Raw genomic sequence first — 51,856 nt, 5'->3', positions numbered from 1 at the left:
TTCTTCTAGACATACAAAAATCCCCCTATATAAGTCACTTTATATTTCAGTGTCCTATATAGGGGGAGCATATCAGTCATGAGACCCAAGCTCCTTTTTAGCTCTGAATATTGGTACAGAATATGTGTTAAAAAGACAACTAACTATTAGAAGTTAGCATACTTTCATTTTTGATACTAACTTAGTGTGCTTGATCGGAATTGAACCGATGACCTACCGCTTAGGAGGCGGTTGCTCTATCCTGCTGAGCTACAAGCACAAAACTCACCATACTTAACAAGTATAGAAAGTAATAGGCACTATGTCAATAAAAATTAATTAAAAAGCTAAGCCCAATCGCCATTTCTAAAAATTGCTTTAACAGAACCATCTTTCTTAATTCCATCAATGTTCATAGAAGAAGAGCCAACCATAAAATCAACGTGGGTTTCTGAAACATTCATGCCATGATTAAGTAGTTCATTATCAGTCATAGTAGTTCCATTTTGGATATTAGTTGGGTAGGATGATCCTAAAGCTAAGTGGTCACTTGCATTTTCATCGAATAGCGTATTAAAAAAGGTAATCCCAGATTGTGAAATTGGAGATGGATCAGGCACAAGAGAAACCTCGCCAAGAGATTTAGCACCAGGTAATTTTAGAAGATTATCTAGAACTGCTTGTCCTTTTTTGGCGGTTGCTGTGACCACTTGACCATTTTTAAAAGTAAACTTCATATCTTCTAAAATATTGCCAGCATAGCTTAAAGGCTTGGTTGAAACAATATAGCCATCAATCCGGTGACAATCTGGTGCAGTGAAGACTTCTTCAGTTGGCATATTAGCCATGAATTCAACATTATCGGAATTAAAGCTGCCGGCTGCTTCCCAAATGTGATTTTCAGGAAGTCCAACTTTGAAATCTGTCTGGGGCGAGTAATAATGCAAGGAATCAAATTGCTCATGATTTAACCAATCGGCTTTGGTACGTAAGTTTTTGTCATGTTCATGCCATGCTGCAATAGGATCTTTACTATCAATACGACAAGTCTTGAATATTTCTTCCCATAAACGCGCAACAGCATCTTTTTCATCTAGAAAAGGAAATACTTTTTTGGCCCATTGAATATCTGCAGCGCCTACGACTGTCCAACTAAGTTCATTATTTTGGGTGGCTTTACGCACAGGAAGTAAGGCTTTTCCTGTTGCAGCTTGATTTTTAGCAATTCTTGTTTGATCAATGTTTGCATATGCATTTGGATCCTCAGATAAAACAGAAATACGGGCAGCTTTTTTTGAAACAATGTATTCAGCTTTAGTAGTAATGTAATCTGGAATGCTCTCTAGTCTTTTTTCGGAGGCGTAGGTTAAAAATTGTTGATCATTGAAAGTATCGCGCCATTCAACAATTACCTCACTGGCACCGGCTTTATATGCTTCAGAAATAATTAGATGTGCAAGCTCATGTTGAGTGATTGAAATATAAAGAACTACAGCTTGATCTTTTTGAACATTAACGCCTACTTTGACAATCAATTCAGCATATTTTTGCAATTTCTTTTTGAAATCTTGGATTAACATGACAGGACTCCTTTGGTTATAGATATACATAATATAGCATATTCCGTATAGCAAGACTATTAATTATTGAACTGGTTAAAAAAGTTAAACTCCATGTTATAATAAGAGATAAGAATTTGTTTGGAGGTCTTGGTGTGAGAAAGATAAAAGTAATGCCGGTTTTTGGAACGCGACCAGAAGCAATTAAGATGGCACCATTAGTGCTGGCTTTGCAAAATGATGAGCGCTTTGAAATTATGACGACAGTCACGGCACAACACAGAGAGATGTTAGATCAGGTATTGGAGATATTTAAAATAAAGCCTGATTATGACTTAAATATTATGCATGCTCAACAAACTCTGACAGATATAACAGCTAATGTTTTGAAGAATCTTGATAGTATATTAAAAAATGCTAAACCAGATATCGTATTAGTTCATGGAGATACATCAACAACTTTTGCTGCTAGTGTGGCTGCATTTTATAACCAAATAGCAATAGGCCATGTCGAAGCGGGATTGCGAACTTGGAATAAGTATTCTCCATTTCCAGAAGAAATGAATAGACAAATGACAGATGTATTAAGCGATTTATATTTTGCTCCAACAATTCAAAGTAAAGAAAACTTACTTAAGGAAAATCACGCTGAAAATAACATTTTTGTAACAGGTAATACAGCAATTGATGCTTTAAAACAAACGGTAGCAGCTGATTATCAACATGAAATTTTACAAAAATTAGATGCAACACATAAAATGATTCTAGTAACAATGCATCGACGTGAGAACCAAGGTGAGCCAATGCGTCGTGTCTTTAAAGTGCTTAAGGAAGTCGTTAATAGCCATCCAGATATTGAAGTTGTTTATCCAGTACATTTAAGTCCAGCCGTCCAAGAAGTTGCTCAAGCCGTTTTAGGCCATACATCGCGGATTCATCTTATTAAACCGTTGGATGTATTAGATTTTCATAATTTGGCTGCAAAGAGCTATCTTATCATGACGGATTCAGGTGGTGTCCAAGAAGAAGCACCTTCGCTTGGTAAGCCAGTGTTAGTATTGCGTGATACAACAGAACGTCCAGAAGGTGTAGCTGCTGGGACATTGAAACTAGTTGGAACAGATCCGCAATTAGTAAAAAAGGAGATGCTACGTCTTTTAGATGATGAAGTTGAATATAAAAGGATGGCAGAAGCTAAGAACCCATACGGAGATGGTAATGCTGCCCAAAGAATTTTAGATGCGATTGCATATCATTTTGGGCAAAGAGCCACCCGCCCAACTGAGTTTTTATAATAGATACTATTAAAAATAAAAAAGCCATTGATTAGTTTTAAAGTTATTCCTAAAAATAGAGGAATACACTAATCTGTGGCTTTTGTGGATTTTTGAGTTTGAAAATATATGTTCTTTAAGTTATTTTTAATTAGTATTTATTTTACAGAAGCAACTTTTTCAGCAATAAAATTAGCTGATTTTTCGAGTTTAATTTTTTCAGCATCCGTTAACGAGATATTATTTACTTCTTCGACACCATTAGATCCAATGACAGCAGGATATCCGACATAACAGCCGAATTTTTCGATGTAAACAGAAGCAGGACAGGCAAGATGAGCATCGGATAGCACGGCTAAAGCAAGTTTTATAGCACATGTTGTAATTGCAAAACTGGTATAGTGTTTACCATGAAAGACTAACCACCCACCGCGACGTGCTTGTTCATCTAGGACATCTAAATCAAGATTATGCAGTTTAGCAATTTCTGAAATTGGATGATCTTTCACACGAACAGTTGACCAAGCAGAAAATTGGGATTCACCATGCTCACCCAGGACATAACCAGAAACGTTCTTTGGATCTTCTTTTAAAGCCTGACCAACGGCACGTTGCATCCTGGCTGTATCAAGAAATGTACCCGTACCAAAGACTTGATTTTTAGGTAATCCAGTATAACGTTGTAATAATGTAGCAATGACGTCACAGGGATTAGTGACATTTATGATAACACCATTAAAGCCACTTTCTTTGATTTTCGCTCCAACTGATTTTACCTGTTCGGTGTTATGATCAAATTCGCCAAAACGATTACCGCCTTCAGACAAAACTTTGATATTGCCAAATGTTGTGATGATAATGTCAGCATCTTTAAGTGTTGAATAATCTTGGACCTTCACAGTAGTATAGGTGTCTAAACGTGCTAACATGTCTAAGATGTCATATTGTTCAGCTGTAACTTTGTCTTCATTTGTATCTATTAAAACAAGTTCATCAACCAAGCCTTTAGTAACTAGAGTATAAGCAACGGTAGCACCAACATGACCTAAACCAATAACAGCAAGTTTGCGCATAAAAAAACCTCCATTCAAATTAAGTACTTCTTTATATTATTACACCAAAACTTAAATTTGCAATAAAAAAATTAGTATATATTGAGAATAACATTAAAAAGCATGAATAATATGTTTAACTTTAAAAAAAACATATTTCCTAGTAAGATAATCTACAAGAATGATATTCTTAGTTATGTGATTAGGAATTATAAAGGAAATGATTTAACATGAACGAAAAAATTGAAATTAGTAATTCTGAATGGGAAATAATGCGTATTTTATGGACATTGAATAAAGCGACAAGTAGGCAAATTATTACAATTCTTGAAGCTAAGTTAGGATGGAAAGAAGCAACAACAAAAACTTTTATTACAAGACTAGTTTCAAAAAGGTATATTAGAACAATAAAAGATCAGAAGGCATATATTTATTTGCCAACAGTTCAAGAACAAGAAACAATTGATACTCAGTTGATGACTAATTTTGATAAAATATGTCAAAAACATGCAGGTATGACATTAGCGCACTTGATAAAAAATGTACCGCTAACTATTACTGATATTGAGAGACTAGAAAAGTTATTGCTAGAAAAGAAAAAAAATGCACCAGAAGTACTACCATGTAATTGTCTACCAATTAGTCAAGATAAATGCACGTGTAATAAATGTGATGGCATATGAAAAAGCCAAAATGAATATATTAAAAAGCATCAGTTATAAAACTTAAACTTTTTTAACCGATTTTATGTAATATAGGAAAAATAGCAAAATGTATAGAGGAATTATTAGAAAAATGGTGCTAAAATGCTGTGAAATCGTTATAATGTTTGATTTTATCGGTTTTTTTATGGTATTATGCGCTTATTTTATGATAAAATCTTAAGGGTAAGTATAAAGAGGAGAAGGAGTGCTACACAGTGAGTCAACAGCAAGAAAAGCGAAAAAATTCTTTAGCTAATAGTTTTCAAGAGCTATTACGACATGAACCTTTAGAAAAAATAACTGTAGAACAGATATGCCAGCAAGCTGGTGTACATCGTAGTACCTTTTATCGCTATTTCCAAGATAAGTACGACTTGTTGCGTTATGCATTTGATATTTTCCTAGTTGCGCATGTCGATGAAGAAGATATCATCGGTTCAACGATAGCAATGATTAATAGAGAAAAGCAATTATTTAGAAACGTTTCTATTAATAACGATAGCAATTTTTTATTCTATCAAATGATTGATATCTTGAGCAAACATCTTTTGACAGGTGCAAAAAATGGTAAATTGGAAAGTACCCCTTGGCTTGCACGTGAATTGAAAAATTCACAATACCCACCATTAGTAGCAGAAATGATGGCGGGTGCATTTTTAACCTTATTATTTAAGTGGATCAGTAGTAACTATCAAATGAAACCCGAAGAATTAAGTAATTTTTTAGCTAATTTAGGTGAATAAAATATTTTCTTTTAATAAACTAATATTCTTAAAAATATTAAGTTTTACTAAATCTTAACCTAAAAAGTGCATATCATTTTATGTTATAAATAAAATTATTGTAAAATGTTGTTACTGATGGAAAAGAGGGTTTGTTGTATTTGGGTGCTAGCTGCAGCTTTTATACAAGGATGTCGTTTCTAATTTATTGGTGTAATAATTTTTTAGGAGGCGTAATGGTGAGTTCATTACAAAAATCAATGATTAATTTAACGCAAGTGTTGCGTTTACGAGAACACCAAAAAAGTTTTAAGGAACTTGAAAAGCTTGGTGCTATTGATGTGTATTATTTGGAGGCTATATATCAGCTGAAAGAACCAACAATTGGAACTATTTCAAAATTGTTGGGTCAATCAACTCCGAATACTAATTATCACATTAAAAAGTTGGTCAATTTAAAATTGATCGAAAAGAGAATTGACGATGTAGATCGTCGAGTAACGCATCTAACGGTTACAAGCAGATATTCGGAATTAATCAATTCTGATGAAGACTTTTGGACACGGACACAAGAACGTTTGGAAAGCGAAATTGCGGCGACAGATTTAGCTATTTTTCAACGTGTCTTACGTCAAACTATTGAAATAATTAGTGAAGAAAGTCGAGAAGATACAATTTCTGATTAACAAAAGCATATTTAATCGTGAGTTACTTAAGAGGAGAAGTAACTTACGATTTTTTTAATTAATTGTAATTATAAAATTTTATATGAATATTTTGAAAATATTCATAAATAATATAGTTTGTTTTGCTTTTAATAACTAATGAAGCAAGTTGCTTATGCTTATACATATACGTTTGCTGTTAACTTTTTTAAGCACTAATACGCAATAATATAGTTGAATAAACTTATACATAATACGTTAAAATACATAAAATATAGAAACTGATATCTGAGCATTGCAGAGTCTGAGATAAAAGATATAAACTTTTTCTTCAAATATTTGGTACAAAAATATGCACTAAAGAGTAGCTAGTTATGTCTAGTTTTGTAAAATTAGATAATCTAAACCAATAATTATTCAGTTTGCAACATTAATGCTCGTTAGATAATGTTGGATGCTTTATTTATCAAAAGATATGCGAGTAACTATGAGGGTTAGTTTCTATTCTGAAAATAACTATGTTAAATAACAGAAATTAGATGTATGAAAAAGCGAGAAAATAAAAAAGATATCAAATATAGCACTAAGAATTAGGAAATGGTCTTAGAAAGCTATAAAGTGACATCTTAATTAAAATAATTTTTTTAGATTTTGCTAGTCAAAAGCCTTAAAATTTACTCTTTAAATGGATTATTAAGTAAGTCGTATACTTGCTGTTGCTTTGGGGTTAATAGGTGTGTTGAACGATAAGCAAGTGAAGTGATAAACATTGGTTGATCAGGAGCATCGATATCTAGAGCAACGATATTATCTGAAGGGGATAGTGCAAGGCTAGTTAAAAAACCAATGCCAGCATTTTGAGCAACCATTGCTTTGATGATATGGATATCGTTTGTTTGATAAATTATTTTAGGACGTAAATGTGCCTGGCGAGATAATTGAGAGAAAGCGGCAGTATGAATAAAGCCCTGCGTACATGCAATGAAGCGTTCTTCTTTAAGTTCAGTAAAAGCAACTTTTTTTCGTTGTGCCAAAGGATGCTCTTTACTGACAATTATGTTAAAGGGATCTTGTGCTAGTTTAACGATATTTAGTTTAGGATGATTTATAGGTGCAGTGGAACCAAGTAAAGAAAGATCTATGTTGCCTCGCAACAATAGTGAAAGCATATCTTTAGAGCCAACTTCAATGGTTTCTAATTGTTCAATGAGATTGTTTTTCAATAGTGCGGGTGTGTAACGGGGAAAATAGTAAGCACCGATAATAGGAGGAAGACCAAAAAGAATTTTGTCATCGCTACTATGTTTGATTTCTTCTTTAATGATAGCTAATTCATCTAAAATTTGGACAATATGTTTATCAAACTGATAACCCATAGCGGTTATTAATAGTTCTTTATGTGAGCGATCACGAATAAAAAAGGTAGTATGGTATTCATCTTCTAAACGTTTTATCGCTAATGTGATTGTTGGCTGACTGACGCCAAAATATGTTGCTACTTTTGAAAAGTTCTTCTCTTCAATTAGTTTATGGTAGTATTCCAAACTTTTAATATTCATGGACAATTATTATTCCTTTATATATAATTAGTGAGGCTATTATAACACTTAATTTCTTGTTTTAATATAAAAAATCATAAGAAGGTTTTTGTATGAATGTGCTATAATTAGCTAATTAACGACATAATTGCTAGATAAAGCTTAGCAATTAAAGAAATTCTTTTATTTAATTTATATTTATGCAGTTATATTAGGAGGAATTATTTTGATGCACAATCGTCAAAAACTTTTTAAACAGGTACTTGTTGCTATATTTTGTGCAATTATTTTAGTTCAAAATATTATCCCATTTTTAGGTTATATTCCAATTGGACCTTTAGATTTAACGATCATTCATATAACAGTGGTTATTGTTGCATTGATTTTGGGGCCTTGGTATGGCGCAATTGTTGGTGGTTTTTGGGGGTTAGTAACTTTTATTAGGGCCTTTATTTGGCCGACAAGCCCACTAGCAACAATTGTATTTGTCAATCCATTAATTGCTATTTTACCGCGTATTTTAATTGGCGTGATTGCTGGATATACGTATTATTTTTTACGTTCAAAATTAAAAAGTCAGTTTGTGTCAATGAGTATAGCTGCAGTTTTAGGTTCATTAACTAATACGTTGCTTGTTTTGGGACAGATTTATTTATTTTATCGAAATCAATCAGAAAAAATGTATTCACTTAATGTACATGATTTACTGCCATATTTATTGGGAGTAATTGGCACAAATGGAATTCCTGAGGCAATTTTGGCGGGAATAATGGCTCCAGTTATAGCGATACCATTATTGAAGAAGATGAAGAAGTAATTTGTATAGGGGATGAAACTGATGGCAAGAAAAAGGCGGAGGAGTTCAAGTAGAACACGAGGCTTTTTTGTGAAACGCGGAAAAATTCAGTGGGTCAATGTGCTATTAGTTTTAGTTATGGTGGGGTTGGTATTTTGTCAGGTTTTAAAATGGAATACTCAAGCGCAAAGTAATTCAGCAATTGTAACTCAAAAAGAAGCCTTTATAAAAAAAGTAGCCCCAATAGCGCAAACTGAACAAAAGCAATATCATGTTTTTGCAAGTATTACAATTGCACAAGCCGCGCTTGAATCGAATTGGGGAACTAGTGATTTGGCAACTAAATATAATAATCTATTTGGTGTTAAAGCTGATGCAACGACAGGCACTTTAATGACAACTAAAGAGTATAGTAATGGTCAATGGATTGTTGTAAAGGCATATTTTGCAATTTATTCTAATTGGCAAGAATCGATTCAAGCACATACACTTTTATTTGTAAATGGAACAAAATGGGATGCCAATCATTATCAGGATGTTATTAATGCTACAAACTATAAGCAGGCGGCACTTTCTTTGCAAAAAAAAGGATATGCAACAGATCCAAATTATGCACAGAAGTTAATTGAGCTTATTGATGAATATGATTTGAACCGGTATGATAACTAATATTTGTTTAGGTTTTTGAATTTTATGTTAAGAAATATAGCATTTATTGAGACTACTACGATTTTCATTCTACGAATGTGTTATTATAGTCAGTGAAAATTATCTAGAGGTTGAGTAATTATTAATTGTTGAAGTTAGATGAGAAAAACGTTTAACTAAAAACTTTATCAAATTTAAATTCTAAAAAATGAAAGTGAGTTTTAGATGATGGATAATGATGTGTTATTTCCAGGTAGTACAATTGGAATAATTGGTGAGAGTCCTAATGGTTATATGTTGAGTCATGCCGCACATAATCTAGGCTTTAAAGTAATTGCATATGGCGTTAATGAAGAAAGTCCGACTTTGGCTGCGGCTGATGTAAAAATTGTTGGGAAAATGAGTGATAAAGATAAATTACAAAGCTTTGCCGAACGTTGCGATATTGTTACGTATGAGTCAGAGCAAGTGGATGCAAATATTATTAGCTTTTTAAAAAAATTCACAAAAATTCCACAAGGAAACGATACTTTGGAAATTGCACAAGACAGGTTACTAGAGAGAACTTTTTTAGAGCAAAATAATATAAACATCGCACCATATGCAACGATTGTTAACTTAGATGACGTTTATCAGGCTGTGACTTCAATAGGATACCCATGTATTTTGAAGTCTATTCAAAAGGGTTTTAAACGAGAACAAGTTATTCGTAAGCAAACAGATATTGCTAAATGTGAGAGTATTATTGATATGGGTACTTATATTTTAGAATCGATGATTCCGTATGAAAAGGAACTTTCTGTAGTTGTAACTCGTGATGCACAAGGAGAGGCAACTTATTTTCCACTAGTCGAAAATGTTTATCGTAAAGGACAGTTACATGAAACGATTGTTCCAGCTACTGTTGATTCAGAAATAGCTAATGAAGTGAAACGATTAGCTGAGATAATCGTAACTAACATTAAGTATACTGGAGTTTTACAAATCGCATTTTTCTTAACAGAAACAGGTGCTCTGTACGTTAAAAAAATTAATCCAACGGTAGATAGTGTGGGTTATGTATTCAACACAGCTACGAATGTTTCGATGTTTGAGCAACATTTGCGTGCTTTGGCCCATATGCCCTTAGCGCAACCTGAATTAATTCAACCAACTGTGATGGTAGTTGTAAAAAAACAAGATGTAGATGAATTAAGGGCACAATGGTTGTTAAAGGATAATTGGCATTATTATTTTTATAGATATCCAGCATCAATGAAGACAGGATTACCTGAGGGGCATATTCTAGTTTTGGCACAAACAGCAGTTGCTGCTAAAGAACAAATAGAGGCGACAGGTATTTGGGATGACACTGTTAAGGAACAAGGTTTGGCTGATGATTTAGCAGATAATCAATTTTAAATGTCTATTTAGAAGTGGGACAAGAGTTTAAAAGCTTTCTAAGCATAGTAAGAATGAATTTTTCTTAATCTTATGTTATGGATAGAAATGAACTCTTGGACCATTTTTATTTTGGATAATAAATGTGATTTTTGACAGTTTTAAAAAAGATAAAAGGGCAATATATTTAATTAGTTAAAAGACAGAACATTTTTACGGAAGCAAGCCATAATTTTTGTTATAATAGACATTGATGATTTTTTTGAGAGAGGATTAATAAAGATGGCGACAGAAAATTTATTAAATGGAATGAATGACAAGCAGGCCGAAGCGGTAACTTGTACAAAAGGACCATTGCTTATTATGGCAGGTGCTGGAAGTGGAAAAACGCGTGTATTAACCCATAGAGTTGCTTATCTTATTGAAGAATTAGGTGAACGTCCGTGGAACGTGCTGGCAATAACTTTTACAAATAAAGCTGCAAAAGAAATGCGTGAAAGAATTAATACATTGCTAGGCGATGCAAGTGGACAAGAAGTCTGGGTTTCTACGTTTCATTCACTGTGTGTACGTATTTTACGACGAGATGGTGACAAGATAGGTTTTAGTCGCTCATTTACAATTACAGGGACAAGTGAGCAACGAACACTTATGAAGCACATTCTTGCTGATTTGAATATTGATCCCAAAAAATATGATCCACGCGCTATTTTAAGTACAATATCTAATGCGAAAAATGATATGTTAACGACAGTAGAATATGCAGCAAAAGCGACAGGCCCATTTGAAAAAGTAGTTGCAGATGCTTATACAGAATATCAAAAAAGGTTGCTGGCAAATCAAGCAATGGATTTTGATGATTTAATTATGCAAACAATTAGTCTATTTAAAAAATTTCCTGAAGTATTAGGGTATTATCAAAACAAATTTCATTATATCCACGTTGATGAATATCAAGATACAAATGAAGCACAATACCAATTAGTCTATATGTTAGCGCAAGGCTACCGCAATATTTGCGTAGTTGGTGATGCAGATCAAAGTATTTATGGTTGGCGTGGAGCAAATATGGGCAATATTTTGGATTTTGAAAAAGATTATCATGATGCTACGGTTATTAAATTAGAGCAAAATTATCGTTCAACTAAAACAATTTTAGATGCGGCAAATGCGGTTATTAATAATAATGAAAATCGCCGTGAAAAAACATTGTGGACGCAAAATAAACAAGGTAAAAAGATAAATTATTACCGAGCAGATGATGCGAATAGTGAAGCACGCTTTGTCGTTAAAACAATCAGTGAAGCTATTAAAAATGGTGAGCAAGCTTATGGTGATTTTGCTGTTTTATATCGAACAAACGCACAATCACGAACGCTTGAAGAAACCTTTATGAAATCAAGTATTCCGTATAAATTAATTGGGGCTCATCGCTTTTATGATCGTAAAGAAATAATGGATGTCCTCGCTTACTTACGTTTAGCAACTAATCCGCAAGATTCTTTAAGTTTTGAAAGAGTTGTAAATGAACCTAAACGAGGAATCGGGGCAACAAGCTTAGCTAAACTACAGGAATTTGCACAGTTACATGAGATTTCTTTAGTGGAAGCAGCTGAAAGTGTTGCGCTTATAGATATTCGGGGTAAAGCAAGTAAGGCTTTAGCAGAATTTGCTCGCTTAATTCGACAATTAAATGAATTGGAACAAAAAGCAAACATTACAGATATGACAGAAGAAATTTTGAAATTAACTGGATATCGAAAAATGTTTACAGAAAATAAAACAGTTGAAAATGAAAGTAGACTTGAAAACTTAGATGAATTTTTATCAGTAACCAAAGAGTTCGATGCTAATTGGAAACCAGAAGATGAACAAAGTGATCCTTTCGTTGAATTTTTAGGAGACTTAGCTTTAGTTTCAGATCAAGATTCTGTTGAAGAAGAACCTGATGAAGTAACGATGATGACGCTACATGCTGCTAAAGGTTTGGAATTTCCAGTTGTTTTCTTGGTGGGAATGGAAGAAGGTATTTTTCCACTATCACGAGCTACAACACAAGAAGACGAATTAGAAGAAGAACGACGTTTAGCATATGTTGGAATTACGCGCGCTGAACAAGAATTATATCTAACAAATGCAGCTTCACGAATGCTATATGGTAAGTGGCAAAGTAATCCTGTTTCGCGCTTTATCGAAGAGATTGATGATGATTTACTAAATTATGTAAATGGTATTGAAAATAATCGGAATCGGCCATTAAGTTTTGCAGAAAGAATGCGTCAGGCAAGTGCAACTGCAAATAAGGCGAGAACGTTTAAACAATTTGGACGACCTGAAGCAAGGATGAGTAGTCAACAAAGTTCAAGTACTCATGGTACTGATAGTACAACTAAGAAGGCTACGGAATGGAAAATAGGCGATAAGGTTAAACACAAAACCTGGGGTGCGGGAACAATAGTTAAAGTTAACGGAACATCTGCGGAAACAGAAATTGATGTAGCGTTCCCTGCACAAGGAATCAAGCGCCTATTGGCAACTTATGCACCAATCGAAAAAATTTAGGAGAGGATATTGCATGCAAAAAGCAACTGCTAAAGAAGAGTTGGTAAAACTAAGAAAACAGTTGATTGGTTGGAGTCATGATTATTATGTATTAGATAAACCAACTGTAGAAGATGCTGTTTATGATGTTGCGTATCAACGATTAATTGAACTAGAAAAGCAATTTCCAGAACTTATAACACCAGATTCACCAACGCAACGAGTTGGCGGTCAAGTTTTAGAGGGGTTCACTAAAGTTGAACACGAAATTCCTATGCTTTCGTTGGGAGATGTTTTTTCAAAAGAAGAACTAGCTGATTTTATTGTTCATCTAAATGAGCAAACAAACGCCGATTTTGAATATAATTGTGAGTTAAAAATTGATGGACTAGCAATTTCGTTAACATATGAAGATGGTGTTTTTATTAAAGGATCGACACGTGGGAATGGAATTGTTGGTGAAGATATTACCAAGAATTTACAGACAATTAATGCAATTCCTTTAAAACTAACGAGACCAGTTTCACTCGAGGTGCGCGGTGAGTGTTATATGCCCAAAAAGGCCTTTGCTAAATTAAATAAAGAAAGAGAAGAGCAAGGCCAGCCGGTTTTTGCTAATCCACGTAATGCTGCTGCAGGTTCATTGCGCCAACTAGATACTAGTATCACAGCCAAGCGGCAACTAAGTGTTTTTATATATTATCTAATGGAACCAGAAAAATTAGGTATAACAACGCAAAGTGAAGCATTGTTAGAATTGCAAAAACTGGGTTTCATGATTAATCCTGATTTTAAGGTTGCACATGATATGCAAGCAATTGATGAATATGTAGATGAATATCATGCTAAAAGAACAAGTTTACCTTATGAGATTGACGGGATTGTTGTAAAGTCAAATGCATTTTCAATCCATGAGCAAGTTGGCAATACGGTGAAAATACCACGTTGGGCAATTGCATACAAGTTTCCACCAGATGAACAAGAAACAATACTACGAAAAATAGAGTGGACTATAGGTAGAACAGGGGTAGTAACACCAACAGCAGTAATGGATCCAGTCGAAATCGCTGGAACGACGGTTGCACGAGCTTCATTGCATAATCCAGATTATCTAGAAGAAAAAGATGTTCGAATTGGTGACACAATAAAGGTACATAAAGCTGGTGATATTATTCCTGAGATTTCAGAAGTTGTTCTAGAAAAAAGGCCGACAGATTCAGTAGTGTACATAATACCTACACAATGTCCTGAATGTAATTCAACTTTAGTACATTTAGATGAGGAAGTTGCTTTACGGTGTATTAATCCAAAGTGTCCAGCGCTAATAAAAGAAAGCTTAGCGCATTTTGCTACCCGCAATGCGATGAACATTAATGGCTTAGGGCCTAAGATAATCGAACGCTTATATAGTGCAAACTTAGTGACAGATGTGGCAGATTTATACACGTTAAAGTTAGAACAATTATTAAGTTTAGATAACTTTAAGGAAAAATCAGCATCCAACCTATTGACAGCAATAGATAATAGCCGTCATAATTCTATTGAACGTTTAATTTTTGGGCTAGGAATTCGGCATGTGGGTACAAAGGCTGCTCGACTACTAGCTGAACATTTTCAATCAGTAGATTCGCTTAAAAATGCAACAGGTGAGCAAATAGAAAGCATTGATTCGCTAGGCAGTATAATTGCAGATAGTGTAGTTACTTATTTTGCTAACGAAGAAGTTCACGTGTTATTAGAAGAGTTACGTGTGGCAGGTGTTAATTTTAAGTTTTTGGGTCAGACAACTAATGAAATTATTCAAGAAACACAAAACAGCAGTTTTAATGGTCTTAAGGTTGTTTTGACAGGAACACTAGAACAATTAAAGCGCGCAGAGGCGAAAAAATGGTTACAAGAACATGGTGCCGAGGTTATGAGTAGTGTTTCTAAGAAAACAGATTTATTAATTGCCGGTCATGATGCAGGTAGTAAGTTAAGTAAAGCCCAGAGTTTAAGCGTTAAAATTATTGATGAAAAGACATTTATTAAGCAGATGGAGGCAGAAAATTAAATTGAAGAAAAAAATAAGTATCCTGCTTAGTATAGGATTAAGTGCAATCTTATTAGCAGCTTGTGGTAATTTAGGCTCTAGTAGTTCAACATCGACAACTACTAGTACATCTGACAGTTCATCTAGCGGTTATCAGACGACTGGTCAAACAAATGACAATGACTATACAGGTGTCATAATTAATGGAAAGTATAAAACAAGCAAGTCGCGCGGTTTAGGCGTGACACAAAACTCAGATAATTTATTAAATTTAAAGAGTTTTGAAACAGGTATGACAAAAATTTCAAAAGCTTTCTTTTCAACGGATGATTATATTTTTAGAGAAGGCCAAATCTTAAGTAAATCGACATTAACTAATTGGTTAGCAAGAAAATCAAGTACAAATTCATCAGGACTAAATCCAGTAGACAATGGAAAAACGGGTGAAACAACGCGTAATCCAATGTATGTTCAACAAATTGAAGAACAAGACTATATGAAAGAAACTTCGAGTGGTAAGTTAAAATTGTCTGGAATTACCATAGGTATTGGTATGAACAGGAAAGATTACTATGAAAAAGAAGAGTATGGGGCTACTTACTCAACTTCAATTTCCAAAGAAGAAATGATTCAGCAAGGGAAAATTGCTGCGGCTAAAGTAGTTGCAAGATTACGCAAAAAAGTAGGGAATAATATTCCGATTGTTGTTTGTATGTTCCAACAAGCAGAAGCAGATAGTCTAGTTGGTGGATCTTTCTATGCTTATACAGAAGTTAAAAGTGGCAGTACAATTTCGTCATGGACGGATACGAATTTAGCTAGTTATGTCTTTCCATCAACCTCAACAAATTCTGTTCCAAATGACAATGATGAATCAGCATTTGAAACATTTGAAAACAAGATTAAGAACTTCTTCCCTAACTTAGCTGGTGTAACAGCACAAGTACAATATAAAGATAGTACACTGCAAGGAATGCATGTTAATATTACGACGCAATTCTATAGTGAAACTGAAATTACAAGTTTCACACAATATGTGGCTAAGGCAGCCAAGACATATCTTCCTTCTGGAATCCCAATAGATATTGAAATAAAGGGCTCTGATGGCACTGTTCAAAGCTTCTTAGCTAGAACAGCCAAGGGAAGTTCATATTATACACACGTTTTTAGCAGTTATTAAAAAAAAGATAAATTTATGTTAAAATAATTGTTAGGTAGAAGAAAGAGGGATGAACGATGGCAATTAACGCACAAGAAGTTAAGCACGTTGCAGGATTAGCCAAACTTGAGTTTACTGATAAGCAACTTGACATGTTTACAGGTCAAATGGATGAAATCATTAAAATGGTACAGCAATTAAGTGAAGTTGATACAACTGGAGTACCTGTTACAACACATGTTACAGATGCAGTTAATGTTATGCGTGAAGATGTAGCAGCTAAGGGAATGGATAGAGATCTTTTGATGAAGAATGTTCCTGAAAGTCAAGATGGCTATATTAAAGTTCCAGCAATCATCGACGAAAGCGAGGAAGGTTAAGCATGGTAGATTACTTCGAACATGATTTAACAAGCTTGCATGCAGGTTTGAATAATAAAGATTTTAGTGCAGAAGAATTAGTAAAAGAAACATTTACTAATATAGAAAAAAAAGATTCAAAAATTGAAGCTTTCTTGGCTTTAGATGAAAAAAAGGCTATTGCTAAAGCACAGGAACTAGATCAAAAGGGTATTCCGACAGACAGTCTATTAGCAGGAATTCCAATTGGAATTAAAGATAACATTGTCACAAAAGATTTACGGACAACTGCTGCAAGTAAAATTTTGGGTAATTTTTCACCAATCTATAATGCAACTGTGATGGATAAACTTAATCAAGCTGACATGATAACAGTTGGTAAGATGAACATGGATGAATTTGCTATGGGTGGTTCAACCGAAACTTCAGCTTTTAAAATTACAAAAAATGCTTGGAACCAAACAAAAGTACCTGGTGGCTCTTCAGGTGGTTCTGCAGCAGCAGTAGCATCTGGTCAGATTATTGCTGCATTAGGCTCAGATACAGGTGGTTCAATTAGACAACCAGCAGCTTATAACGGTATTGTAGGTGTTAAGCCAACTTATGGTCGGGTTTCACGCTATGGGTTAATTGCATTTGCTTCTAGTTTGGATCAGATTGGACCTTTAACAAGAACAGTTAAGGATAACGCATTAGTTTTAAATGCTATTTCAGGCTATGATAAGCATGATTTCACCAGTTCAAGGCAACAGGTTCCTGATTTTACCCAAGGTTTAGATGGAAACGTCAAGGGAATGAAGATTGCCTTACCAAAAGAATACTTTGGTGAAGGGGTATCAGAGGATGTTAAAGCAGCGATTAAAAAAGCTGTTACAACTTTTGAGTCTTTAGGTGCTACGGTAGAAGAAGTTTCATTGCCACATAGTAAATATGGTGTGCCAGTTTATTATATTATTGCTTCATCAGAAGCTTCATCTAACTTGCAACGCTTTGATGGCATTCGGTATGGTTATCGTGCACAAGATGTCAAGAATCTTGAAGATGTCTATGTACGTTCACGTTCAGAAGGATTTGGTGATGAAGTTAAGCGACGGATTATGTTAGGAACATTCTCACTTTCTGCTGGTACGTATGATGCATTCTTTAAAAAGGCTGCTCAAGTGCGAACATTGATTTGTCAAGACTTTGCCAATGTATTTGCAGATTATGACTTAATCATAGGGCCAACAGCACCAACAACAGCTTTTGGAATTGGTGAAGATATTGATGATCCTGTGACAATGTATATGAATGATATTTTAACAATTCCAGTTAACTTAGCTGGCTTACCAGGAATGTCATTACCTGCAGGTTTTTCAAATGGTTTACCAATTGGTTTACAATTAATTGCACCACAATTTGCTGAAAGTACATTATATAAAGCAGGATATGCTTTTGAACAAGCTACTGACTTTCATAAAGCAGTTCCTACGATTGGAGGCAAAGATTAATGAACTTTGAAACAACAATCGGACTAGAAGTCCACGTTGAAATGAAAACAAACTCTAAGGCGTTTTCACCTTCACCAGTCCAATATGGCTCGGAACAAAATACAAATACAAATGTTATTGATTGGGGTTATCCTGGTGTTCTACCTGAAGTTAATAAAGGTGCGTTGGAATATGGGATGCGTGCTGCTTTAGCTTTGAATTGTGAAATAACTAAAGATATTCACTTTGATCGTAAAAACTATTTTTATCCAGATAATCCTAAAGCATATCAGATTACACAAGCCCAAACACCAATTGGGCGTAATGGTTGGCTTGAAATTCAATTAGAAGATGGTTCTAAAAAGAAGATTGGTATCGAAGAGATGCACGTGGAAGAAGATGCTGGTAAAAATACACATAGTCCAGATGGATATTCTTATGTTGACTTGAACCGTCAAGGAACACCTTTAATTGAAATTGTTTCAAAACCAGATATTGCTTCACCAGATGAAGCATATGCTTACTTAACCCGGTTACGTCAAATTATCCAATTTACTGGTGTTTCTGATGTAAAAATGGAAGAAGGTTCCATGCGTGCGGATGTCAATATTTCAATTAAACCAATTGGCTCTGATAAATTTGGGACAAAGACCGAAATGAAGAATTTAAATTCATTTGAGCATGTCAAAAAAGGTCTAGAATATGAAGCTAAAAGGCAACGTCGTGTAGTTATGTCAGGTGGAGCTGTGCAACAAGAAACGAGACGTTTTGATGAAAACACAGGCGAAACGATTTTAATGCGTGTTAAAGAAGGGGCAAGTGATTATCGTTACTTCCCAGAACCTGATTTGCCACCAATTCATATAACAGATGATTGGATAAAAGATGTTAAAGCTTCTATTCCTGAAATGCCAGATAAGCGCCGGGCACGTTATGTCAATGAATGGGGCTTGTCAGATTATGATGCGGGCGTGTTAACCCAAACACTTGAAATGTCAGATTTCTATAATGCAACAGTAGCTAATGGTGCCGATCCTAAATTAGCAGCAAACTGGTTAATGGTTGAAGTTAACGCTTATTTGAACGCTAATAGGCAAGAACTTGAAGATACAGCGTTAACACCAGAACACTTAGCTGGGATGATTAAGTTAATTCAAGACGAAACAATTTCATCTAAGATTGCTAAAAAAGTTTTCAAAGAAATTATTGCTAATGATACAGATCCAAAGGCATGGGTTGAATCTAAAGGAATGGTGCAATTATCAGATCCTGCTAAACTACAACCGATTATTGATGAAGTTCTAGATAATAATGAACAATCTATTGAAGACTTTAAAAACGGTAAAGATCGTGCTGTTGGTTTCTTAGTCGGACAGATTATGCAAAAAACACGTGGTAAGGCTAATCCTAAGGTTGTTAACAAGTTATTAATGGCTAGTTTGAAAGAAAGATAGTACGAAAGTAAATATTTTATTTAACTTTTAGTGCGTAGAGGAAATATTATGCAAAAACGATGTCGTATTATTTATAATCCCACTTCAGGCCGTGAGGCGATGCGAAGTGATTTGGTTGAAATCTTAAATATTTTAGAAAATGCAGGTTATGAGACCAGTACATTTGCAACCACACCGGAACCTAATTCAGCACAAAATGAAGCAAACAGAGCTGCACAAATGGGCTTTAATTTGATAATTGCTGCTGGTGGTGATGGCACAATTAATGAGGTGGTTAATGGAATTGCTCCATTAAAGCATCGACCTAAATTAGGGATTATTCCGGCAGGTACGACAAACGATTATGCACGGGCATTAAGAATTCCACGAGAAAGTCCAATTGAAGCAGCAAAAGTGATTGCAGCTGGTAAAACGGTCAAGATGGATATTGGGAAAGCTGGAGAACAATATTTTGTCAATATTGCTGCCGGTGGTTTGTTGTCAGAATTAACCTACAGCGTGCCATCACAGTTAAAATCATTATTCGGTTATTTAGCCTATTTAGCTAAGGGTGCGGAGTTATTACCACGAATCAAGCCGATAAATATGCACCTTGAATATGATGATGGCGAATATGATGGACAAGCATCAATGTTTTTCTTAGCATTAACAAATTCAATCGGTGGATTTGAACAGATCGTTCCAGATGCTTCATTAGATGATGGTAAGTTCACTTTGATTGTTGTTAAAACGAGTAATATAGTTGAAATTTTACAATTAATAACGATGGTACTAAATGGCGGCAAGCACGTCAATGACAAACGTATCTTATACGTTAAGACGGCTAAGTTAATTGCTAAAACACGCGATGCAAAAATGATGATTAATGTTGATGGTGAGTATGGTGGCGATGCACCAATGCAATTCAAAGCTTTAAAACAGCATATTGAAATTTTTGCAAATACAGATCAGATTCCAATCGATGCTATAACCTATCGTGAAGAAGAAAATGAAAAAGATGCGCGTGAATTATTCGTCAAAGGTGTAGCGGATTTTTCTAATGATGAAGCTACCTATGAGGATAAAAAAGTTAAATAGATAGTAAAAGAAGAATAACGGCTTTTTTTGAAGCGTTATTCTTATGTTGCAAAAAGGTTGAGATAACAAAGTTTGTCCCAGCCTTTTTCATTGAGGAAGGAAATAAAATGGCAAAATTAGATTTACCAGTATATATAAAACAAGAATTAACTGTAACAATCATTGATTTAAGTTATCAAGGCTTAGGTGTCGCTAAAGTAGAAGGCTACCCACTCTTTATTGAAGGTGCTTTACCAGACGAAGTAGTTGATGTTCGTGTGACTAAAATAACCAAGCATTTTGGCTATGCTCAAGCTTTAAAATGGCAGAAATTTAGCCCAGAACGTGTAACCGATGTAGACAATAGATATTTGCAAACAGGGATTGCACCATTGCAACACATGACATATGCTGCCCAATTAGATTTTAAAAGAAAAATTGTAACGGATTTATTGAAAAAAGCACATTTAGAGACAATTGCGGTAGAAAAAACACGGGGTATGGAACATCCTTTTGCTTATCGCAATAAAGCCCAAGTACCTGTTCGTAAAATTGATGGACAGCTTGAAATCGGCTTTTTCAAGCATAACAGTCATGACTTTATCCCAATGGACAATTTTTTGATTCAGGACAAACGAATTGACGAAGTTTTGTGCAGTGTACGTGATATTTTGCGTGAATTTCATATAAGAGCATACAATGAAGTACAGCATTCAGGTGTAGTTCGGCATATTTTGGTGCGGCGTGGATATTATTCCAAACAAGTCATGGTAGTAATCGTGACTAGAACAGCACATCTGAAGTATGCAACAGAAATTGCAGCCAAAATTCAAAGTGAATGTCCCGACGTTTTAAGTGTGCAACAAAATGTTAATAGTGCCAAAACAAATGTTATTTTAGGTGCACATACAAATGTGATTGCAGGAACTAGTGAAATTGAAGATCAATTAAACGGTTTAACGTTTAAAATCTCAGCACAGTCATTTTATCAGATTAATCCGCAACAAACCGAAATTCTTTATACAGAAGCGCTTAAACGAGCAGAACTTACTGGCGATGAAACAGTAATTGACGCATATTGTGGAATTGGTACTATCTCACTTAACTTAGCTAAACAAGCTAAAAGAGTATATGGTGTCGAAATCGTTTCTGAAGCTATTACAGATGCTAAACGCAATGCAGCAGTTAATGGCTTAGGCAATGTAACCTTTAAAACAGGTGAAGCCGAGAAATGGATGGAAAAATGGCAGACTAAGGGGATTAAGCCGAATGTGATTGTTGTTGATCCACCCCGCAAAGGTTTAACTAATAGTCTGATTGAAAGTGCTTGTGCGATGCAACCAGATAGAGTTGTTTATGTCAGCTGCAATCCAGCCACATTAGTACGCGATATTCAGAAATTCATGGAGCTCGGCTATAATGTTAGCCAGCCAATATTGCCTGTGGATCAGTTCCCACAGACGACACATGTGGAGTGTGTAACGGTGCTTAGTCGGACAAATCTGAATGATTGGGATTAGTACACTTTTTGATTTTATAGTTGGCGGGTTGAGTGTTCAATGTCCTATTTCGATAGTCGAGTATGCGGGTGTCCAGTTTGGTAGGCCGAGTTGATTAAGGTAGTGAAAACTTGAGTAAAGGCTGATATGACGGTGTTTATAGCGGACACAAAAATGGTTTGATTTAGGGTCGAAGGTTGAGTAGAGGAAAGTAATATTGTATTTTGTCTATTTTGATTGAAAAGGAGAAATTTTGCAGGACTGTGGGACACTCGACGTATAATATTAATAAAAGAAGATTATTAGGGAAGGTAGCAGGATGGCAAATCGACAAATCGAAACAGAAAACAAAGCGATGAAAGAAATTCTTATCGCAATGCATAATCTAGGAGGTCAAGTTACAAGAAAACAAGTTTTACAAGAGCTTCGTGATAGCTCAGATGTATTCAGCGAAAAAGAGATCGACGCAACTCGTACTTCAAAGAAGAGTGGTAAAATTTATCATCCGTTTCAGTGGAAGTTTAACTTTGCAGTTAAGCATCTGATTTTGGCAGGATTCATTGAAACCGAAAATGGAAGGGACTTAGAACTTTCCAAAAAGGGTCGTAATGTAGATATTAATGATTTTGACGCTGATAGGGATGTTAGATCTATTTCTGAAAGCAAAATGCCCCACCACAAAATGCAAAACAAAGTTGAACAAGTGGCTATTAATTTGACTTCTAACGAACAGGACGAGTCAGAAAAAATTGAGGAACCCTGGCGAAGACAATTGCTAGATGCATTGATGAAAATGAATCCTAAAAAATTTGAACTCTTTTGTCGTGGATTACTCACCAAAATGGGAATCGATGTCGACGAGGAAAAGGGTGTCCAATATGTGGTCGATGGTGGTATTGATGGTTTTGGCTACGTTCGATCTGATGATTACCGGACCACACGGGTAGCACTTCAGGCAAAGCGTTGGCAAGGTAAAGTATCAGCGCCTGAGATTGATAAGTTTCGTGGAGCTATGGACAAATTTAACGCTGAATTTGGCATCTTTATTACCAATTCAGACTTCACTAGGGAAGCAGTTAAGACATCTCGGGAAGGGACCAGAATCATCACATTGATTAATGGTGATCAGATCTGTGACTTGGTGGCAAAATACAACTATTATGTTGAACCAGTAACTACTTATCAATTGAAAGACTTTTACTTAGATAAGGATTAATTGTACTGGGATGAGGAGGACTAATGAGTAAATCAGTTCGGAATTGGATTTGGACGCTAACAGCAGTTGTCCTAATCATATTTAGTGATTGGTGGATTAAAAGTGATGTTGCTAGTAGGATAGTGAATATTATTGGCTGCCTAATTTTAATGAAACAATTAATGAAGATGTTTCAGCACGGAAGTAAGAAGGTGGTCTTTTGGCAAATAGTTGGCGTGGCTGCATTCCTAGCCGCTATCCTAATTGATCTAATCCTGTTATCGATCTAGTTTAGATATCATGACACAACAAAAAGGCACCCAACTAAAATAGCTGAATGCCCTATATCCTAAAGTTTATTTATTAACTCTGATCACTTCACCATCTTTGAACGCAAATTCCATGTAACGTTGGAAGATGGTGATTTTTTCTACTAAACGACGAACCAGTTGGTCATCAAAGTCCACCAGACCATACTTGTGAAGGTCGACTAGTTCATTGATTTCATCAAGGTTATGCAATTTTACTTGATGTTCAGTTTCTCGACTTTGTACTTTCTCTTTTTGTTTTCGCAGGTCCATGATTTGCTGGGTAAGCTCATCGCAGTCTTGGTGCTGGTTGGCAGCCTGGATGAGTTTCATCTGTGCTTCTTCCAGTTGTTGATCTAGCTGAGAAACTGTTGGCCCTTTAGAATTTTTGATCACTTTCATGATGTTGGCTTTGATTTGTTTGCTCGCTCGCTAACTCATGTCCTTTAATCAGCTGATTAAAAGCATCAACGGTAGCTTCCTTGAGTAGGGGCTCTTTGACATTCCTGATCATACACCTTCGGCCAGTCTTGCTCCGCCTGATTCGGCTTGCACACCGCCAAACCGCCACTTTTTCTGGCCGATACCACATATTGCGTTGAAGAATATCACCGCATTTGCCGCAGAATACTTTTTGAGAAAAGCAGTATTTGCCGTTCAGCCGCAGCGGTGATTGTCGGCTTATCCGATTTAGGGATGATCAGACTAACCGAATACTTTTCCTTACCACCATTGATAGACTTTGGTTCCCAGACGTTAGCGTAAGAGAGACGAGTGTTGATACCGGTAACGACTTTAGTTTGTTGTGACATATTATTTTTCCTCCTTAAATTCATCCTTTGGGTTAGATTTGCTAATACTCTGACGCCGATCAGAATTTGGCACTAGGGTTGGCTTACCTGCAGGTTTTACAATTTCTTGACTAAACAGTTCGGTGAATTTCTTCTTACCGAGTTGTTTTTCTAGTTTTGTAATTGGCAGTAGCTTCTTTTGATAAATATCATGGTAGCCGTGCTCTTCAGCAATCTTTGCTATGGCTGCTTCATCTTTGTAATGACGAACGGACCGTCCTTCGACAATCTTGTAGCCTAGCCACTGCTTACCGTAGTTAATGGCTAGATCAGCAGCATAGTCTTTAACTTCGTGAGCCCAACGATTCAAATCATCGATGTGCTCCAGTACTTCGGTAACTTCACTATCCGTTAGCAAGTTCGGTGACCGTAGTTGAAAGCGGGTAAGCTTGTGGTGATAGTCATATCGGGCTCGCAGCACAGCATTGCAAGTGGAGAATTGGCACCAGGGACCATAATGAACGGTACCTTGACCAGCGAAGGCGAGTTCGGCTTTTTCTTTTAACTCAGTATTGGCCCAGTGCATTAGTTCTTTAGCGTTAATGGTCCAGGTACTAATATTGGCCATACGAGGTTGGAAGATTGTCGTCTCAACTTCATTAACATTATACAGACTACCGAACATCTCTAATGCTCCGACGGCATAAAGTTTCATCTGGGGATTGTTATGCGCTTCCACCCGGACGCCTTTGCCATATTTAAAGTCGATAATATGGAGTAGGTGATCAGAAACAATCACGCAGTCGCCCGTACCAAAACCTTCTGGCACATATTTAGAGAAGTCTATTTTCTGTTCCACCCTGATCGTAGCATCTGGAGCATATTTTTTTGCTTGTTGGTATTGCTCCAGGACATAGCTAGCGTAATCATCAGTTAATTCTTCCATATCATCTGATTGGTAATCAGAAGTAGGACGCTTGAACTTATCACCGAGTAATCGATGGATTTTATATTCTCCCAGTGCGTGGGCAGCAGTTCCTTCAGCAGCTACATTAGAAGCAGTGTGGGGGAAGTATTGCTCTAGCCGTGGGAGTGGTGGGGCACTAAGCCAGCGATGAGCACTGGAAGCCGATAGCAGAGCATGGTGTTTTGGCGAACTCATTGTCCTAATCCCTCCACACTGTAGTAGAGATCTTCGTAATCTTTCGGGTCTACATCAGAGAGTTTCTCGGCGCCAAACTTATGAAGTAATTCTTTAACCTGGTTGGTATAACCTTCGGCGCTCTTCTTTGCTAGAATCTTGCGGACGGTTACTTTATCTTCAACTGGATCGTGGTTTGATTGCTTCATATCACTAGGATCTTCATCGCTATTGCTTGATAGCAAATTGAGAAGGGATTGAACGGTTTCCTTGGCCTGGTTGATTTGGTTTTCGAGTTCGTTGAGTTTTAAGTCAAGATCATTCATGACGCTCATTAGCTGCCTCCTTTACTTCATTAATCTGTAATTGTTGAACGTCGTTACCAGGGGCGATCACCATTAGGTGGTGGGGCTTGCCGAGTAGTAACCGTAGCAGCCGTTCACGAACTGTGATGCGATGCATGTTGACGACACCATTTTGGTGAGAATGCTTGGCTACAGAAATTGAAATTTTATTAGCCATGATGGTTATCCTTTCTTATTAAATTTGGTAAGGAATAAATGCCTTACACTGATAGGCCATAAGAAACGAAAAAGTAAACGATTATTTTTCAAGAATTTTCTTAAGACGTCGGTAGATCGTTTGTAGCCGTTTGGTAATGGCCATCTTGCTGATGCCTTCATCTTTGGCAATGTTGGTTTGCTTCACTTCATCCCAGAACTTCTTCATGAGTAGTTTCTGCTGTTCTGGATTAAGTTGACTGATGCTGTGATGGAGTTGTTCCACTTCTTCTTTCTTAATTACCTCTTGTAACGGATCAGCGTCGTCTTGTACCAAAGAACCATATGGATCATATGCTTCCAACGAAACGTGACGGCGAGTTTCACGGTGATTATCGTTGTATTCAACTCGGTTTAACTCAATAATTTCTTTGCCTTTAGCTTCGGTGACAGTTAATTGTTTAATACCTGTTGTTAGGTGTAGCTTGACGTGCATAAATCCATCCTCTAAATCTGTGATTTCCATGTAGAGCTGATGACAGTCGTCGTAGTATTTCTTCATAAAAATTCCTCCTCTTAGATCTCCCAAGCGAAGGAATCGAAGTCACACTAAAAGCCACTAGTAGTGCAATAAGAAACAGACCTAAACGATAGAATCGCTTGGGTACTGCAACTTGCCTTACTAGTGGCTTGTTACAGGATGTTATTCAGTTAGGTGCATGCTAGTAAAAGTTGTTGATCAAGCAACACATGCGTGTTAATTCACCGAAAGCAAATATTTTATTTCAATCCAAATAATATATTTGGTATAATCAAACTGATAAACTACTTTCATCCTTAACGACGTTTATAGTACTCATTTTCAAAAACAATTACCGCTATGAAATGATATGGGATGATAAGTAATGATATTTGTTTGGAGAGCAGAAAGTTGAAATTTAATGAGTTAGCACCATTGATCCAGCCATGCTTTAGCCACAATGTCGCAAAATCAAAGGCTAAAACAGTCAAAAAGATGTTTGAGCTAATTACTGATTATGAGGATGATGAGGAGAAGCCTTATGATCTTGCTGATGTCACTTTGAGAAACTATTTCAACAATGGAAAAATCAAAGATTTAGCTTCTAGAGTTTGGAATAGACTTGATCGTATTAAATTTGAACAGGCCATTGATAGTGCTTCAGATGATGCCAGAACCTCATTAGCTACTTCAATAAAAGATGGCCATTACACTACAAAAAGAGTTGATCGGGGTACGGTTTCTCATGTGTGCACTGATCTTTTTATGGAAATAATTAGTGTGGCAGCCGGTCAAACAACCACGAAAAACAAAAAAAGCTTTCCCAAAACAAGTAGGGAAAGTAAGATAGATATTCGGACAGGACAGCACCAAAGCATCGAATATATCAAAGATAAAAATGTAATAAGGGTAGATGGGGTGGATCATCCTATTTCGCCAGAATTAGCTGATGAAGGGCCCAATATTGCATCAGATTTGCCATATAAATCGGCTCTTTATGAAATTTACACCATTAAACTGGGCAAAAAAATTAATGATCAAAATATGAAGCGAGAAGCACCACGAAGCATCGTTAATCACTTTGACCGTCAACAAAGAGATTTTAATGATGCTGCTTGGTATGAACATTCTTTAAGGGATACTGTTGCTGATTTTGATAACCAGTTTAGTCTGTTGAAGCAGGATGCTTATGACGGCATTGAAGAAACATACTATAACGATGAATTTGGAAATGATGGTATGAAGCGTCTTCGTGAGGTTCAGGACAAAATTATAATAATTACTTTAGATTTGTCTAACTTGGAAAACATAGACAATATTCTTAGCAACAGTATCAAAAAGGGACTTTGCCATTTAATGGTTAATGACAAAATGATCAAGTCATGGGTAGATATTAATGAAGATTAAATTATTTAATAGCAGATTTGAATTAGCATTGCGTATTTTACTTATCTTAGGGCAGAAAGAGTCAGCGTCATTGGATCAACTGCTGGTTTTCGATTTTATTACCACTTATGCGTCAAGTTTTAACTTGTCCAAAAATAATCTACATGGTGACAACGCATTTAATTATTCTGAAATAGCTTCACGGCGTTCCGTGTTGGATAAAGGCATTAGCTTATTGAGAATGTACAACTTGTTGGATATTAACTACAGTGGTCGGAATGGTTATGAATACCATTTAACAGATTTAGGGTACAGTATTGAAGCTCAACTAGATGACCAATATGCCGATGATTATAGGCAAGTTTTGAGTAAAGTGATAGGTAAGTATTCTCGATTTTCTAGCAAAGAACTAATGAAGTTAATTGATTCTAATTTGATGAAAGAGTTGGGGTAGGCAGATGAGGTTTTATATTAAAAGTGTTGAAGCAACGGGCCCTACGGTGAAACGGGCAGTAGTATCTTTAACAAAGGGATTAAATATTATTGCAGGTATTTCCAATAAGGGGAAAACGACTATATTACAGTTCATTGAATATGCTTTTGGTGGTTTGAACAACGATAGTGATATTTCTATAGATTCTTCGCAAACTGGGTACAACCTGGTAAAAGTCACAGTGAATGTAGATGGTAAGAATGTCGAATTGACACGTAATTTGCAGAAAAATAAAAGCACTATTAATGTTTCAAGCCAATATAGTGCAATAGCCAGCGGTGAATATTCAGCCTCACCCGCATCTACTACCAAACCTTTCATTGGAACGATATTAATGAACTTAATAGGAATAAGTTCTGAAATTAAAGTTCCTGCCAACTCTGAATATAAAGGACAACGTTTGACGTGGAATACACTAAAGCCATTATGGTTTCTTGATGAAGATAGGGTATCTAATACCAAATCTGTCTTGTTGCCTACTCAGGGGAAAACAGCTTTTCTGGCTGGAATACTATACTTATTAAATGGAGAAAAATTTTCCACAAATAAAGAATACAAGGCCCAAGAAAAGAGAATTGCTGTTAAAAACTATATTGTTAAGCAGTTAGCAAATGCGCGGCGGAAGCAAAAACAACTAAGAAAGTTCCCAGAAAATAAGATAGATTTGCAGTCAAAAATATCTGAAATAGAAGAGAATGCAAAGAAGATTGATCAACAAATTGCTGAAAAGGTAAATCAGAGCAAAAAAATCTATTCGGAAATGTTAAAACTGAGTGACCAATTGTCCGAGTGTCAGGTTGCTTTAAATAGGTATAGAACATTAAAAAAGCAATACATTTCTGATATTAAGCGACTAAGCTTTATTGCCGATGGTGAAAAAACATTCGAAAATTTGGAAGTGCCATTTTTATGCCCGGTTTGCAATCAACCAATTTCTAAGGATCAAGTTGATGAATCTCATATAGCAGCTGCCAAAGTGGAATTAACTAAGGTGGTTAGCTTACTAAAAGATCTAGAACAATCTGTAACAAGTCTGGAAGTGAAACAACATAGCCTGACAGATCGATACGATACATGTAAGAAACAGAAAGATTCAATTGATAATGAGCTAGGTGAAAAATATTATCCATCTTTGAGAAAATTACAAAATTTAGAAAAGCAATATCGTTCTCAAATTGAAAAACAATCTCAAGCAGAATTGCTGGACTCTATGATGAGTGAGTGGGGAGCAAAAATTGAAGAAATTGATGGTGAATCGGGACCGACTGAGCAATTTAAACCTAAAGATAAACTTGGAAATAATTTTTATGCGAAAATGGCCGAAATTATAGGCGACTTGCTGAATCGGAGTAATTATGAAGGACTTAAATCTATCGGGTTTAAGAAGAGTGCTTTTGATTTAGAAATTAATGGTCTTCCTAAAACTAAAAACCACGGCAAAGGTTATCGCTCCTATTTAAATTCTATTGCGGTGATGGCATTAAGTAAGTACATCAATGAATATGGAAAATATAAGTCTGACCTTTTGATGATAGATACTCCATTAGATGGTTTGGAAGAAGGTAAAGAGCGATTACCTAAAGGAATGCAAAAAGGAATTTTTAAGTTATTTATGGAGCGGGGAGAATCCAATCAAACTATTATCGTAGAAAACATAGATCATTTGCCAGACATTGACTTTAAACAAAACGGAGTCAACGTAATTAGGTATGACAATAATCAAGGATTCCTTTATTTAGATTAAGAGGTAAGAGAATGCATTTTAGTTACAACAAATTATGGAAACTATTAATTGACCGTGGTTGGAAAAAGAAAGATTTACGGGACAAGAGTGGAATTAGCTCCGCATCAGTTGCTAAGTTGGGTAAAGATGGTAATGTTACGACTGAAGTACTGCTAAAGATTTGTAAGGCTTTAGATTGTGATGTCAGTGACATTATGGAAATCGTACGGGAATAATTTCTGGCAAAATAAAAGAATTGAGGTGACGATTACTCAAAATGAGTAAGGAAGAAATCAGCCTCTTTGATGACCAGCAGTTCGAGATGACGAGTAAAAAGTTTGAGTTGAAAGCTGTTGCAGAAGATGACAACCTAATAAAATCTAAGGATCGTGTCCAGCACCATGGGGAGGTCTTTACTCCTAAGTGGATGGTTAAAAAAATGCTGGCAGAACCAGCAATTCAAGAAAAACTACACGATTTACATGCTACTTTCTTTGAACCTAGTGCTGGGGAAGGGGCATTCCTAAAAGAAATCTTGCACCAAAAATTAGCCTATGTGGATCAAATTTCTAACAAGACCACGTGGAAAAACAATGCTTTGTGGGCATTGATGAGCATCTATGCAATTGAGTTACTTGAGGATAACTTAATTAAAGCTAAGCGAGTCATGCTGGAAGTCTTCATTAATCACTATCAGGCATTTATGCAAAAAGCACTCAGCAGCAATACCAATCTATATAAATCAGCAAAATATGTTATTGACATGAATGTTGTTCAGGGGAATACACTGACCTTTAAGAACTCGAAGGATAGACTAATTGAGTTCAAGGAGTGGATTCCTTCTGGAAACAAAGTTACTCAAAATACATTTACTTATAAATCATTATTTAACAACGATGATATAGATGATGTAGATGCAAACGAAGGACAACTAAGCCTTTTTAGTAATCTTGAAGATACTGAGTCACAGAAGAGAAAAACGATGCAGTTAACAAAGGTATATGAGGGGTAAAAATGGATAATAAAAAATTTAAGTTTGACGTTGTAATTGGAAATCCGCCTTATCAAGAGGAAACCGCAGGAACAAGTTCTAGTGATAAGCCTATTTATAATTTATTTATGGATGAGGTGTACAAAATATCAAATATTGCAGAGCTAATTACGCCAGGTCGTTTCTTATTTAATGCAGGTGCAACGCCGAAGGCATGGAATCGAAAGATGTTGTCTGATAAGCATTTAAAAGTTTTATATTTCGAGACTAATAGTGCAAAAGTATTTAGTAATACAGATATTAAGGGTGGAGTAACAGTTACATATCGCGATAGAAATAAGGACTTCGGTGAAATAGGTACTTTTACAATTTTCCCTGAATTGAATTCGATTCTAAAAAAGGTAAGGCAAGACGTTATTCAAAATGGATCACTAACGAAAATAATATATTCACAAAATAAATTTAATTTAGATGAATTAAACGAACATTATGTTGGCCTAGACAGAACCGACAAACGTCTTGAAAGCAATATTTTTAAATACGACATTTTTAAGCCCGAAAGGTCATCAAAAGATGATTTAAAAATTTTAGGGGTAATAAAAAATAAACGGGTTTTCAGGTATGTGAATCCAAAATATATTGACAATAAAGATACTAATTTAGATTTTTATAAGGTTCTTCTCCCAAAGTCAAACGGGAGTGGGACTTTGGGAGAAGTAGTTAGCACGCCGCTCGTCGGCACGCCGCTCGTCGGCTACACTAGAACATTTATTGGCATTGGTTCATTTAAGACTATGTTTGAAGCTACTTCAGCTCTAAAGTACGTAAAAAGCAAGTTCGCTAGAGTAATGTTAGGGGTATTGAAAGTTACTCAAGATAATAATCCTGGAAAATGGAAATGGGTTCCACTTCAAGATTTTACATCTAGTTCTGATATTGACTGGACAAAGTCAATTCACGAGATCGATCAACAGCTGTACAAGAAGTATGGACTTGATGAACAAGAAATTAAATTTATTGAAACTAAGGTTAAGGAGATGGACTAGACAATGAATGCACCTAAAATAAAATCATTCAAGCGCATCATTCCGATGATTTATGCCTACACCACTCCAAACGATATTTCACATAATTGCTGGACCAAGATTGGCTACACGGCTTCACAATCAGTGGAAGATCGTATTAAGCAACAAAGTCATACGATCGATGCAAAAGTTAAACTATTATGGCGGGGTAATGCACGTTTTGAAGATGGGTCAGACGAGACTTTTACAGACCATGACTTTCACGATTACTTAGTTCAAAAACGTCATATCGAAAGGAAACCACAAACTGAATGGTTCCACATTGATGGCGACACCTCGCACGAATATTTTCACGAATTTGCTGACCGTGACTATGGTGATGTCCACGGCAATGATCAACAAGTTCAATATCAATTGCGAAAAGAGCAACAGGTGGCAGTCGATAAGACCATTGCCTATTTCCTCAAAAATGGTGAGGGAAGTGAGTTCCTATGGAATGCCAAGCCACGGTTTGGTAAAACATTAACAGCTTATGATCTGGTTCGTGAGATGCAGATGCAAAATGTACTGGTGGTAACCAACCGGCCAAGCATTGCTAACTCTTGGTTTGACGATTTTGATAAATTCATTGCCTGGCAGACTAACCTGAAGTTTGTTAGTGAAACCGACGCTTTGAAGAATAGGCCGGTCCTTTCTCGTCAAGAATTCATTAATGCTATTTCTGATGGCAACAACTATGGACAGGTCGTCTTTGAAAGTCTTCAAGGATTAAAGGGTTCAGTATACTTTGGTGGTGACTACGATAAGCTGAAGTGGATTCAAGACCTGGATTGGGATTTGCTGATTATTGATGAAGCCCATGAAGGAGTAGATACTTATAAGACTGATAAGGCCTTCGACAAAATTAAACGTAAATATACTCTTCACCTTACTGGTACGCCTTTTAAGGCTTTAGCTAGAGGAAAATTTGCTGCAGATCAAATCTATAACTGGTCATACGCAGACGAACAACAAGCTAAGGCTGACTGGAACGAAGATCTTGAAGGTGGCAGTAGTCCCTATGCTGTGATGCCACGTCTTAATATGTTTACCTACCAACTTTCTGAAATGATGGCTGATACCTTAAAACAAGGCGTTGAATTAGACACTGGTGATAAGGCAGATCCAGCTTTTGACCTCAATGAATTCTTCAGAACGCAGGGTGGCAAGTTTGTTTATGATGAAGCGGTTGATCACTTTCTGGATTTATTAACCACTGGTGAAAAGTACCCATTTTCGACTCCAGAACTTCGTGAAGAATTGGCCCACACTTTCTGGTTATTAAATCGAGTTGATAGTGCTAAGGCGTTAGCCAAGAAGCTTAATGATCATGAACGCTTCCCTGTCTTCAAAGATTACAAGGTTATTTTGGCAGCAGGGGATGGAAAGCTGGACGATGATCAGCTTGATGAAGATCAATTAGATAAAGTAAATGAGAAGGCCTTTGATAGGGTGCAGAGGGCAACGAAGGAAGTTGATAAGACTATTACTTTAAGTGTTGGTCAATTAACAACAGGGGTCACTGTTAAACCATGGTCAGCCGTTTTAATGTTATCCAGCATGAAGAGCCCGGCGGAATATATGCAGGCTGCCTTCAGAGCACAAAACCCGTACACCTTTGAACGTAATGGTCAGTTAGTACAAAAGGAAAATGCTTATGTGTTTGATTTTGATCCCACTCGAACTCTTACTATTTTTGACGAGTTCGCTAATGATTTGATGGCTGAAACCTCTAATGGAAAAGGGACAGCGGCAGAACATGAAGCTAATATTCGTAAGTTGCTGAATTTCTTCCCAGTAATTGGTGAAGATGATGAAGGGAAGATGGTTGAGCTTGATGCTAAACAAGTAATGTCTATCCCAAGGCACTTGAAAGCACAGCAGGTTGTTGATAAGAAGTTCATGAGCAACTATCTTTTTACTAATATTTCCAGAATTTTTGGTGCTCCGGCAGAAGTTCGTGAAATCTTAAATGGATTAGTGACGGCTAAAGAAGGTAAAACCAAAAAGTCTGACCAAGATGCCATTGAGGGTGCCGAAGATGTTTCAGTTAATGATGAGGGAGAAGTTGAAATACCTAAAGAGCGCGTTATTGGTAAATCTAAAGATCTCTTTGGCGACAAGGTTTATTCTGATTTAGGTGATCAGCTAGTGGATTCTGTTTATGAAAATGATAGCACCGACTTTAATTCAGCAGCTAAGGATATTTCAAAACAGATTACTGGTTCCTTGCATAAAGAAGTAATTGATCGAGTTACTGAAGACTATGGCCTAACCAAGCGTGAAGCCAATCGACAACAAAAACGGCTGGAAAAGGAAACGGAACAAGAATTTAAGCGGGTTGCGGATGAATTTAATGATCAAAAGAAAATTGCTGATGCAACTTATAGTAAGGAACAAGACGCTGCTCGTGATCAGAATGAGTTTAATGAAGCTAAGGCTAAATACGAAACTACTATTAACGGAATTATGGAAGATTTCAACAGTAAGATTCGAGATCATGTGAAGAAAACTGTCGAAGATGTTCCGAATAAAGTTGTTGAACGAGTTGAGAAGAATGAAGAACAGAAGAAACTGAACAATGTTGAAGAAGATGCTCGTGCCCACCTGCGCGGCTTTTCTCGTACAATTCCTAGTTTCATCATGGCCTATGGTGACGAAAATCTGATCCTCCAAAATTTTGATGATTATACCGAAGATGATGTTTTTAAAGAAGTAACAGGAATTACGGAAGACCAATTCCGTTTCTTGCGTGATGGTGGTGACTATATTGATGCCGAAACAAATGAAAATAAACATTTTGAAGGTCACTTATTTGATGAAGTAGTGTTTAATGATTCAATCCAACAGTTCTTAGAGAAGAAAAATCAGTTAAGCAATTACTTTGAAGATAATAGTGAAGAGGACATTTTTGACTACATCCCACCGCAGAAGACTAACCAGATCTTTACACCCAAGGCGGTAGTTAAGCACATGGTTGATGACTTAGAAGCTAATAATCCTGGAATCTTTGATGATCCTGATAAGACTTTTGCTGACCTTTACATGAAGTCTGGATTGTACATTACGGAGATTGTAAAGCGTCTCTTCCGGAGTGAAAAGATGAAGCAACTGTTCCCAGATGATCATGAACGAATTAAGCATATTATGGAACATCAAGTTTATGGCTTTGCTCCAACACGGATTATTTATTTAATTGCTACTAACTACATTTTTGGCTTCAATATGAATCTGAAGGATTCCTTGATGGATAAGCATTTTAAACAAATTGATGCCGCTAAGTATGCCCAAGAAGGAACCTTACAAGACATAGTACAACGCGAATTTGGGGAGGAGCAGTAGTGTGAAAGCAGATAGTATACACTTATTTGATTTTTTAGGAAGTGGAAAAACCATTTTTGAAATTCCCGTTTTTCAACGGAATTATGAATGGGACAAAGATCAATGTGAGCAGTTGTTTAAGGATTTAACTGTTGCTGCGCGAACTGACACTGACCATTTTATTGGTGCTATCGTTTATGTTACCGAAACTGGTAATAAAATGAGCCACATTTATCGCATCATTGATGGCCAACAGCGGCTAACTAGTTTGACGTTGTTGTTAAAGGCACTTGCGGATATAGATGAGCAAGATCGGGATGAGATTGAAGAAGAATATTTAACCAATAAGTATTTGGATGATAATAATCACTTGAAATTAAAGCCGGTCGAACATGATTATGAAGCCTTTGAATCAGTTATGAATGATATGACTGATTTTGATAAGGCATCTAAGGTCATTGATAACTATAAATTCTTCTGTAAGCTGATTAATGACAGTGACATTGACAGTTCTAAGCTATATGAAGCGATGAATCATTTTAATATGGTTTACATTGAGCTAAGTAGCGACTCTAATGAAGAAAATCCTCAGGTGATTTTTGAAAGTCTTAATTCTACGGGTGTTTCACTATCATCATCCGACCTAGTACGGAACTTTCTGTTAATGAAACTTGATTCGCAGGCACAGGCTGAACTCTATAAGAAATACTGGGTAAAGATTGAGCGTATGTTTGCTACAAAAACATTTGCTGAATTTATCCGACATTATCTAGTTGTTAAGACACATGTGTCTGTTAAAAGAAATGGTGTCTATAACAGCTATAAGGATTATTTCATCTCTCAAGGATTAAGTTCAGAAGATGCTTTGGCTGACCTGTTTAAGTTTGCTACCTACTATGACCAGATCCTAAATTATAGATCCGCTGATGATGTCTTTAACAAAATCTTAGAGCACATCAATGTTATGGATAGTAAGGTTGTATTTCCTTACTTGATGCTATTAATGAATTTAGTTGATACAGGTGAAACCAATCAAGAAGAAGTCAATAAACTGGCACATATTTTAGAAAATTATTTATTCCGGTTGAAAGCATGCCAAATGCCAACTAATGGGTTAAATAAAATTGTTGTAGGACTCTGTGACCTTTCTAAAGAGGCTGGTAATTTAAGACTCAGGCTACTTAAACTACTCAAGGCTAATTTCCCTGATGATCGTAAATTAGCGGATGGACTAATGGAAGTAGATTTATACCATCAAAGGAATCATCTGGCTAAATTATCCTTGGTTGTCCTAGAGGAACATCGAACTAGGGAAACAATTAACTTTGATGATGCTCAGGTCGAACATATTATGCCTCAACGGCTCAACGCTGAATGGCGGCTTCAGGTCACTAATGCGGATAAAGTGAAAGAACAATATGGTGGCACGTTGGGGAATCTGACACTCACGAAATACAATCAAGAAATGAGCAACAAGCCTTATAGTGAGAAAAAAGAATTCTACAAGGATTCGAATGTATCACTTACTCGCGAAGTTGCCGAAACATATGATAAGTGGGGGAAAAATGCTATTGTTGATCGAACTGAAGAATTGACGAAAGAGTTAATTCAAATCTTTCCAATGCCTGATATTAAAGAGGTAGATGAAGAGGCGGTTACTGGTGAATACACTATTGACCAAACAACCGATGTGACCGGGAAAAAGCCAGTTCAAATCACAATTAGCGAACATGAATATCCAGTAAAGACTTGGCGTCAAATGCTTGTCGCATTCCTCAATGATATTTGGAATAAGGATAGTCTTAACTTTGATCGTATTAAAGAAAATCGGCAGTTAAGTCGGATGCTCTTTAGGCCGGGCAATGCACCAGAAAAATTGGAAAATGGAACGGTTATAGAATCCAACTTCTCCGCGACAGTGATCTTAGCTATCATTGCTAAAATTTCTGAAATCTGCGATATTACCGATCAAGTTTCTTATGCAGTGAAGTAACCATTTGGTTTGTACAATACAGGAGCGAGCATAAAGGATGACAGAGAAAGTTCAAAAGGTAAAGCCTCAAGAATTTGTTAGTGAATTTGAGAAGTTATTGTTGGATGACAACACACATAACATCCTGGTACGCGGGTATTTTGATAATGATAAATTATTGCTAGTATTTGCCTGCCTTTATGAAACGACAGGATTTGATGATGGAACTATTGTTATTGGTAATACAACGGTTCCACATGAAAGAGAGTTTTTGCAAAGAGGGATTAGGGAAAGTATTCCAAAACTTAATCTAAGTGATGCTTTTAATATAAATGGTTTAACTGTTAATTTTACTCAATGGAAAAGAAATAGAGATTTTCAGTTTGGATTTGATAAAGATTTCGTGGTCTTCCATCCAGTACAATCCGCATTGGATGACAAAGACTTCCCCAAATTTTGTTCTATTTTAAATAATTCCAAGGCAAAAATGAATATTTTAATCACTACTAATGATTTTAGCGAATCTCCAAAAAAATTATATTCATTTGTGGATGAAATTCTTATTTTAGATACGACAGAAGTTGATGATGAACATAGTGAAATTTATAAAGTGATTCAGAGTAATCTGGAAGCCGACCATCAATCTCTGCCATATTGACAGTATGAGTTTCCCGCAAACGTCCTAGGATCCCACTGCTTTTCATTGTGTTTCCCCAAACCAGTAATAATTTGGAACCTGCTACTCATGTTGATAATCAGAGATAATTTGAGATTATGGCAGCGAGTTAACAGACACAATGTCTTGGCCTAAACAAAGCAAAACGCCTAATGTAGCAGTATATCCAGAATGTGTAATTGACTACATCAGATCGTGGCATGTGGAGTGTGTAATTCTGATGACGTATTGTGGTGACGGAAAGAAATAATGGCAGTTCAACACAAGATGTTGTGTTTTTGAAGTCGAGAATGGGCAAAAATCAGGCTGAAAAGTGGCCGATTTTTGCCTTGGCTTTTAGGTGAAAATATAGATGACATAATAGAATCTTACAAAAAATCATAGTAAGAGAAGAAATTTTTAGCAAAGACAAAACAGCTTATGAGGTATCAAATTCCATTTGATATTTTATAGAATCACTTGAGAAAGGAGGATATAAGATGCATAAAAATACGACAAACGAAGAGTTACGGAGGGCAACGCCTCTGTAATAAGGAGGAAGTATGTTAAAGAAGAATATAGTAATAGAAGGAATCCCCGCTCTTTTATGGGGAGAGGAAAAAACAGAGATATTAATTGCTGTACACGGCAATTTGTCATCCAAAGCGGATATTCCAATCTGCATTCTCGCAGAAGAAGCTGTCCCATTAGGTTATCAGGTACTTAGCTTTGATTTGCCTGAGCATGGGGACAGGAAAAATGAGTCTACACTCTGCAAGGCAGAAAATTGTGTTTCAGATTTAAAGAAAATTTTTGCATTTGCATCCGCAAGGACGAACACAATCAGCTTATGGGCAAATAGTATAGGTGCCTATTTCAGTTTATTGGCTTACAAGGATGAGAGATTAAAGCAAAGTCTGTTTCTCTCTCCAGTAGTGGATATGAGGAGGCTAATCCTTAACATGATGCAATGGTTTGCTGTGACAGAAGAACAGTTGTACAAGGAAAAGGAAGTATCTACGCCGATTGGTCAAACGCTGTATTGGGACTATTATCAGTATGTTATGGAAAATTCAATTATGAAATGGAACACACCAACATCAATCTTGTATGGAAAAAAAGATGAATTTTGTGAGTATGATGTACTTACATCCTTTAGTAAAATTTTTCATTGCAATCTTTCTATTTCAGATATTTCAGAGCACTATTTTCACACAAAAGAAGATTTGGCTGTTTATAGAGAGTGGATTCAAAAATCAATACACAGATAAGATATATTAAAAATAATAGGAAATTAAGAGGCTAAGTGTTAGGTCGACTTTCATGACCTGTAGACATAGCTTCTTTTTTTATGATGAATTTACACTTTAAGTGCAACACCAAAGCAAAATAAAGGACTCACAATGGAAATCCAAATATAATAAGTTTGTCAACAACTTTAAAAAAGGAGGATTTCTATTATGAGCCACTATCAACATCTTACTATAAATGACCGTGAAATGATATTAGAGAGCCTTGCTCAAAGTAAAACTATTCGTGAAATAGCACGAAAATTAAAACGGGCGCCTTCTACGATTTCTCGTGAAATTAAACGGCATATGAGTAAAAATGCCGGAAGATACTCACCAGATAAAGCACAGAATGATTATAAATTTTCAAAAAGTAAATGTGGACGCAAAACAAGGTTTATTGAGGATCCATCTTTGTTTCAAAGAATTAAGCATCTTTTCCTAGATTGTCAGTGGTCACCAGAAGAAATTTCACAACGATTATTGCTTGAAACAGGCGAAAAAATTATAAGTTTTATCACCATTTATCGTGGAGTTTATGCAGGTCTATTTGATAAACCAGGCCTAAGTCAAGGAAATCGTGGCGCTATTCGTAAATTACGTCATCGGGGTAAGCCTCGTCACAATAAGGATTATGTCGAAAAACGTGGCAAAATTCCAATCACTAATACTATTCATGAACGTCCTGAAGCTGCCAATAAAAGAACTGAATTTGGTCATTGGGAAGCTGATACCGTGGCAGGAAAAACAGGACAGTCCTGTTTAGTGACCCTTGTTGATCGTAAATCACGATTTTTAATTGCTAGTAAAGCAACTAAAAAAAGTTCAAAACCGGTGACAACCGAGTTAATGGCAATGCTTGAAAAAATTGGCAAAAGCAATCTTAAAACCATTACACCAGATCGAGGCAAAGAGTTTTCAAAGCATGTTCAACTGACAGATTTGCTTGGTATTCCGTTTTATTTTCCCGATCCACATGCACCATGGCAACGTGGATCAAATGAAAATACCAATGGACTTTTACGTGAATACACACCAAAAGGATAAAGACTTCATACTGCATAACAAAGGTACAGGTGAAATCAAAAGTGGGAATACATTAGCAAATCCATAATATACAGATGATTTTGGTGGACTTAAAAAATTTGATTTTATTATCATGAATCCACTATTTTCTGATAAGGATTGGACAGATGGAATTAAACCATCTGAAGATAAATATAAGCGATTTGATGGTTATGGCATCCCACCAGAAAAGAATGGTGACTATGCTTGGTTTTTACATGTTCTAAAAGCATTGGAAAGCAATGGTAAGGCAGGGATTATTCTGCCACACGGTGTTCTCTTTAGAGTGAACTCAGAAGAAACCATTAGAAAAGCAGTTCTTAATAAAAGATACATCAAGGGGATTGTTGATCTGCCAGCAAACTTATTTTATGGTACAGGAATTCCTGCTAGTATTATCATAATCGATAAAGAAAACGCCGAATATGTTACAATTGGATAAGTGGTTCGTCTGACAGGTGTTCGATATAGTACTTTGAAATTTTATACGAAGGACGTTTTGCTTGCTTTTGAGCAGAAAGAGGAAAATCTGACACGGAGATATAAAAGAGTTGACACTTTGGAAAGAATATCTCTGATATGGGCTATCAATTCCTCAAATAAAGGAGCTCATCATTGATAGAAAAACAGAGGGACATAACTATGAGTAAGCCATTGTCGGGAATGACGCTTCTGGAATTGTGGGAGCTGTTTCCTATTCAGCTGACGGAACACAAAGTGTACTGGAAAGAATGGTACCGGGAGGAGCAGGCGTTTCTGTCCTCGTTTCTACCGGAGGACGTTCGTATTTACCATATTGGCAGCACCGCCATCAACGGCATCTGGGCCAAGCCGATTGTCGATATATTAGTGGAAACACCGCTTACAGAGCATGAGGTAATTAAGGAACTGCTACTTAAAAACGGTTATCTCTGTATGACGCAGAACGAAAAGCGCATGGACTTCAACAAGGACTACACACCCGACGGCTTTGCCGAGAGTGTATTCCATCTGCACCTACGGGATTTCGGCGACCACGACGAGTTGTATTTTCGTGACTACTTGAACGAACATCCCGAAACAGCGGACGAATACGAAAAATTGAAGCTGTCCCTCTGGAAGCCCTATGAGCATGACCGGGACGGCTATACGGAGCAGAAAACTGGCTTTGTCAAAAAAGTTACGCAACTGGCCATAGCGCAGTACGGAAGGGACAAATATCAATGAGTGATTGGTTTACAATAGACCGCATTGATGCGGATACTTATATTATTAGCGAATACAGGCATTGGGAAGAAACGCACAGTTATCTTTTGAATGGAAGCGAAAGAAGTCTGCTGATTGACACTGGGCTTGGCATTTGCAATATTTCCGAAGAGGTAAAAAAGTTGACGGACAAACCGGTTATCGCCGTTGCAACCCATATTCATTGGGACCACATTGGCGGGCACAAATATTATCCGGATTTTTACGCCCATGAGGCTGAATTGGACTGGCTTTCGGGCGGATTTCCGCTGAGTATAGATACGATCCGTGCCATGGTGGTTGACCACTGTGACTTACCTGACGGCTATGATGTGAACACATACAAGCTTTTTCAGGGCACTCCTACGAGAATTTTGCATGATCATGATAGTATTGACATCGGCGGCCGGGTAATTGAGGTTCTGCACACACCGGGACATCTATGCTTTTGGGAAAAAGAAAGGGGCTATCTTTTTACCGGGGACTTGGTCTACAAGGATACACTGCTCGCCTATTACCCGTCCACAGACCCGGTGGCGTATCTTGTTTCTTTGGAAAAAGTCGCGGCACTGCCGGTTAAACGGGTATTCCCCAGGCACCACACTTTGGACATTCAACCGGAAATCTTAGCCCGAATGCGGAATGCGTTCAGTCAGATCAAAGCCGAAGGGAAACTGCATCACGGCAGCGGAACATTCGATTATGGTGATTGGGCTGTGTGGCTCTGATTATAGATACAACAAAGGAAGACACTCTGCATAATTTTGCAGAGTACCTTCCTTCGTTGTGTTGTACTTAAATTCCATGGGGAAAATTGTTATTGCAATATGATTGCTAAAGTAAAATCTATTGCATTAAAGATCTTATCGAGCAACTACTATTTTGTAATCCTTGAAAATTATGATTGAATATAGAAAAGCAACAGATCTCACAGTGTGAAAATCTTTTAAAATAACTGCTGGAAAAAAATACAAAAACAGCCCTCACCGTCCGAAAGTGGACAGCGAGGGTATTTGAAATGATAGACCGCTTTTCGCTTTGACTGGTCAAGATGGGTGTTCCGATAAATTTCGTTTTTATTTAAATACTATCTAAAATTTTATGAACAACATAGAGTGCTAATACAATCAAGCAGGCAATCCAAAGGTTGACTGTGAACAGCGTTACCCGGGTAAGCCATACAAAAATCGCCAATAAAGCTGCAGTAATTCCTACACCAGCAAGACCAGCAATGATTGAAAAGGTTTTTGTTCGATGTTCCTTTTTGTCTTTGCAAATTTGAAAGGAGTTTTTCACAATGATTTTTACAATCGCGAAAGCTGCTGTGAGAATCATACCGGTTGCAATCAGGGTTTCGAGAGAAATGGGAATAGAAAAATTCAGGGGTTTTCCGGCAACGGCATTTCGAATCAGTGCAATTGTTTCGTTTGAAAAGACAATGTTGATGAGGCCCAATATGGATAAGGACCAGCAAAGCGTATCAAAAAAAGTAATGGTTTTCTGCCCTCGTGTTTTGGAGGGCAGACTGGCAATTACATTGTCACAAAACCCTTTATAATCCTCTCCAATGGTTTCACGGATATTTTCACCGCGCTTTTGCGCCGAAAGAACCATTTCGGTTAAATCTTGACGAACCAGTTCCTGATGGTATTCGGAAATTTTTGTGCCTTGCAGATAACAGAGCATATCGATAAAAGCTTCTTGATTTTCAGCGTTGATTTGTTGATCTAGGGCGTTATTGATCCGGTTCAACTCTTTTGTTTTTCGATTCGTTTTATTTTCCTCCCTTATGAGATAATGCACCCACAGCTTGCTCAAGCTCGATCCAGCTAGAATAGAACTGCTCTATCTCATCTTTTCCTGATGAGGAAAGAGAGAAGTATTTTCGTTTTGGATCTATCGGAGATTCTCTGTATTGTGCGATAATCATTCCGTTTTTCTCCAGTCGGAGCAAAAGGCGGATAGATTGTCCCTTCCGAAATATCTGTAAAACCATACTTCCGCAGATTTTCTGATATTTCGTAGCCGTAGGTTTCTTTTTGGCTGATAACTTTTAGAATGCAGTCCTCCAGCGTGCCTTTTAGCATTTGGGATGGAATCATAAGTTTACCTTCTATCTTGTAATGCAAGATAACTTTTTTACCAAGAACCCATGCAAAATCAAATATTTGGCTCTTATAGATTGCATACAAATTTGCAAATAATTAAATGTAAATTACATTTAATTTTAATATTATTTATAATATACTTAATTATGTTAAAATGATTATGAAAGGAAATGCTGAGATGGAAATTGATAAAATTCCTCGCTGGATTCTGTGTCTTGAGCCGGAGGATGCTTCTTTTATTCGCAACTTTGTGCTGCTGTCAGGGTCACTCAAAGAAATTGCTAAATTGTACGGTGTTTCTTATCCTACCGTCCGTCTGCGCCTGGACAAGCTCATTCAAAAAATTGAACTGAATGACAAGGAGAAGGAAGAACCATTTTCCGCCTTTGTCAAGGGCCTGGCTGTAGATTCACGGCTTGATTTGGAAACCGCGAAATTAATTATTGAAAAATACAAAAACGAAAAGGAGAAAAAATCATGAGATATGTTGTAATAACATTGGTTGCTGTTACTTTTCTTTTAATTCAAAGTACACTTTGTAAAAAAAAGGAGGTATTTTACATTTTTATTCTACCAGTAATAAGCGTTGCGGTAGGGCTTATTTATCAGGCGGTTTCGTTGCATACGGTACAGATGACAGGATTTCTTCCGTTTTTGATTGCCGCAGGTTGTTTATTGTTATTCGGTATAATCAAGCGTCTGGATAACCGCAAAAAGGAGATGGAACATATGAAAAGCCAGGATCTATAAAAAGGAGTGCGGACATGAAGATGGAACTTGATCAGTGGAAAACTATTTACTTAAAAAAACTGACAAATTTATTTGGCACCCGGCTTGTATTTGTTGGCTTACAAGGCAGTTATGGCCGTGAAGAAGCTACTGAGAACAGCGACATAGACATGGTGGTCATCCTCGACCATGTAGAGCCTGCGGATTTAACGGCATACGATGCCATGCTCGATTCGCTGCCCTATCGGGATAAAATGTGTGGCTTTATTTCCGGCGTGGAAGAGTTGAAGAACTGGGAGCGCTCGGATTTATTTCAGTTTTACTATGACACTACCCCTATTTTGGGCAGTATCGATTTTTTGAAAGATAAAATCAGCACAGAAGACGTCCGCCGGGCCGTTCGAATCGGTGCCTGCAATCTCTACCATATGTGCGGTCACAACATGGTTCATGAGAAAAGCCCGGAAATTCTGAAAGATCTTTATAAATCTGCGATGTTCACTGTGCAGGCGGTTTCCTATCTTCAAACGGGAACCTATCAAAAAAGTAAAATGGAATTGCTGCCGGTTCTACAACCTTTGGAACACGAAATCCTTGAAACCGCAATGAAACTCAAGCAACAGTCGAATTTCGCAAAGGATGAGTTTGATCGGCTTTCAGCGCGGCTTTTCCAGTGGACATCAAGGTTAATTGCTGAACATCCGCAGAAAAAAGCAGAGAGATATAACGGTTGCTAAGCCGTTATCGGAAATGAAGCTTCGACAAGGAGAACAATGCTCTTTAAAATTCTGAAAGGTGAAGAGATAATGAAAGAATTTGAGAGATAGAATGGCTGACAAATATTAAGAATTAAATTTTTACAAGTGCAGTGAAAAACAAGGCTTTTATTTATGAAGTAATTAAACATGTAAGAATCATTAATCGATATCTTCGCACATACGCAAGTACATGGTGGATATGTTGCCACAGGGCTCTTTAACAAGTGGTACTGATAAATTAAATATTTAGTTTTTACAATAAATTGGTATAGCTTATCTAGCTGTCTACTCTTAATTAGAGTGGGCAGCTTTTTGTAGCTGATTTTTATAATTCAAACTCAAAAAACTATTTTTGACTGCCAACAAGATTCTAAGCCGAAAGTTATCAAAATTTCTAAAGCCATAAGCAGTTTTTTTAATGTTCGATTTGCTTTCTTAATAGGTTCAGGCATTCCAGCTGCAGAAGCAGTCGATTCTTCTAAAAGAGAAATAGTATGATAGTACCCGTAAACTTTTTTAGTTTGTCAGACATCGCTAATAAGCGATTAACGACATCCTGATCATATAATTGCGCATTTTTGAAATTGTTTCGCTTTGAATGATGTAGATAATTAACTTTATCAGAATCTCTTAATAGTAGTTTCCAATAGTGCTTCAATGCTTTACTGTTATGGGGATCTTTACCGGATTGTTTCATTGTCGCAAATCTAACAGTATTTAGGGCTTGATATGCTTGTGTTACTACATGAAATCAATCAGCTATATTGATGGCGTTTGGAAATAGTTTTTCGATCAATTTACGATAAGGATCATATAAGTCAACTGTCATATTTTTGGACAAGCTCTGTAGCTTTTCGAACATATTGTAAAAAATAACTTTTAATGAAATTCTTAGTTTGAGAACGGATAGTGTCAAGAGCTTGATGAGTATCGCTGTCCATTAAATGCATACTCATATTACTTTTAGCAAAATTACTAGATTTAAAATTGTCAAAAACAATGTTTTTAGGAATCCAATGACAATTGGATTGAATATGAGTTGATATACTTCTAGCAAAACGCATTACGAATATTTCGTAACATCTTAGATTTACAAATTTGGTAATAACAAGTATTAAGTTTGGATCAGATGAATAATATGAACCTTATGGTGATGATAAATACTATCATAAATAAGTAAATCAGAAAACTTAAGATTTAAATCGATTCTAATGTCTTTAATTCCGAGTGGAATTAGTCATGAGAAAACAGTCTTTCTTATTCTTGTCGAAAAGGCAAGGTTTATTTGAAGATGAAGAGGTGAGATTTCATCTTTTTTAGTATAAAGCAAAAAAATGGTATTGATAGAATATTTTTTCTATCAGTACCATATGCTATAGAACCGGCTTTTTATTCTGTATTTATTAATAGTCTCATCACACTGAACTTGAATTTGAAAGTTAATGCGTCCCAGTAAGCTTTTTTTGTAAAAATTAATTGCTTAAGTTAGCAGTATCATTTATTAGAGAGACATATTAAAGAATACTTTTTCTAAAAGAAGAAAAAACAATCTGAGTTGACGAATTTCCAAATCTTTGAATTTCATCTATAAAACTTTCTAAAGTTTCAATGGATTGAACTGATACTCTAACTAAATAACTATATTTACCTGCTAAACGATAAAATTCTTTAATTATACTGTGGCATTGACAAAAGTTTCTGAATGATTTGCATCTATTGGTTTCAACTAAAATAAATGCTTCTAAAGATTTTCCCAATTTTTTATAGTTTATGTTGGTTGTATATCCTTCAATAATTTTTTGTTCTTCTAATCTAATAATACGTTCTCTAACAGATGGACTGCTCATTGAAACTTTATGAGCTAATTCTGTGATTGAAATTCTTGCATTTTTTTCTAATCCTTTTAGTATTTTATAGTCAATTTCATCCATGGAGTAACCTTCCTTTTTTAAATTTCAGGTAAAGAAATCATTTTAAAGTTAAGTATAGTAACATAAAAATCTTTTTTTTAGTATGTAATTAAACTAAATAATATTATATCATTATTTTTATAGATAAGGAGGGAATTATTTGAAAAAAGTATTATTGTTATTAGCAGATGGATTTGAATCTTATGAAGCAAGTGTTTTTACAGATGTACTAGGATGGAACTTATATGAAGGAAGCAAAAATACTGCTATAAGTTCTGTTGGAATGCATAAAACTTTACGATGCACATGGGGGTATTCATGTATACCAGATTATCAACTTACTGAAATTAATTTAGATAATTTTGATGCTCTTGCAATTCCTGGAGGGTTTGAAGAGGCAGGGTTTTATAAAGATGCTTATAGTGAAGAATTTCTAAATGTAATTAGCTATTTTAACTCTAGAAACAAGCCAATTGCAGCTATTTGTGTTGCTGCGCTTTCACTTGGGAAAAGTGGAATTTTAACAGGAAGGAAAGCAACAACGTATATGTATCAAGATGAATATAGACTAAACCAGCTTAAGAATATGCATGTTTTGGTTGTTAAAGAAAAAAATATTGTTGTTGATAGGAATGTAGTTACTTCTGCCTCTCCTGCAACGGCTATAGATGTTGCCTTTTGGTTGTTGGAACAACTTACCAATAAGCAAAATGTGATCAGTGTAAAAAGGCGAATGGGATTTATGTTACCTTAAATATCTAATGAAAATAAGAGGAGAAAAATGCTGACTATAAATAATTTGACAAAAACTTTTGATCAAGTAGTAGCTGTTAATGACGTAAACTTACAAGTAAAATCAGGCGAAATTTTGGGGCTTATTGGACAAAATGGTGCTGGAAAAACAACAACTTTTAGAATGATTTTAAATTTTTTAACTCCTGATAGTGGACAAATTACTTGGAAAAATAAATCACTTAAAAAGGTTAACTACGACCAAATAGGATATTTACCAGAAGAGCGTGGCTTATATCCTAAAATGAAGGTTGGCGAACAACTTACTTATTTTGCTAAACTTCATGGTATGAAAACAGCTGAAATAAAGCAACAGATTCCTAAATGGATGGAGCGATTTCAGGTTAAAGGAAAATTAACTGATAAAGTAAAAGATCTTAGTAAGGGAAATCAGCAAAAAATTCAGTTAATTGCTACTCTAATACATATGCCAAAATTGCTTATTTTAGATGAACCATTTTCGGGACTTGATCCAGTCAATGCTGACTTATTGAGAGCCGGAATTTTAATGTTACGTAATGCTGGTTCAGCAATTATCTATTCAAGTCATAATATGGATTATGTTGAAAAAATTTCTGACAACTTGATTATGCTACATAATGGAAATGTTGTTCTTAGTGGTGATATAACTGATATTCGTGAAAGCTTTGGACGTACTAAGTTGTTTTTAGAATCCAAATTAACGAGTGAACAGTTAGCAAATTTTCCTGGTGTTAAAATAGTCAAACAACATAAAAAGGAGTTTGAATTAACGCTCAGTAACCCAGATATAGGTAAGAAAATTTTTGCGGTTGCAACGGAAAAAGGATATATACCAGAATTTCGTCAAGTTCCACCTTCTCTAGAAGAAATTTTTAGATTGAAAGTAGGTGCAGTTAATGAATAAGTTTTGGATTATTACAAAGCGAGTTTATTGTAAAAACCTAAAAAGTGGTTCATGGCTATTTTTAGTATTTTCACCGCTAATATTGGTGATAATAGCAGCTGGAATAATTTATTATATTAGTCAAAATAATCAACCAGTTCAAGTGGCAGTTGTATCTAATAATTATGTAGTCACTCAATTTTTAAAGAAATCAAGTAATTCTGAGATTCAATATGAAAATCTAACTGCCAAACAGGCGAATAAAAAGCTAATAAATAAAGAAATTACGGGTATTTTGAAAGTAAAAACAAAGCCAGTTATTTCTGCAAAATATGTTGAATTATCTAATGCTGAAACAAGTTTAGCAATTAGAAAAGTACAAGCTACTCTTTATGGATTAAAATTAAATCAAACAGCTACTCAATTACACTTAACAGTTACTCAACTACATTCTCTAGCATCACCAGTGCAGGTGAAGAAAGAAATAGTTTCAATTGAAAATGGAAAGCAAATTGTTAAAAGTAATTCAACATCTGTTTTTAATTATGTACTTTCTACGGGGTTAACAATTTTTATTATGTTAATAATTACAATATATGGGCAAATAGTTGCTCAAGAAATTGCTATTGAAAAAGGGTCTCGAATTATGGAAATCTTATTAACTTCAGTTAGTGCAACTACGCATTTTTTTGCTAAATTAACTGCAATTTTGTTTTTGTTAATAACCCAGCTAAGTATATATTTTGTAATTGGTAAAATAAGTTGGATGTGGTTAAAGGAGCAAACTCTTGTTAAATCATTTTTACCATCAGTTAACATACCTATGTGTTGGTCAACGTACTCATTAACGATTATCCTATTTTTTATTATTGGTACAATGACATTTGCTGTTTTAGCTGCCTTGTTAGGCTCTTTAGTATCTAATCAAGAACAGATTAACATGGCTGTTATGCCAATTTCCTTGTTAGCACTAGCTGGTTATTTTCTATCATTAATGGCTCTATCAGGTGATTCAACTTTAGTAAAATTTTTTAGTTATATACCATTTATTAATATTGAATTGATGCCAGTTAGATTATCTCTACAGCATACGACTCTTATTGCTGCTAATATTAGTTTGGCTATTGCTGCCCTTTTTTTGACTGGACTAACCTTTTTAGCTACTAAAGTTTATCAATCTAATATTTTGGTTTATTCGAAGACAGGGCTTATTAAAAAAAGCGCAAGTTTTTTCGTACAGAAAAATCTAAGTAATTAGACTTATTTCCTACTATTTTTAAAATTAAGATCTATAAATTACTACTTGTATTTTGGCTAATTTCAATTAAGTATCTAAATGATTTTAATATAGTAAATCAAAAAAATTCTTGTAGAAAAAATAGTATACTTTATAGTACTTGGCTAGCAACATATTATACGTTAATGTTACTTAACAAATATAAAGTTTGAAATGAAATTAAAAAAGGAGAATTTAATGTTCATTAAACAAATGGAATTAAAATTTCATCATATCGGCAAACCTGTTGCATTGTCGAAAATTAAAGCAAATCCGCAAACAAGATATGCAAAGATTTATGATATGTATACGTTAGATATTCAAAATGATTTTTCGCTTCCAATTCAAATGCATGCATTTGGTGATGCTTGTTCATTGGATGCAAGAATTAAAACTGAATCACATGTTGCATTTACATGTGAAAATATTGAAAAAGCATTGGCAAATCAAGAAATAATCATGCCCCTATACGAACCATTTAAGGGCTACAAATGCGCAATGATTCTTGTGAATCAGCAACCTATTGAATTAATTGAAACGACGTTGTCAGAAAGAGAAATATGGGGCGACGGAATCTTTAAGGATAGTGTCTTATACAACAAAGAGAGTTAATTTAAACAGTTTTTTTAGTAGTTACAGATATTTTATCTGATAGAAAATATATACATATATGATGGGGTCTGGGGCAAGAGTCTCAGGCTTTTTATCTTCGATATTTAGTACTTAAATAGCTAATTGCAGTTGACTTTGTAATTTTAAACTTTAGTCTATTCCGACTACACTTTTAATTCTCTCTAGCGAATCTCTTTTTGCTCTACTAACTTTTCTGCTTCCAATTAAAAATCGCTTTCTCTGGTATAATAGATATTATACGCTCTGCTAGTTGCTAAGGTTCTTATAAAACAATAGCTCTTTGAAATATAGTTGAGTAACAATTAAAAAAGCAAAATCTACATAGCAGAATAGAAAGGAACGTAATAAATGAAGCTTAGTAAATTAAAAAATCAGGATTTCCAGATGATATATGATTTAATGGAAAACAGCTTTCCAAGTGATGAATATCGCGTCTACGAGGAGCAAAAAGCCCTTTTGAATAATCCAAAATATTCAATTTATGTATTATATGATAAGTCTCAACAGATAAAGGCTTTTATTGCGGCTTGGGAATTTGCTGAATTTGGTTATATTGAACATTTTGCTGTAAATCCTGAGTATCGAAATGGTGGAATTGGTGCAGCAATGTTGCGAGAATTTATCTCACAGTCAGATAAGCTATTTTGTTTAGAAGTTGAGCCACCGACAACACAGATTGCTAACAGACGCATTAGTTTCTATAAGCGAAATGATTTTTATTTAAATGATTATCCGTATATGCAACCGCCAATGTCAAAAGGCAAGAAAAGCATTCCACTGTGCATTATGACTTCTGGACAAAATATAAATCAAGAAATGTTTAGTAAAATAAAAGAGACGCTTTATACTGAAGTTTATAATATCAAGTAACCAGCTGATATCAGCTGATTAGCGTGTGAATTATTCTTATTTGCAATGAAAAGTAAATAGTATAACATCAAGACAAATTTATATAATCAAATTTGTTAAAGCTTGAAATCTAGGTTTATGTACGATATGCTCATTTCTAGTGTACTTAAATAGTATTTTTAGGAGGAGTATTGATGAAAAAAGGAATTGATTCACCGGGGACACTAATAGGAATAGTTATCGGGGCTATTTTTGTAATAATGTGGGCAATAGGGACTATGCAGTGGTATGCATGGATAATTGCTTTATGTATGGCTTTTAGTGCGTTAACATATTTTCATACTACATGGTATGGAAAATATAAAACTGTGAAAAAAGCAGTTAGCAATTTGAAAATCGCACCAGAAGCTCA

The 51,856-nt window shown here is 35.7% G+C and carries 51 protein-coding genes, 1 tRNA gene and 4 pseudogenes (1 of these 56 only partly in view); 41 read left to right on the top strand and 15 right to left on the bottom strand.

The genetic code is table 11. The annotated features are described in order from the left end of the window. Window positions 1–185: 185 nt before the first annotated feature. Together LB941_RS01970 and LB941_RS01965 are read right to left on the bottom strand one after the other, a co-directional pair. Window positions 186–259, bottom strand: a tRNA-Arg gene (locus LB941_RS01970). Window positions 260–326: 67 nt separating this feature from the next. Next, complete coding sequence (locus LB941_RS01965) at window positions 327–1,559, bottom strand: aminopeptidase (protein ID WP_253359059.1); 1,233 nt, start codon at window positions 1,557–1,559, stop codon at window positions 327–329. A 134-nt stretch (window positions 1,560–1,693) separates the two neighbouring features. Here LB941_RS01965 and wecB point away from each other — a divergent pair, with 134 nt between their 5' ends. Then, on the top strand, window positions 1,694–2,833 hold the full coding sequence (wecB, locus tag LB941_RS01960; RefSeq protein ID WP_275979978.1) for a non-hydrolyzing UDP-N-acetylglucosamine 2-epimerase: 1,140 nt from the start codon (window positions 1,694–1,696) through the stop codon (window positions 2,831–2,833). Window positions 2,834–2,970: 137 nt separating this feature from the next. Here the strand turns inward: wecB and LB941_RS01955 are convergent, their stop codons facing one another. Further along, complete coding sequence (locus tag LB941_RS01955) at window positions 2,971–3,885, bottom strand: L-lactate dehydrogenase (RefSeq protein ID WP_253359057.1); 915 nt, start codon at window positions 3,883–3,885, stop codon at window positions 2,971–2,973. 209 nt (window positions 3,886–4,094) lie between these two features. On the opposite strand from LB941_RS01955, the gene LB941_RS01950 reads away from it, so the two are divergent. The 3 genes from LB941_RS01950 to LB941_RS01940 all read left to right on the top strand — a co-directional run bounded on the left by LB941_RS01950 (window position 4,095) and on the right by LB941_RS01940 (window position 5,976). Next, a complete protein-coding gene (locus LB941_RS01950) occupies window positions 4,095–4,547 on the top strand; it encodes a CopY/TcrY family copper transport repressor (protein WP_253359055.1) in 453 nt (150 codons plus the stop codon). Between the two features lie 236 nt (window positions 4,548–4,783). After that, window positions 4,784–5,311, top strand: a complete 528-nt coding sequence (locus tag LB941_RS01945; protein WP_253359052.1) for a TetR family transcriptional regulator — start codon at window positions 4,784–4,786, stop codon at window positions 5,309–5,311. Between the two features lie 215 nt (window positions 5,312–5,526). Next, window positions 5,527–5,976: a MarR family winged helix-turn-helix transcriptional regulator gene (locus LB941_RS01940; protein ID WP_253359050.1), complete on the top strand. Its 450-nt coding sequence runs from the start codon at window positions 5,527–5,529 to the stop codon at window positions 5,974–5,976. Window positions 5,977–6,629: 653 nt separating this feature from the next. Here the strand turns inward: LB941_RS01940 and LB941_RS01935 are convergent. Continuing rightward, the gene (locus LB941_RS01935; RefSeq protein ID WP_253359048.1) at window positions 6,630–7,514 is read right to left on the bottom strand and encodes a LysR family transcriptional regulator; all 885 of its coding nucleotides are present in this window, start codon (window positions 7,512–7,514) and stop codon (window positions 6,630–6,632) included. A gap of 208 nt (window positions 7,515–7,722) precedes the next feature. Between LB941_RS01935 and LB941_RS01930 the strand changes: the two genes are divergently transcribed. The 13 genes from LB941_RS01930 to LB941_RS01870 all read left to right on the top strand — a co-directional run bounded on the left by LB941_RS01930 (window position 7,723) and on the right by LB941_RS01870 (window position 23,371). Continuing rightward, on the top strand, window positions 7,723–8,310 hold the full coding sequence (locus tag LB941_RS01930; RefSeq protein ID WP_253359045.1) for an ECF transporter S component: 588 nt from the start codon (window positions 7,723–7,725) through the stop codon (window positions 8,308–8,310). Window positions 8,311–8,331: 21 nt separating this feature from the next. Next, window positions 8,332–8,958 carry a glycoside hydrolase family 73 protein gene (locus tag LB941_RS01925; protein ID WP_253359043.1) on the top strand — a complete coding sequence of 209 codons (627 nt, stop codon included), beginning with the start codon at window positions 8,332–8,334 and terminating at the stop codon, window positions 8,956–8,958. Between the two features lie 207 nt (window positions 8,959–9,165). After that, window positions 9,166–10,338 carry a 5-(carboxyamino)imidazole ribonucleotide synthase gene (locus tag LB941_RS01920; RefSeq protein ID WP_253359064.1) on the top strand — a complete coding sequence of 391 codons (1,173 nt, stop codon included), beginning with the start codon at window positions 9,166–9,168 and terminating at the stop codon, window positions 10,336–10,338. A gap of 261 nt (window positions 10,339–10,599) precedes the next feature. Then, window positions 10,600–12,879 (top strand): DNA helicase PcrA, encoded by a 2,280-nt coding sequence (pcrA, locus tag LB941_RS01915; RefSeq protein ID WP_253359041.1) that lies wholly within the window; start codon window positions 10,600–10,602, stop codon window positions 12,877–12,879. A gap of 13 nt (window positions 12,880–12,892) precedes the next feature. Then, on the top strand, window positions 12,893–14,911 hold the full coding sequence (gene ligA / locus LB941_RS01910) for an NAD-dependent DNA ligase LigA (protein ID WP_253359039.1): 2,019 nt from the start codon (window positions 12,893–12,895) through the stop codon (window positions 14,909–14,911). Between the two features lies 1 nt (window position 14,912). Continuing rightward, the gene (locus LB941_RS01905) at window positions 14,913–16,070 is read left to right on the top strand and encodes a CamS family sex pheromone protein (protein WP_253359037.1); all 1,158 of its coding nucleotides are present in this window, start codon (window positions 14,913–14,915) and stop codon (window positions 16,068–16,070) included. Between the two features lie 56 nt (window positions 16,071–16,126). Continuing rightward, window positions 16,127–16,429 (top strand): Asp-tRNA(Asn)/Glu-tRNA(Gln) amidotransferase subunit GatC, encoded by a 303-nt coding sequence (gene gatC / locus LB941_RS01900; protein WP_253359035.1) that lies wholly within the window; start codon window positions 16,127–16,129, stop codon window positions 16,427–16,429. Window positions 16,430–16,431: 2 nt separating this feature from the next. Then, entirely contained in the window at window positions 16,432–17,898 is a 1,467-nt protein-coding gene (gene gatA, locus LB941_RS01895; protein ID WP_253359034.1) for an Asp-tRNA(Asn)/Glu-tRNA(Gln) amidotransferase subunit GatA, read from the top strand. After that, entirely contained in the window at window positions 17,898–19,331 is a 1,434-nt protein-coding gene (gene gatB / locus LB941_RS01890; protein ID WP_253359033.1) for an Asp-tRNA(Asn)/Glu-tRNA(Gln) amidotransferase subunit GatB, read from the top strand. The genes gatA and gatB overlap by 1 nt, the downstream gene beginning before the upstream one ends. A gap of 48 nt (window positions 19,332–19,379) precedes the next feature. Next, window positions 19,380–20,408: a diacylglycerol kinase gene (locus tag LB941_RS01885; RefSeq protein ID WP_253359032.1), complete on the top strand. Its 1,029-nt coding sequence runs from the start codon at window positions 19,380–19,382 to the stop codon at window positions 20,406–20,408. Between the two features lie 107 nt (window positions 20,409–20,515). Next, the gene (gene rlmD, locus LB941_RS01880) at window positions 20,516–21,907 is read left to right on the top strand and encodes a 23S rRNA (uracil(1939)-C(5))-methyltransferase RlmD (protein ID WP_253359031.1); all 1,392 of its coding nucleotides are present in this window, start codon (window positions 20,516–20,518) and stop codon (window positions 21,905–21,907) included. A gap of 298 nt (window positions 21,908–22,205) precedes the next feature. After that, a complete protein-coding gene (locus LB941_RS01875; protein WP_253359030.1) occupies window positions 22,206–23,102 on the top strand; it encodes a restriction endonuclease in 897 nt (298 codons plus the stop codon). A gap of 23 nt (window positions 23,103–23,125) precedes the next feature. After that, window positions 23,126–23,371, top strand: a complete 246-nt coding sequence (locus tag LB941_RS01870; RefSeq protein ID WP_253359029.1) for a hypothetical protein — start codon at window positions 23,126–23,128, stop codon at window positions 23,369–23,371. A 66-nt stretch (window positions 23,372–23,437) separates the two neighbouring features. On the opposite strand, the gene LB941_RS01865 is transcribed toward LB941_RS01870, so the two are convergent. The 7 genes and pseudogenes from LB941_RS01865 to LB941_RS01835 form a co-directional block, all read right to left on the bottom strand. After that, window positions 23,438–23,791 carry a preprotein translocase subunit TatB gene (locus LB941_RS01865; protein WP_253359027.1) on the bottom strand — a complete coding sequence of 118 codons (354 nt, stop codon included), beginning with the start codon at window positions 23,789–23,791 and terminating at the stop codon, window positions 23,438–23,440. Then, window positions 23,769–23,981 carry a hypothetical protein gene (locus tag LB941_RS01860; RefSeq protein WP_253359025.1) on the bottom strand — a complete coding sequence of 71 codons (213 nt, stop codon included), beginning with the start codon at window positions 23,979–23,981 and terminating at the stop codon, window positions 23,769–23,771. Before LB941_RS01860 ends, LB941_RS01865 begins: the two co-directional genes overlap by 23 nt. Window positions 23,982–24,054: 73 nt before the next feature. Then, window positions 24,055–24,225: pseudogene (locus LB941_RS01855) on the bottom strand (ssDNA-binding protein); the annotation flags it as partial. Beyond that, the gene (locus LB941_RS01850) at window positions 24,203–25,342 is read right to left on the bottom strand and encodes a DUF2800 domain-containing protein (RefSeq protein ID WP_253359023.1); all 1,140 of its coding nucleotides are present in this window, start codon (window positions 25,340–25,342) and stop codon (window positions 24,203–24,205) included. The pseudogene LB941_RS01855 and the gene LB941_RS01850, both read right to left, overlap by 23 nt. After that, entirely contained in the window at window positions 25,339–25,656 is a 318-nt protein-coding gene (locus LB941_RS01845) for a hypothetical protein (RefSeq protein WP_253359021.1), read from the bottom strand. The genes LB941_RS01850 and LB941_RS01845 overlap by 4 nt, the downstream gene beginning before the upstream one ends. Then, complete coding sequence (locus tag LB941_RS01840) at window positions 25,640–25,843, bottom strand: hypothetical protein (RefSeq protein WP_253359019.1); 204 nt, start codon at window positions 25,841–25,843, stop codon at window positions 25,640–25,642. The genes LB941_RS01845 and LB941_RS01840 overlap by 17 nt, the downstream gene beginning before the upstream one ends. Window positions 25,844–25,924: 81 nt before the next feature. Further along, a complete protein-coding gene (locus tag LB941_RS01835; protein WP_253359017.1) occupies window positions 25,925–26,383 on the bottom strand; it encodes a sigma-70 family RNA polymerase sigma factor in 459 nt (152 codons plus the stop codon). A gap of 369 nt (window positions 26,384–26,752) precedes the next feature. Between LB941_RS01835 and LB941_RS01830 the strand changes: the two genes are divergently transcribed. The 15 genes and pseudogenes from LB941_RS01830 (at window position 26,753) to LB941_RS01765 (ending at window position 42,252) form a co-directional block, all read left to right on the top strand. Then, window positions 26,753–27,748 carry an ABC-three component system protein gene (locus tag LB941_RS01830; RefSeq protein ID WP_253359015.1) on the top strand — a complete coding sequence of 332 codons (996 nt, stop codon included), beginning with the start codon at window positions 26,753–26,755 and terminating at the stop codon, window positions 27,746–27,748. Then, window positions 27,738–28,181 carry an ABC-three component system middle component 2 gene (locus LB941_RS01825; RefSeq protein WP_341869213.1) on the top strand — a complete coding sequence of 148 codons (444 nt, stop codon included), beginning with the start codon at window positions 27,738–27,740 and terminating at the stop codon, window positions 28,179–28,181. The genes LB941_RS01830 and LB941_RS01825 overlap by 11 nt, the downstream gene beginning before the upstream one ends. 4 nt (window positions 28,182–28,185) lie before the next feature. Beyond that, window positions 28,186–29,964, top strand: coding sequence for an AAA family ATPase (locus tag LB941_RS01820; protein WP_253359012.1), 1,779 nt, complete (start codon window positions 28,186–28,188; stop codon window positions 29,962–29,964). 11 nt (window positions 29,965–29,975) lie between these two features. Beyond that, window positions 29,976–30,179, top strand: a complete 204-nt coding sequence (locus LB941_RS01815; RefSeq protein WP_253359011.1) for a helix-turn-helix domain-containing protein — start codon at window positions 29,976–29,978, stop codon at window positions 30,177–30,179. Between the two features lie 41 nt (window positions 30,180–30,220). Further along, on the top strand, window positions 30,221–30,955 hold the full coding sequence (locus LB941_RS01810) for a methylase (protein ID WP_253359010.1): 735 nt from the start codon (window positions 30,221–30,223) through the stop codon (window positions 30,953–30,955). A 2-nt stretch (window positions 30,956–30,957) separates the two neighbouring features. Further along, on the top strand, window positions 30,958–31,980 hold the full coding sequence (locus tag LB941_RS01805) for an Eco57I restriction-modification methylase domain-containing protein (protein ID WP_253359009.1): 1,023 nt from the start codon (window positions 30,958–30,960) through the stop codon (window positions 31,978–31,980). Between the two features lie 3 nt (window positions 31,981–31,983). Then, complete coding sequence (locus LB941_RS01800; RefSeq protein ID WP_253359008.1) at window positions 31,984–35,340, top strand: DEAD/DEAH box helicase; 3,357 nt, start codon at window positions 31,984–31,986, stop codon at window positions 35,338–35,340. Between the two features lies 1 nt (window position 35,341). After that, window positions 35,342–37,312 carry a DUF262 domain-containing protein gene (locus LB941_RS01795; RefSeq protein WP_253359007.1) on the top strand — a complete coding sequence of 657 codons (1,971 nt, stop codon included), beginning with the start codon at window positions 35,342–35,344 and terminating at the stop codon, window positions 37,310–37,312. Between the two features lie 37 nt (window positions 37,313–37,349). Further along, on the top strand, window positions 37,350–37,949 hold the full coding sequence (locus tag LB941_RS01790; RefSeq protein WP_253359005.1) for a hypothetical protein: 600 nt from the start codon (window positions 37,350–37,352) through the stop codon (window positions 37,947–37,949). 560 nt (window positions 37,950–38,509) lie between these two features. Then, a complete protein-coding gene (locus tag LB941_RS01785) occupies window positions 38,510–39,217 on the top strand; it encodes an alpha/beta hydrolase (protein WP_253359003.1) in 708 nt (235 codons plus the stop codon). Window positions 39,218–39,406: 189 nt separating this feature from the next. Beyond that, window positions 39,407–40,279, top strand: a pseudogene (locus tag LB941_RS01780) (IS30 family transposase); the annotation flags it as partial. Between the two features lie 88 nt (window positions 40,280–40,367). Further along, window positions 40,368–40,742 (top strand): annotated as a pseudogene (locus tag LB941_RS01775) (HsdM family class I SAM-dependent methyltransferase); the annotation flags it as partial. Continuing rightward, window positions 40,743–40,919 (top strand): MerR family transcriptional regulator, encoded by a 177-nt coding sequence (locus tag LB941_RS12585; protein WP_425270472.1) that lies wholly within the window; start codon window positions 40,743–40,745, stop codon window positions 40,917–40,919. It abuts the pseudogene before it with no gap. A 23-nt stretch (window positions 40,920–40,942) separates the two neighbouring features. Further along, window positions 40,943–41,506 carry a GrpB family protein gene (locus LB941_RS01770; protein ID WP_253358997.1) on the top strand — a complete coding sequence of 188 codons (564 nt, stop codon included), beginning with the start codon at window positions 40,943–40,945 and terminating at the stop codon, window positions 41,504–41,506. After that, entirely contained in the window at window positions 41,503–42,252 is a 750-nt protein-coding gene (locus LB941_RS01765) for an MBL fold metallo-hydrolase (protein WP_253358995.1), read from the top strand. Before LB941_RS01770 ends, LB941_RS01765 begins: the two co-directional genes overlap by 4 nt. Before the next feature lie 352 nt (window positions 42,253–42,604). Here the strand turns inward: LB941_RS01765 and LB941_RS01760 are convergent, their stop codons facing one another. Further along, a complete protein-coding gene (locus LB941_RS01760; RefSeq protein WP_253358993.1) occupies window positions 42,605–43,342 on the bottom strand; it encodes a DUF1129 domain-containing protein in 738 nt (245 codons plus the stop codon). Then, a pseudogene (locus LB941_RS01755) lies at window positions 43,299–43,626 on the bottom strand (PadR family transcriptional regulator). The gene LB941_RS01760 and the pseudogene LB941_RS01755 overlap by 44 nt, the downstream one beginning before the upstream one ends. A 184-nt stretch (window positions 43,627–43,810) precedes the next feature. Between LB941_RS01755 and LB941_RS01750 the strand changes: the two are divergent. Genes LB941_RS01750 through LB941_RS01740 form a run of 3 tightly spaced genes read left to right on the top strand, consistent with a single transcriptional unit; the run spans window position 43,811 to window position 45,098 of the window. After that, window positions 43,811–44,113 carry a DUF2089 family protein gene (locus LB941_RS01750; RefSeq protein WP_253358991.1) on the top strand — a complete coding sequence of 101 codons (303 nt, stop codon included), beginning with the start codon at window positions 43,811–43,813 and terminating at the stop codon, window positions 44,111–44,113. Next, window positions 44,110–44,382, top strand: a complete 273-nt coding sequence (locus tag LB941_RS01745; RefSeq protein WP_253358989.1) for a hypothetical protein — start codon at window positions 44,110–44,112, stop codon at window positions 44,380–44,382. The genes LB941_RS01750 and LB941_RS01745 overlap by 4 nt, the downstream gene beginning before the upstream one ends. A 14-nt stretch (window positions 44,383–44,396) precedes the next feature. Further along, window positions 44,397–45,098, top strand: coding sequence for a nucleotidyltransferase domain-containing protein (locus LB941_RS01740; protein WP_253358988.1), 702 nt, complete (start codon window positions 44,397–44,399; stop codon window positions 45,096–45,098). 499 nt (window positions 45,099–45,597) lie between these two features. On the opposite strand, the gene LB941_RS12580 is transcribed toward LB941_RS01740, so the two are convergent. Together LB941_RS12580 and LB941_RS01735 are read right to left on the bottom strand one after the other, a co-directional pair. Further along, complete coding sequence (locus LB941_RS12580; protein WP_425270471.1) at window positions 45,598–45,816, bottom strand: hypothetical protein; 219 nt, start codon at window positions 45,814–45,816, stop codon at window positions 45,598–45,600. An 817-nt stretch (window positions 45,817–46,633) separates the two neighbouring features. Then, on the bottom strand, window positions 46,634–47,050 hold the full coding sequence (locus LB941_RS01735) for an Lrp/AsnC family transcriptional regulator (protein WP_253358987.1): 417 nt from the start codon (window positions 47,048–47,050) through the stop codon (window positions 46,634–46,636). Between the two features lie 139 nt (window positions 47,051–47,189). On the opposite strand from LB941_RS01735, the gene LB941_RS01730 reads away from it, so the two are divergent. From LB941_RS01730 to LB941_RS01705, 6 genes are all read left to right on the top strand, one after another. Beyond that, window positions 47,190–47,783: a DJ-1/PfpI family protein gene (locus LB941_RS01730; protein WP_253358986.1), complete on the top strand. Its 594-nt coding sequence runs from the start codon at window positions 47,190–47,192 to the stop codon at window positions 47,781–47,783. Between the two features lie 27 nt (window positions 47,784–47,810). After that, on the top strand, window positions 47,811–48,707 hold the full coding sequence (locus LB941_RS01725; RefSeq protein ID WP_253358985.1) for an ABC transporter ATP-binding protein: 897 nt from the start codon (window positions 47,811–47,813) through the stop codon (window positions 48,705–48,707). Next, window positions 48,700–49,944, top strand: coding sequence for an ABC transporter permease (locus LB941_RS01720; protein WP_253358984.1), 1,245 nt, complete (start codon window positions 48,700–48,702; stop codon window positions 49,942–49,944). Before LB941_RS01725 ends, LB941_RS01720 begins: the two co-directional genes overlap by 8 nt. A gap of 216 nt (window positions 49,945–50,160) precedes the next feature. Then, window positions 50,161–50,574 carry a hypothetical protein gene (locus tag LB941_RS01715; RefSeq protein WP_253358983.1) on the top strand — a complete coding sequence of 138 codons (414 nt, stop codon included), beginning with the start codon at window positions 50,161–50,163 and terminating at the stop codon, window positions 50,572–50,574. A 369-nt stretch (window positions 50,575–50,943) separates the two neighbouring features. Then, window positions 50,944–51,465: a GNAT family N-acetyltransferase gene (locus LB941_RS01710; RefSeq protein ID WP_253358981.1), complete on the top strand. Its 522-nt coding sequence runs from the start codon at window positions 50,944–50,946 to the stop codon at window positions 51,463–51,465. 173 nt (window positions 51,466–51,638) lie between these two features. Beyond that, window positions 51,639–51,856: the beginning of a class I SAM-dependent methyltransferase gene (locus tag LB941_RS01705; protein WP_253358971.1), read on the top strand. It continues 478 nt past the right edge of the window; only the first 218 of its 696 coding nucleotides appear in the window; it begins with the start codon at window positions 51,639–51,641; its stop codon lies off the right edge, out of view.

The sequence above is a fragment of the Ligilactobacillus ubinensis genome, from assembly GCF_024160875.1.
GTDB lineage: Bacteria > Bacillota > Bacilli > Lactobacillales > Lactobacillaceae > Ligilactobacillus > Ligilactobacillus ubinensis.
This window is presented reverse-complemented; position numbering and strand designations above follow the sequence as displayed.

What these genes read in the sequence shown, in the direction of transcription:
- pcrA (WP_253359041.1), top strand. Translation starts at nt 10,600, where the DNA reads ATGGCGACAGAAAATTTATTAAATGGAATGAATGACAAGCAGGCCGAA.
- LB941_RS01790 (WP_253359005.1), top strand. Translation starts at nt 37,350, where the DNA reads ATGACAGAGAAAGTTCAAAAGGTAAAGCCTCAAGAATTTGTTAGTGAA.
- LB941_RS01740 (WP_253358988.1), top strand. Translation starts at nt 44,397, where the DNA reads ATGAAGATGGAACTTGATCAGTGGAAAACTATTTACTTAAAAAAACTG.
- LB941_RS01930 (WP_253359045.1), top strand. Translation starts at nt 7,723, where the DNA reads ATGCACAATCGTCAAAAACTTTTTAAACAGGTACTTGTTGCTATATTT.
- LB941_RS01825 (WP_341869213.1), top strand. Translation starts at nt 27,738, where the DNA reads ATGAAGATTAAATTATTTAATAGCAGATTTGAATTAGCATTGCGTATT.
- LB941_RS01735 (WP_253358987.1), bottom strand. Translation starts at nt 47,050, where the DNA reads ATGGATGAAATTGACTATAAAATACTAAAAGGATTAGAAAAAAATGCA.
- gatA (WP_253359034.1), top strand. Translation starts at nt 16,432, where the DNA reads ATGGTAGATTACTTCGAACATGATTTAACAAGCTTGCATGCAGGTTTG.
- LB941_RS01770 (WP_253358997.1), top strand. Translation starts at nt 40,943, where the DNA reads ATGAGTAAGCCATTGTCGGGAATGACGCTTCTGGAATTGTGGGAGCTG.
- LB941_RS01870 (WP_253359029.1), top strand. Translation starts at nt 23,126, where the DNA reads ATGAGTAAATCAGTTCGGAATTGGATTTGGACGCTAACAGCAGTTGTC.
- LB941_RS01935 (WP_253359048.1), bottom strand. Translation starts at nt 7,514, where the DNA reads ATGAATATTAAAAGTTTGGAATACTACCATAAACTAATTGAAGAGAAG.
- LB941_RS01860 (WP_253359025.1), bottom strand. Translation starts at nt 23,981, where the DNA reads ATGTGGTATCGGCCAGAAAAAGTGGCGGTTTGGCGGTGTGCAAGCCGA.
- gatB (WP_253359033.1), top strand. Translation starts at nt 17,898, where the DNA reads ATGAACTTTGAAACAACAATCGGACTAGAAGTCCACGTTGAAATGAAA.
- LB941_RS01715 (WP_253358983.1), top strand. Translation starts at nt 50,161, where the DNA reads ATGTTCATTAAACAAATGGAATTAAAATTTCATCATATCGGCAAACCT.
- LB941_RS01875 (WP_253359030.1), top strand. Translation starts at nt 22,206, where the DNA reads ATGGCAAATCGACAAATCGAAACAGAAAACAAAGCGATGAAAGAAATT.
- LB941_RS01725 (WP_253358985.1), top strand. Translation starts at nt 47,811, where the DNA reads ATGCTGACTATAAATAATTTGACAAAAACTTTTGATCAAGTAGTAGCT.
- LB941_RS01750 (WP_253358991.1), top strand. Translation starts at nt 43,811, where the DNA reads ATGGAAATTGATAAAATTCCTCGCTGGATTCTGTGTCTTGAGCCGGAG.
- LB941_RS01845 (WP_253359021.1), bottom strand. Translation starts at nt 25,656, where the DNA reads ATGAGCGTCATGAATGATCTTGACTTAAAACTCAACGAACTCGAAAAC.
- LB941_RS01925 (WP_253359043.1), top strand. Translation starts at nt 8,332, where the DNA reads ATGGCAAGAAAAAGGCGGAGGAGTTCAAGTAGAACACGAGGCTTTTTT.
- LB941_RS01720 (WP_253358984.1), top strand. Translation starts at nt 48,700, where the DNA reads ATGAATAAGTTTTGGATTATTACAAAGCGAGTTTATTGTAAAAACCTA.
- gatC (WP_253359035.1), top strand. Translation starts at nt 16,127, where the DNA reads ATGGCAATTAACGCACAAGAAGTTAAGCACGTTGCAGGATTAGCCAAA.
- LB941_RS01820 (WP_253359012.1), top strand. Translation starts at nt 28,186, where the DNA reads ATGAGGTTTTATATTAAAAGTGTTGAAGCAACGGGCCCTACGGTGAAA.
- LB941_RS01885 (WP_253359032.1), top strand. Translation starts at nt 19,380, where the DNA reads ATGCAAAAACGATGTCGTATTATTTATAATCCCACTTCAGGCCGTGAG.
- LB941_RS01805 (WP_253359009.1), top strand. Translation starts at nt 30,958, where the DNA reads ATGGATAATAAAAAATTTAAGTTTGACGTTGTAATTGGAAATCCGCCT.
- LB941_RS01940 (WP_253359050.1), top strand. Translation starts at nt 5,527, where the DNA reads ATGGTGAGTTCATTACAAAAATCAATGATTAATTTAACGCAAGTGTTG.
- LB941_RS01850 (WP_253359023.1), bottom strand. Translation starts at nt 25,342, where the DNA reads ATGAGTTCGCCAAAACACCATGCTCTGCTATCGGCTTCCAGTGCTCAT.
- LB941_RS01710 (WP_253358981.1), top strand. Translation starts at nt 50,944, where the DNA reads ATGAAGCTTAGTAAATTAAAAAATCAGGATTTCCAGATGATATATGAT.
- LB941_RS01950 (WP_253359055.1), top strand. Translation starts at nt 4,095, where the DNA reads ATGAACGAAAAAATTGAAATTAGTAATTCTGAATGGGAAATAATGCGT.
- LB941_RS01765 (WP_253358995.1), top strand. Translation starts at nt 41,503, where the DNA reads ATGAGTGATTGGTTTACAATAGACCGCATTGATGCGGATACTTATATT.
- LB941_RS01800 (WP_253359008.1), top strand. Translation starts at nt 31,984, where the DNA reads ATGAATGCACCTAAAATAAAATCATTCAAGCGCATCATTCCGATGATT.
- LB941_RS01865 (WP_253359027.1), bottom strand. Translation starts at nt 23,791, where the DNA reads ATGAAAGTGATCAAAAATTCTAAAGGGCCAACAGTTTCTCAGCTAGAT.
- LB941_RS12580 (WP_425270471.1), bottom strand. Translation starts at nt 45,816, where the DNA reads ATGAAACAATCCGGTAAAGATCCCCATAACAGTAAAGCATTGAAGCAC.
- LB941_RS01815 (WP_253359011.1), top strand. Translation starts at nt 29,976, where the DNA reads ATGCATTTTAGTTACAACAAATTATGGAAACTATTAATTGACCGTGGT.
- LB941_RS01965 (WP_253359059.1), bottom strand. Translation starts at nt 1,559, where the DNA reads ATGTTAATCCAAGATTTCAAAAAGAAATTGCAAAAATATGCTGAATTG.
- LB941_RS01745 (WP_253358989.1), top strand. Translation starts at nt 44,110, where the DNA reads ATGAGATATGTTGTAATAACATTGGTTGCTGTTACTTTTCTTTTAATT.
- rlmD (WP_253359031.1), top strand. Translation starts at nt 20,516, where the DNA reads ATGGCAAAATTAGATTTACCAGTATATATAAAACAAGAATTAACTGTA.
- LB941_RS01840 (WP_253359019.1), bottom strand. Translation starts at nt 25,843, where the DNA reads ATGGCTAATAAAATTTCAATTTCTGTAGCCAAGCATTCTCACCAAAAT.
- LB941_RS01810 (WP_253359010.1), top strand. Translation starts at nt 30,221, where the DNA reads ATGAGTAAGGAAGAAATCAGCCTCTTTGATGACCAGCAGTTCGAGATG.
- LB941_RS01785 (WP_253359003.1), top strand. Translation starts at nt 38,510, where the DNA reads ATGTTAAAGAAGAATATAGTAATAGAAGGAATCCCCGCTCTTTTATGG.
- LB941_RS01835 (WP_253359017.1), bottom strand. Translation starts at nt 26,383, where the DNA reads ATGAAGAAATACTACGACGACTGTCATCAGCTCTACATGGAAATCACA.
- LB941_RS01955 (WP_253359057.1), bottom strand. Translation starts at nt 3,885, where the DNA reads ATGCGCAAACTTGCTGTTATTGGTTTAGGTCATGTTGGTGCTACCGTT.
- LB941_RS01920 (WP_253359064.1), top strand. Translation starts at nt 9,166, where the DNA reads ATGGATAATGATGTGTTATTTCCAGGTAGTACAATTGGAATAATTGGT.
- ligA (WP_253359039.1), top strand. Translation starts at nt 12,893, where the DNA reads ATGCAAAAAGCAACTGCTAAAGAAGAGTTGGTAAAACTAAGAAAACAG.